Below are 57671 nucleotides of genomic sequence, written 5' to 3'. Positions count from 1 at the left end.
TTATCATCGACGAGATGGGCAAGTTCTTGGAAGCCTCCGCCCTAGGCTCCGGTGATGACGTCTACTTCTTCCAAGAGCTTGCCGAGGCGGCCGCTCGTTCCGAAGGGCGCTTAGTGGTCGTAGGCGTGCTGCATCAGTCCTTCGCGCAGTATTCGGCCCGCCTGGGCATCGATACTCGCGACGACTGGGCAAAGATCCAGGGCCGCTACGTTGATCTTCCGTTCGTCGCCGCGAGCGACGAAGTCGTCGAGCTCATTGGCCGTGCGATCGAGGCCAAGGAGCGCCCGTCTTGGATGCGCGACGCGTCTAATACTATCGCTGAGGCGATTCGTTCGCGCCGCCCCGCAGTGGGGCAGCACTTCGCCCAGTCTCTGGAGGCCTGCTGGCCGCTGCACCCGGCCATGGCCGCGCTGCTTGGCCCGATTTCCAAGCGACAATTTGGACAAAACGAGCGCAGCACGTTCGGCTTCTTGTCATCAGTAGAGCCGTATGGCTTCCGTTCCTATCTGAACTCAACGCTCAAGAGCGAAGCGAGCTGGTATCGTCCGAGCGACTACTGGGACTACCTGCGATCGAACTTGGAACCGGCGATCCTTGCTTCTCCCGATGGGCATCGCTGGTCGCAGGCCGTCGAAGCAGTCGAGCGAGCCGAGGCCAAGACGGGCGACGCGTTGCTCGTGTCGCTGATCAAGAACATCGCAGTGATTGATTTGTTCCGCAACGGCTCCGGCCTGGTGGCCGACCCTGCCGTGATTGGCGCCCTTTTTTACGACAAGACGCACGAGGAACTCGCCGCCGCGCTGGAAAAGCTCAGCTCGCTTAAGGTCGTATTATTTAAGAGCTATACCGGCGCTTGGTCGGTGTTCGAGGGCAGCGACTTTGACATCGATGCAGCTATCGCCCAAGCCATGGCTGCCTCGCCTGGCATTGATTACGTCTGGCTTGCGCAGCTCATGGGCCTGCATCCAGTAGTGGCCAAACGTCATTATCACGAGACGGGCACCATGCGCTGGATGGAGCTCTCGCTCTGCAGCATCGAGCAGGCCGAAAAACTAGCCACTAACTTTCAACCTAAAAGGGGCGAGTTTGGGGCATTTATTTTGGCTCTCCCCAGCAAGGGAATGAGTCAGCGAGACGCAAGCGTTCGAGCGGCGAATTGCTCAAGGCTTCGCCCTTGGCCTGTGATGGTAGGCATCCCTACTAACCATGCTCGCATTACCGAGCTCGCTGCTGAGCTGGTGGCGTTGGAGCAAGTCAAAGAGAGGCATGAACTTTCCGGCGACGCTGTCGCCCGTCGCGAGGTCTACGCGCGGTTGGCGGCGACGCGGGCCGACCTTGAGGACCAACTGCAAGCTGCTATGTCCCGAGCAAAGTGGCATAAGGGCGAGCATCAGATAGTAGAGCCAGGAGGGAAGCTCTCCCCCGAGGCGTCCCTACTCGCCGACGACCTTTTCGTGGATGCGCCCCGAGTTTGGAGCGAGCTAGTCAACCGCGACAGTGTCTCGAGCAACAGCGTGAAGGCCCGTCGCGAGCTTCTGCACGCGATGATTAACGCTGAAGGCCAAGAGGCTCTGGGTTTCGAAGGCTTCCCGGCCGAGCGCGGCCTCTATGAAACGCTGTTAAAAAGCACACAGCTACATCGCCAAGACGCCTCAGGTGCGTGGCGTTGCATGCCTCCCGGTGATGGTTTCGCCGAGGACTTCGTACCGCTTTGGAAGACCACTCGCGCGCTCTTTTCCGACGTCAATTCCCGTGTAGGAGCACATGAAATCTACGCGCAGTGGAGCGAGCCTCGCTTCGGCATGAAGCGGGGCATTCAGCCGGTGGTCCTCACGGCCTTTCTGCTTGCCCACAAGGCCAACATCGCCGTTTATAAGGATGGGATGTTCGTGCCGCGGCTTACCGACTTCGACATCGACGAGTGCCTGCAAGACCCTCACCGGTTCTCGCTGCGTTGGGTGGCTATCGATGAGGACAAGAGTCGGATCCTCGAAGGCATCTCCAAACTCTTGACTGAGATTGGCGAAAACGCTGGCGCCACCGACCCGCTTGAAGCTGCCCGTGGCCTGGTGGCGATGGTATTCAACTTGCCCGAGTGGGCCCGGCGCACCTCGCGGCTGGGTCAGATAGCCAAGGACATGCGCGACATGCTTCTCAAGGCCAGCGATCCGCACAAGGTCCTGTTCGTCGACTTAGCTTCGCTCTTGGATGCAGTGGACGGCAAGTCATACGTAAAGGCGTTGCGCGCGCCACTGCAAGAGCTCGCCGGCGCCTACGGGAAGATGCTCGCCGAAGTCGAAGCCAAGATGCTTTCCGCTCTCGATGCGAGCCGCGATGACCTCAATGCATTACGAGCGCGCGCCCGCTCGGTCTCCGGCATCTCGGGCGACCTACAAATGGATGGCTTCGCCACGCGCCTTGCCAACTTCGATGGCTCGCGAACCTCGCTCGAAAGTATCCTCAGCATGGCTGCCGAAAGGCCGCCGCGCGACTGGGTGGATCGCCATATCGACGCGGCCATCTTGGAGCTCGCCAAATCCGCGAGGCGCTTCCGCGAGGCTGAGGCCTACGTGGCCGTGCAAGGCAGGCAGGAGCACAGCGAGGCCATTGCCCTGGTCATCGGCACAGGCTCGAACACCACGACGATCTCACGCTCCTTCGCAATATCGGACCGCCATCGCCAAACGGTGGAAACCAAGGCGCATGAGATCGCTTTAATGTTGGAGGAACAAGGGCTGGAGACGAACGTATTGCTTGCGATCCTGGCCAAAGCCGGGATGAAGCTCGCGTTTATAGACAAGGAGATGGCCAATGGCTGAGCGGCACGTTCTGGGGATTTCGGGCGGCAAGGATAGTGCGGCGCTAGCGGTCTATATGCGCGAGCATCATCCTGAGCTCGACATCGAATACTTCTTTACCGACACTGGTGAAGAGCTACCCGAGGTTTACGAATTCCTTGGAAAGCTCGAAGGCCGGCTCGGCAAGCCTATCCTAAGGCTTAACCCTGACCGCGACTTCATCTTCTGGCTGCGGCAATACAACCATTTCCTGCCCAGTCCCAACACGCGCTGGTGCACCCGGCAGTTGAAGCTTGCCCCCTTTGAAAGCTGGGTGAGACCTATGCTCGCAGCGGGCGACAAGGTTACGTCCTATGTGGCCATTCGCGCCGATGAGGATTACCGCGAAGGCTACTCAGCCAAAGCCGAGAATCTTTTCGTCAAATTGCCCTTCCGAGAGGCGGGCATCGACAAGGTCGGCGTGATCGACATACTTGAAAACTCCGGCGTCGGCTATCCCAAGTATTACGAATGGAGATCGCGCAGCGGATGCACGTTTTGCTTCTTCCAGCAGAAGATTGAATGGGTGAGGCTGCGCGAGCAGCACCCTGATGCGTATGAGGCTGCCAAGGCCCTAGAAAAGGACGCCCTGGAGCATGGCTCGCCCTTCACCTGGTCCAAAGGCGAATCGCTTAGCGACATGGAACAGCCTGAACGCGTATCAGCAATCCAGGCCGAATATGAGATCCGCCGTACTCGTATGCGCAAGGCTATCCCCATTAATCCGCTGCGGCCTGTGAAGGCTTGTCCGGACGACATTGACGATATCTATGGAGTTGACGAGGGTAACGGCTCTTGTGTCGTCTGCCACAAGTAAAGAAACCGACGTCCTCATCGATCGATTGCGGGAGTCGAATCTCCCTGGTCCAGCGACAACAGGTAATCGAGCGCTTCGCCGAGCGTCGGGAAAACGCATTCACAGCATTGGCGAACCATCTCGAAATAGTGGCGCACCGAGGGATTCTCGATCTGGTCGACCATGAAGATCCGTTTGCCCAAAGCCTTCGCGAACCCGACCTCCAATGCCAGGGAATAACCGCCCGGGTTCGAGGCTTCCATGTTGGCCAAGACGATGTCGGATTGGCGAACGGCCTCTAGGTCCCAACGTGTGTATTCGGCGGGGTCTTGGATGTTATGAGTACTCGGATCAAGCAGCTCGAACGATCCGGCCAAGCGGGCGGCCACTTGAGATTGCCAATTCGATTTGAACCCGCCGGCCAGGTATATCTTCCTAAGAGGCGGGGGGGCTGTTGCCAGCATTGGAATCCTTCTTGAATTTCAGCTCGGCGATCGCGATCGAAAAGGGAGTCGCCATTGCGCGGTTATGGAACACTTCACCTTGCTTGAAGAGCGCCAACGCTATGCCCAAGAGCAAGAGCGCCTGCGCATACCAAGGGGCCGCGTGGTAATAAACAAACAGCAGTTTGGGTGAGAGCAACGAACACGCCGCAAAGTCGAACGCGAGGATCGCCAAAGCGGTCCCCACGCCATTGCACAGCATCGAGATGAACATGAACCTGCGACCCATCGAAGCAGCTTCAGCAGAAACCGAAAGCGCTACGCTGCGCAGGTCATTGTAGCCCCAATCCTGCGCAGCTGCTCCGGCCTGCTGGGCTATAACAAGTTCAGCAAACCACGTGTAAGACTTCCGCCTCTTCGCCCCGGCTTCGTCAAAGGGCTTGGCAAGTCTGGCTTTGGATAGCAGTGGTTTCAAGATTTGTTCGTAAAGGGCAAGCAACGCGTGACCGATCGCAAAAAGGACGCCCGCGAACGTAAGAGTAGCCGTGGTCGTATCCCCGAGCTTGAAGATCGATTGGAGCTGAACCGGGCCCAAGTGCATAAGCGCCAGGCCGATCGCTAAGACGGCGCCAGGCACCCACGCACCGATCAAGTCGTTGAAAAACTTGGCGATCGTAGCTGCCGCTTCTTCGACCTTCATTTAGTACCTCGCTCATCCCTGTTGTCTTCAGCTATTGCGGCCACAGCAGCTTCGATGTCTTGATCCGATAGGAACGGCGCTTGTGCGAAGACCAATCCCTGCTCCCCGTTTAGTTTGGCGGCAAGGTGTCCTCGGCCGAGCAACAGCTCAGCGCCCGGCCGATCTAGCGCGATCTTGGATGTCGCCTCGCTGGACACTTTCAAGATAAGGCGATTACCCAGGTTCTCCCGCAGTTGCATGGGCATGACGTCCTTGTCAGGGCGCTGGGCCGCGAAGATCAAGTGGATGCCAGCGGCACGGGCTTTCACACCCAGCCGCTGCACCGCCGCGCTCACTGCCCCCTTGTATGTATCGTCGAGCATCCAATCCGCGAACTCGTCGTGGATCAGGAAGACCATGGGCAGACGTTCCGATGCCGCCACCTTGGAATTGTAGGTTGGCAGGTCACGCGCCCGTGCCTTTGCGAATGCCCTGTAGCGGTCTTCCATCTCCTGTACAAGCGCTGCGAGCACTTCGCCCGCCTTCTCCTTAGTTGTGACAATCTCATCACGCATGTGCGGCAAGTCGGCCAACGGGGCATAGTCGACTCCCATTTTAGGGTCGATCAAGATGAGCTGTGCCAGATCCTTAGAGTTCGTCGCGGCAATGTCCAGGATTAAGGCTTGGATTAGTACCGACTTACCGCTGCCCGTAGCGCCGGCGACCAGCGAATGCGGCTCATGCGATGAAAGCCCACCGAATTCAGCGCCAAGATTGAGATACAGCAGTGCGCCGTTGATCTCCTGCAAACCCAAGAGGAAGGACGTGTTGATGCCGGCGACATTGCGGTTTAGCTCGCGGCGTGACCACAGTTCCCAAAGCGAGACAGCCTGGCGCTTAGTGCCGGCGACGGTCACCACGATCTCGCCGGGCTTTGGCTGGACCGTCACAAGGTTGATCGCGTGCGTGGTCAAAAGCTGTGTGCGTTTGTTCTCTATGTCCTCGACGCGTAGCTGGTCGGAGCCTGCCAGGCGCACTAGGCATCCATTGGGGGTTAGCCGCGTCCCGAGGATCGCGGCCCGTAGCCCATAGCTGTTGAGCGCGGCCTTTAGCTTCTTGGTCACGTCGTGCGCCCACTCTTCCCGCTCGGCGTCAGCTTGCGCGCCGCCAGCGAATTTCGAAGCGACAAGCTCGGCTAACGAAACCCCGAGTCCGTTCGGTGCCACTGGCGCTAGCGCCGAGACTAAAGTCGAATTTGCCGACGCGTCACTAGCTTGGGTCGGGCTTTGCGCATGAGCCACAGGCTCTTGCGCCTCCGAGCCGGTGCTGTCTACAGCTTCGACTTCTTCGGCCACCTCGGCTTTCACCACAATCTCATCGCTGCCATTGGCGAGCTGGCTCATGGCCGCGAGCCAGGCCACGCGAGGCGCTGGCTTCTTGAAGCTATGGTTCGACCAGGGTTCGTGCGCACCGAGAGCTGCGCGAGCTTTGATGTTGCCTGTTCCTTTGGCGTATGCCTCGACCAGCTTCTTAAGATCAGTGCGATCGAATACCTCTTGCCAAGCCTTGACGCCACTCTCATCCACAAGAAGTTCTTGCTCGGAAGCAGATCCTAAGCCAGCGTCCGAGGTGTGGACATAGATCTGCGAGTAGCCGCGAAGTGAGATCTCCACATCTCCTTCGCGAAGCTTCGAGCGAGCGCGTTCCATCAAACCCGTCATTCCCGGAGGAATATCTGCGTCGATGAGCATATCGGCCAAGCGCGCCAGCCACACATCGCGGTCGAGTCGGCCAGGATCGCCAAAAAGGGCTTCGCGGAACAAGTTCAGCGTGGTCAGAAGCTGATCCTTTGAACTACGTCGCGCTGCGGCCATTCCATCGGCGGCCACATACTTCGATTCGACGATCGCGATGACTACGCGGATCCCATCCTCCTTCTCCTCGACATTGAGCGCCAAGATGTCAGCGATGCGGCTCTCAGGTTGGGAAAGCCAGCTTGCGTAATCGTCGAGGAGGAAGTAAGCCGTTAACACATGCCCCCCACTGCTAAGAGCCTTGAACTCCTCCGCGAGCAGATGGCGGCTAAGGACCAAGCCGATCATCTCGCCTGCGGAAACGCCGCGCTTGGCTGCCCGCAAGACGATGTCGCCGGAGACTGACAGTGCATCGCATTTGGCTTTCTCGGCCACTTCGTTGACCTCATCTGAGGTAAGTTGAAGTTTCAGCTCAGCAAGGCGACGCCGGACAAGCACACTAAGCAGCCGGAGCTCTGAGGTCGAGCTCACAATCATGTTGCGGCCGTTGGTGGATCCACGGCGATACCTGACGACCGTAATGTTGTTGTGCTGAAGTTGGCGCTTATCCAGCAGCTCATCGTAAGTGGCGACCCATTCGGCAAGGTTGTGCGCGTCGTTTATCAATGCGGCCAAATCCTGGCTTTGCAGGGAAATGCGGCGCGCCGGCAACAATCGCATGTCAGGCGTCGCGTCCTTCTGGTTGCAGACGGCCGAGACAGCCGTGACGTAAGACCACCCCGAGGCCGTTTGCCAAGGGCAGGTCAAAAAGGTAGTGGACTTGAGTTCGTCCTCTCCTGAAACGTTGCGGTAGGAACAGCGCGAAGGCGCGTGCTCTAGGCTCGGCCGGTCGTTGGTCCAAGCAACGGGCAGCCATTCCTCCTTCGCCGAGCGGGCGACCACGTCATGCAGGAAGGCTACGTCGAAAGGTTTGAAGCCCTGAGCGCTCTCACTGGGAGTCGAGGAGATTGGAGTGACCGCGATGCGCAGCTTCGAGATGAAGTTGTCGCTAGTTTCGCTGACCACCGGGAGGTCAGGATCATCACCGGCCTTGTTAACCAATTCTCCATAGACGCTGCGAAGTTTTGCCTGGTCAGCATGCCGCACGGAGATACTGCATTGGAATTTGCCTTCCTCCTGGATGGAGGAGAGCTCGCGCACGGTTGACAGCGGCAGCTCGGCCGCATCGGCGTTGTAGAGCACAACACTGAGGTTTGCGGCCTCATGCGGCTGCAGGCCGACGTAACGCTCTAAGAGCTCGCGCACCTGTTTAGCCGCAGCGGCCGGATCAACGTCGGTCATGGCGTCTTCGTCGCCGCGAATTGGGGCCTCCAACAGGCTATAGCCGTTGACCGTACTGCTCTCGCTGACCAGCTTGGGAGCCCCGTTTTTGTTCAGGACTGCTATCTCTGGGTAGAAGGGATGGGCAATTTCGTCCGAAAGCTCGCGCATGAAGATCGCACGATCTCCATACAGAATGCTGCCGCTCGACAGCAAATGGGTGGCGAAGCCCGCTACGCGACGAGACTTCACCGCCAGCGCCTTCATTCGCTCAGGGTGCCAAGGCGGTATGATCAGCGCGGGGTTGTCGCCAGCCACGCGGGTCGTGCCTACCGACAGCACTTCAGACACCAAACGCGACCTGCAAAGGTCGCCGCGCGCATGGGCCATCAAAGTTTCCAACAGCGCGGCGAAAGATTCAGCCTGACGCATCACCGCCTCTCCATGGAGGCCGGTGTTAATGAAATCCTCTATGGCCTTGATGTAGTCCTCTTCGAACTTATCCCACGCGGTTCGAACCTCCTCGCGTTGAGGAGGCGTCAAGCGGCCGTCGTCAGCCAATTCCTTGATCCGGTTCTTGATTTCTTGGCGGAAGCTGCGGAGCTTGTTGGCGGCAGGAACCAAAGAGCCCGCGTCCGTGGAATAAGTGGCCTCCAGGGTCCCGGTGTCGAGAAGCGACACGTTTTGAACTCCGCCCTTCTTGCTCACCAGGCGACGCGGGACCTCAGTAGAGCCGACTGCTCCCTTCTCTAAGAGGCGTCGCATGTCCGCTACCATGGCCAGACCGATGGTGGCAGGCTTGTAGCTCCAAAGCAGTTGCGTCTTGTTGATTCGAGTCTCGACATCGCCCTCGATCTTCAAAAGTTCAACATCGAACTTAATCTGCAACGCGAGACGCGCGAGCGATGAATTCGCCTTGAGCTTCTTGCTACGGCTCGTGGCGATCTCACGCTCCTTCGAGATGTAGCGCTCGAAATCGAATAGCGGGTCCGGCAGATCTGCCGTGGTCATGCGCGTGACCTTCCACTGCACTTTGGCGCCCATTAGGTCTCGAATGCCCCGATACATTGCAGAGAAGAAGCTGCCAGCGTCGTGGTTGAACCGCTCACGCCATTCGGTCCGCCCTTTGTTGACGGTGAAGCGAAGAATGCGCTCGCCTTCGGAGTCTCCAAGTCCAGCGTGGAGGTTGTTGACCACCCGGACGAATCCATCGAAGAAGTCGTTGCACTCGATCGGTTTCCCAAACAGCGCTTTCTCCCACCGCGACAGTAGCTTGGAATCGAGCTCCAAGAACCGGCGATGGGCGGCGAAGAATTCCTCATCCTCGGGCGTGAAATCAGCCCGCCGCTCACGTGACTTCAAATCCTCGAGGAGCTTGCGACCCTCAGGCTCCAAAGCGTTGTCTTCGTCGCAGTCATGGTCGAAAAAGCGCAAGGTCGTCTCCGCCAAACCTTGCTGTTTTTCCTTAGGCTTGTCGAATGCGAGGTAGACCCCCTCCGATTCCCACTCGAACTGCGCGAGAGAAGCAGCAGCTTCTTGATCGCCCACTGGAGCAGAAGCGAAGGCTTCCAAGGCTTGGCGCGCGCCTTCGGCGATCTCCGCGGAGTTGGCCTCAATGCGTTCAAGCAGTTCATCAGGATCCAACGGTTGGCCATTTTGGCGGAGCTTTTTGAGCAGCGGCGCGCGTTGGGCGATGAGTTTTGAAAAGGCCTTTTGCCAAGTTCCGCGCGAAGTCCCGAAGGTCTTCGCGTTGGAAAAATACCCACTATCCCTGGGAAGTCCGGCCCTTGGCAACGCATACCCGACCGCGTCGCGGATAGGGAGGCCTCTAGTGGAGATGGCTTCAACGATCTCGGAGCAGAAGTCGCCAAGCTGCACCAGAGAAAGCTCGGATGCGTTCATCAGGCCGCCGAGCGCAGCCTGGAATACGGCCCTGTCGTCCGCCACCAACGTAAGGCCGCCGGTGTGCAACGCGGCCTCGACCCAAGGTTGGGGATCGATCCTCAGTTCCTTGGCGCCGATAGGCGTGACGTGCGCGAGCGTGTCCGAAAGGTTTTGCTCACTGCCGCTGGCGGTGAGAATTGCTTCCTTCTCGGTATCGGCGTTGTTGCGCACGTAGCCGGCGTTCTGCTGGATCAAGATCTCCGGCGGCAGGCCCTGGCCCCGCACTAAAGCCTCGGGGATCATCAGATCCATACGGGCGATTAGGTCGGGCTTGCCCATAACCGATCGCGCCACGGCGGCGACCTGGCTAGCCGAGAGCTTGTCGAGCCGAAACAGCGCGACGGAGTCGCCCGCTTGGGCAGAGTTGGCGAGGCGCTTGTCGAGGATCTCCGCGCCGACGCGTCCGATGATGCGGTCGGTCAGCATGCAGCCTCCACCTCAGAAAAGAACGGGTTTTCAACAAATGAGCACGAGTCCGAAAGTCGACGCACCAAACCCAGGGCAACCAGCCGGGCTTCCAAGTTGTCGCGGTTCTCGCTAAGCTCCCCTTGGTCAATGGACTTTTCCTCCACTAGGTGAGCGCCTTCGGCATCGCCGATCACCAGGCCATAGCGACGGTTAACTTCGATCAAGAATTCGTCGAACTGCATTCGATCGCCGACGATCGCGATGACGATAGATTTAAGCAAGCGGTCGTTGGGCGCATACCGATACCTTCGCGAAAGCCGACGAGAGCTCAGGCCAATTGCGCGCGACCATGATGCATGGATCTTGCCCACGTGTTGGCCATGCCGAGGCAATGCCAGCTCGACGAGTTTGGCGACCAACTCGTCAGGGCTTCGGTCGGAGTAGTCGTCTTCGTCCTTGCCTGCCACGGGTGGCCACTGGAAGGCCTCGCGTAGAAGTTTCACACGCTCGGCGTCGGGGAACTCGGTGGAGCCGGCATCCATCCAGGCCTTCTCGCTTCGGATCGATTGGACGTGGGCTCGGATTGCCTTTTCGGGAAGTCCTTGATTGACCAGATAGCTATCGCCGGAAAGAGCACGGACCTTGCGGCCCTCCTTGGAAACGATCTCGCAGACGAACTCGACAGGTTCGTCGTTGCCCGCGGTCTTCTTGGCTCGCTCGAGGAAGTAGAGCAGCATGTTGAGACCGGTGAGCGCGATCAAATGCTCGAGTGCGTCATAGGCCGGCATGTCCCTCGACAGAATCGCGAGCCAGTCTTCGCAGATTTGGTCGAAGCGTCGGCTCGACGCCTCTGGCAGGTAGCCAGACAGGCGAGGATCCTCCGGAGACTGGGGCGCGCCTTGGAGCGCTCGCGCCAGCCTATTCATCGGCGCCGAGCGCTCGAACATTCGACGGGCAAGCAAGTCGCCGAGTTCGGCGCCGCGCTTGGCCCGCGTGAGCATCAGATATAGCAGTTCGCCGGACCGTGCGAAAAATCGCCGATCATTGCTCATGCTACCCTTCGAGTCGATCTCCAAGTCTTCGTAGAGCGCGTCAGGCCCAAAGGGGAAGACGAACTTCGAGCTCCAGCGCTTATTGCTACGGGACTCGAATGAAGATGAACGGAGCAGCTCGATCGCCTTCGCGAAATCGTCGAAGCTGCTAAAAGATTGGCGCAAGTAGGCTACATCACTGGCCCCGTCCCCGTTGCCTGTTTTGCCTTGCTCAAACTTGTCGAGCCATTGGCGCCACTTTTCCTCGTCGGAGAGCTTGCTCTCCGCGATGGACTCGACGTAAGGGTTGTTGAAGAGCAGCCCGCGCAGTCGCATTTGGCGCTGTGGTTTGAACCTGACGGCGCCGCTCAGACCCTCATGGGGCCGCAACGGCTTATCTAGATTAGAGCGCAGCACGCCTAGGAATTCGAGAACCGTCAAATGCGGAAGTTGCTCGTCATAGAGCCGATGTCCCCAAATGTTCTCATCGACGCAGAAGTCCACCCGGTCGATCTTCGGTCGCTTGATCATTTCGCTCATTCTGTAACCCTCACAGTTACAGGACGAGTCATGCCGCGTCCGCCGGGTTCGATGTCAATGAAGTTGAGGGTCATGGTCGAGTCTTCTGCGCTGACCTCGTCATCTTCGGCGACGGCGTCCTTGCGAACTGTTTCCGCCTTGCGCAGGAGCTTGGCTTTAAAGGCTAGAAGGTCTTCAAGGCATTCATTAGAGAAGCTTGCCGGAAGCGCACCTTCCGCCACGCGAGCAAGGAACTCGTAGCGGATAGGCGTAAGATCGTAGATCACACCGTTGGCCGTCCCCGGGGCGAGCAAGACCTCCAAATAGGGACGGCCGGTCATCGCGTTGAGCTTGATGGCCATGCCCGCGCCACCTTGACGGCGCGCGGAGGTGTCGTAGTCGCAAAGTACGCTCACGCGACTCTGTGTGAATCCGCCGGAGCTTGCGATGAAGATCCGGTCGGCGTTCTCCAAGAGAAGCCCTGTTAAGACACGATTCAGGCCCCTCGCGATCCGGCCGCGGACGGCCTCATTGACCTGGGTGGTCTTCTTCACCAACGTATCGATGAGCTCAAGGTAGTCGCCCGAATAACGGAAGACTGTCATGGCCCAGTGCGGGTAGCCGGGCTCGTCCTTAGGCAGCGTGAAGTAGAGCCTGCGGCGCTGGTCTTCAAGCATCTCCATGAACTCGGCCGCACCGCCATCCAGTCGAGCCCCCTCGTAGCCTTCCAGGTAGTCGTCTTGTGCGGCCAGGAAGTTCGCAGTGGCTCCGTAGATGGGGTCGCTGGCCACCAAGCGCGTAAAGTCAGCCTGCAGCCTCGAATCGTCCTTCCCGTAGACCAGTAGACCATCGGCCCCGTTGGTGGTTTCCTCGCCGACGCCGAAGCCCGCCATGGCCTTGAAGACGGGACGGTCAGCGGCCCTACGTTTGGGCAAATTCGCCCCAAAAGCGTTGGCGTAGATGCTGGCCTTGCTGAGGTTGCCCGCCTCTTGGATCCTCGCCACGTCGGCGCAGGTCATAAGGTTCTCCTTTGCACCCTTAGCGTCGGAATACCCGAGGATCATGTTGGAGCAGAGGGCGAGCAGGTCACGCACCGGCAGATGTAGGCCGTTGAGGCGCGCAATCTCCACCAGATCGCCCAAACGGGCCACGAGCTGCCTGCCGTCGGCCTCGCCGAGCAATCGGCGGCGGTTCTCGTCGATCGGGCAGAGCTTTCCGCCGGTATTTAGGGAGCAATGGGAGCAGTTGTCCCATTGCGGATGCCCCGCCACTGCTTTAGCGACCTCGTCTAAGGTCTTACGGGTGGTCGTGCGGCTGAGGTCGAACACCGCCAGGCGATTGGGCGCCGGGCCAGCTTGCAGGAAGCACTCTTGCAACGGCGTGCGAAGCGGGTGTCTGCCGCCTTGGCGTTTTCCAAGGTCGCGCAAGCGGTCGAGCACTTGACCATGGTTGGCCGCAAGGATCACGATCTCAGAGTCATCACCGCCGAGCACCGATTTTTCAAAGCGCTGAAGCGGCTGGTCGCTTTCGTGGCCGTTGAACTCGGAGAGATCCTTGATAAAGACAGCCGAGCGGCCATCCGCCAGTCGCAGCTCCTTGACATTTCCTTTGGCGGCCCAGGCCTTGAGATCACCGCCCAGACGTGTCCAAAGGGCCCGACAGTGGTAGGTCTTGCCATCGCCCGCAGTGCCGGCGATTAGCATCGAGCCCGGTATCTTGGACTCAATATGTTTGATCATGTCGTCAAGAAGCGGAGTCGACAAGCTGATCGGCTGGACATTGGCCTTGCTAAGCGCACCTGACACGTATTCGTCGAACATCGTCAGATTTTGCGGCGTTGGGCCGTAGCTGCGCAGAAAACGTACCCAAACGCTGGCCGGCGGTGCTTCGCTGGCCGTTACCGCAATGTCGGATTTCATGAGATATTAATAACCACATAAGTAGATTGACGTTATCCTACCATTAAAATTGCGACTGAGAAATTGCAGGATTGCTGATATCTCGATCGTTGATTTACTTATGTGAACCTTGTCAGAAAAGCTAGAATTAGTGGTGAGAAAGTTGAGTGTAAAGAGCCAACCCGATAGGTTGGCTTTTGTTTTTCACCGTGAACCGAGACCAAATCGAACAAAAAAACAAAGCGGATTTGTCGATTTTCGCTAACTAGGTCAGTAATTCTTACTTACCTGGCATAGTTTTCACCTCTTGTATTATCCGACGGAACCTAGTCGTTGCTCACGAAGTCGATGTCGATAGAGGTCACCTGCACCTTACCTGGCGCATGCGCTCGATGCGCAGCGAGTGTTTGTCGTTCAATTCGTCCGAATGCACGACCACTTTCACGGCCGGGTCCTTGATCGCCATCTCCATCGCCTGGGCTAAGGTTGGGCATTTTCCAGCGTGCCCATGCCAAGCGTGACGCCACTCATGATGGCGGTCAGCGCCGTGCGGTCGATCACGCAGGTCAGAGTTGGCTAGGTTGTACTGCCGCCAGCACGCTCGGCGCTTCGCCGGTGATCGACTCGGCGCCTTCACGCACGAGAGCGATGCGGTTCAGCGCCACGGCCATCATTGCGCTTTTCTACCCGGTAGGTAGCCGCGCACTACTGTGTTCCAGCGCAACGCAATCCAGGCGCGATTCATCTTTAATAGACAAATCGTCTTGTGTGGAGTGAGTATGTCTAACAATCAAAGGGGCGGGCAGGAAGATAGGGAACCAGCAGCGAGAAATTTGGAACCTAGTGGCCGTAGTTGGGTTTCCCAATATCGCGGCTCCAGTGATCTCCAGGATTTGAGACTGCCATTTCGCGGCTATGCGGAGGCCTTCATAGGTGCCCTGCGCGCTGCCGGTGCGACTGTGACCATCAACGCAACTTACCGGCCCCCAAAACGCGCATATCTGATGCATTGGTCTTGGAAGATCAACAAGAATCGCGTTAGCGCGAAAGATGTCCCTGAAATGGAAGGTGTACCAATATCATGGAAACACTATGATGTGGATGAGAGGTATTCGGACGCCCGGTCCGTTGCAGCGGCGCGCGATATGGTTCAGGGATTTCAGATGGAGCGGTTGGGTGTGGCGCCATCTCTCCGGTCGCGCCACACTGTTAGATGCGGCATCGATATGACAATCAGCTGGTCTGGAGACCTCGTGATACGTGATGCATATGGGGATCTTGTTGAGATCGAAAAATTGCCCCGTACAGGTATGAACTCCCAGCTTCATCGTGTAGGCGCAAGCTATGGGGTCATTAAATATAACCGTAACGGCCGCGACGATCCGCATTGGTCTGACACAGGAGCATAAAGATGAGTGTGATAACGAAAGCAGTATTTGCCGTTTTCTGCTTCAGTCTTGGTTCTGCCGTTGCGGCAGAAGTCCGGCTTCCTTCCGACGTGGTCAAATATGTGGAGCAACGTGAAGGATGTGAGCACTTCCGGGGAGAGTTTCCAGACCCGCCAGATAAGCAGCGCATGAGGGAAATCGAGCGCGAAATCCGGAAACTTTGCAAAGGGACGGATAAGAAGCTTAAGCAGTTGAAGCGCAAGTACGCCAAGAACCAAGAGGTGCTGAAGCGCCTGAACGAGTTTGAGGAAAACATAGAGTAATCGCTCTGGAGAGTGGCTTGTAAAGACCGTGAACTTATTCCCGCCCCTCCTGCGCCAATACAAATAAAAACGGCCTCGCAAAGTGGCCGTTTTTATTCAAGACTCAGAGCAATCAGACGTCAATATTCCCCGCCCGCAGCGCATTCGACTCAATGAAATTCCTGCGCGGCTCCACCTCATCACCCATCAGGGTGGTGAAGACCTGGTCCGCAGCAATCGCATCTTCGATCTGCACGCGCAGCAGGCGGCGCACGGTCGGGTCCATCGTGGTTTCCGACAGCTGCTCCGGGTTTATCTCGCCCAGCCCTTTGTAGCGCTGTTTCGAGACCCCGCGCTCGGCTTCTTCGCGCAGCCAAATCATCGCTTCGTGGAACTCGCGCACCGCGAATTCCTTCATCTTCTCGCCTTCGCCGCGGCGCATGATGGCGCCTTCGCCCATCAGACCCTGGAAGGTGGCTGCCGCATTGGCCAGCACGGCGTAGTCGTTGCTCAGCACGAAGTCGGCGTCGATCGAAGTGACCTGCACGTTACCGTGGCGCATGCGCTCGATGCGCAGCGATTGCTTGTCGTTCAGTTCGTCCGAACGCACGACCACTTTCACGGCCGGATCGTTGATCGCCGCTTCCATGGCCTGGGTCGAGGCGCTTGAATTCTCCAGCGTGTCCATCTGCAGCGTCACGCCGCTCATGATGGCGGTCGGCGCTGCGCGGTCGATCACGCGGGTCAGGCGCATCATGATGGCGTTGACCAGGTTGTACTGCTTGACCGGTTCGCCCAGGGCGTCGCCGCTAATCGGCTCGGCACCTCCGCCTGGGATAGCGAAGTAGTGTCCAAACTTAGTTAACCTGGCATAGATCACTGCAGCCGAATCGCAGTGTCGAATATCCAGGTCCGTCGAATCTCGATCACATCGTATTGCCGCGCCAGCCCGGGTGGAAACGCGCCGTAAGGCGCCTGGCTGGCCACCACCTTCCGTATCGCTTCGTCGATGGCCGCCACGCCGCTGGACACCACGAAGGTCACCTTCTCCACCGAGCCATCGGCGCGGATCGCCATCGTCACGATCGGTTGAATGTGACGCTGTTTCGCCACGTCGCGGACCATGTCCAGGGTCATGTTCAATTCGATTTTCCGGCGCAGGTTTTCCGCGTAGAGCACCAGGTCGGCATTCGGGTCGCCACGACCGAACAGCCAGCCCCGGCGCAGTCCGCTTGTCGTGGGCTGCGCTGCTTCCTGCTTGAGCTGGTTGGCAATCGCGCGTAACCGCTCCTCGCGCTTGGCCTCCTGCTCGGCGCGCTCACGCTGGGCCTGTTCTTGTTTGGCGCGTTCCTGCCGCGCGGCCTCCGCCCGGGCCAGCTCTTCCCGCGCGGCTTCCTGCCTTGCCTGTTCCTGCCGCTGCCGTGCAAGCTCCTGGCGTTCGGCCTCCATGCGCGCCGCCTCGTTCTTGGCTGCCTGCTCGGCACGCGCGGTATCCAGTCGCCGTTGTTCCTGGCGCCCCGCCTCCCGCTGCGCTTCCGCCGCCAGTTCCGCCTGCCGCAGCAGCTGCGCCGCCCGCTTTTCCTGCTCGAGCTTGGCCTGCGCAAGCGCCTGGTCCCGCGCCTGTTGTTCGATCTGCTTCTGCGCGGCGTTATCCGGTTTGGCGGCCACGGGCACGGGCGGCGCATCCGGCGTATCCGGGACCTTGACATCAGGCGGGACGATTGCCGCAACGGCAGGCGGCTGGGGTGGGGCAGGCGTGCTTGATGACGCCACTACCGGCGCCGGTGCGGGCGCGGGCAGGGGTGCAGCTGCAATCGGAAGAGGTGCAAACGACACGCCAGGCGCTTCGCTCTGCTTGATGACGGGAGGAGTAACGGTTTTGGGCAGCGGCGCGCTTGCCGCAACAGGCTTGGGAACGTCGACAGGCGCCGTAGCGACTACAGCTGTCGGCGGAGGAGCCGCCGGTACCGGAGCAACAGGCCGCCCCGGCTCCAGCAACACCTGCAAGTCATTCGCGCCGAGGCGCCGTTCTTTCCAGGGAAACTGAAGGCCGGGCAGTCCGAGACCCTGGTCACCCAGAGTCATGCTGAGCAACAGCACGTGCGCCAGCAGGGAGAGCGCCACCGCAGCGCTCATTCGCCTGGGGTCGGGCCGGGTGAAGAACGCAGCACTCACATTGACAACCCTTTGCCAGGCGCGGAGATCCCGCCGTTCTTGACGCCGGCGGGTACGCAGGAACGATCGAACCAGCCAGCGCCGGCTGGCATCATCAGACGTCGATATTCCCCGCCCGCAGTGCATTGCTCTCGATGAAATTCCGGCGCGGCTCGACTTCGTCACCCATCAGGGTGGTGAAGATCTGGTCCGCCGCAATCGCATCTTCGATCTGCACGCGCAGCAGGCGGCGCACGGTCGGGTCCATCGTGGTTTCCCACAGCTGCTCCGGGTTCATCTCGCCCAGACCCTTGTAGCGCTGCTTGCTGACGCCGCGCTCGGCTTCTTCGCGCAGCCAGATCATCGCTTCGTGGAACTCGCGCACGGCGAATTCCTTCATCTTGTCGCCTTCGCCGCGGCGCATGATGGCGCCTTCGCCCATCAGGCCCTGGAAGGTGGCGGCCGCATTGGCCAGCACCGCGTAGTCGTTGCTCAGCACGAAGTCGGCGTCGATCGAGGTCACCTGCACGTTACCGTGGCGCATGCGCTCGATGCGCAGCGAGTGCTTGTCGTTCAGTTCGTCCGAACGCACGACCACTTTCACGGCCGGATCGTTGATCGCCGCTTCCATGGCCTGGGCCGAGGCGCTTGAATTCTCCAGCGTGTCCATCTGCAGCGTCACGCCGCTCATGATGGCGGTGAGTGCGGCGCGGTCGATCACGCGGGTCAGGCGCATCATGATGGCGTTGGCCAGGTTGTACTGTTTGACCAGCTCGCCCAGGGCCTCGCCGCTGATCGGCTCGGCGCCGTCGCGCGGGATCAGGGACGCGTGGTGCAGCGCCACCGTCATCATGTAGCTGGCTTCCTCGACGTCGTCCTTCAGGTAGCGTTCGTCGCGGCCGGCCTTCACCTTGTACAGCGGCGGCTGGGCGATGTAGATGTGGCCGCGTTCCACCAGTTGCGGCATCTGCCGGTAGAACAGCGTCAGCAGCAGGGTGCGGATGTGGGCGCCGTCGACGTCCGCATCGGTCATGATGATGATGCGGTGGTAGCGCAGCTTGTCGACGTTGAATTCGTCCGGGCCGATGCTGGTGCCGAGCGTGGCGATCAGGGTGGTGATCTGCTCCGACGACAGCATCTTTTCGAAGCGCGCCTTTTCCACGTTCAGCACCTTGCCGCGCAGCGGCAGGATCGCCTGGAATTTACGGTCGCGGCCCTGCTTGGCCGAGCCGCCTGCCGAGTCACCCTCGACGATGTACAGTTCGGCCAGCGCGGGGTCGCGTTCCTGGCAGTCGGCCAGTTTCGACGACAGGCCCAGGCCGTCCATGATGCCCTTGCGGCGGGTCAGGTCGCGCGCCTTGCGTGCCGCTTCGCGGGCACGGGCGGCTTCCACGATCTTGCCGCAGATGATCTTGGCGTCGTTCGGCTTCTCGGCCAGGAAGTCCGTGAGCGTCTTGGCGACGATTTCTTCCACCGGGCCGCGCACTTCCGACGACACCAGCTTGTCTTTGGTCTGCGACGAGAACTTCGGCTCCGGCACCTTCACCGACAGCACGCAGGTCAGGCCTTCGCGCATGTCGTCGCCCGAGATCTCGACCTTCGCCTTCTTGGCGAAATCGTGCTCGTCGATGTACTTGTTGATCACGCGGGTCATCGCCGCGCGCAGGCCGGTCAGGTGGGTGCCGCCGTCGCGTTGCGGGATGTTGTTGGTGAAGCACAGCACCTGCTCGTTGTAGGCGTCGTTCCACTGCATCGACACGTCCACCGAGATGTTCGTGTTCTGGTCCGACATGCGGTCGCCCGTGGCCTGGAACACGGTCGGGTGCAGCACGCTCTTGGTCTTGTTGATGTATTCCACGAAGCCGCGGGTGCCGCCCTCGAAGGCGAAGATTTCTTCCTTGCCGTTGCGGTGGTCGGAGAGGCGGATGTTCACGCCATTGTTCAGGAACGACAGCTCGCGGATACGCTTGCTCAGGATCTCGTAGTGGAACTCAACGTGGGTGAAAATCTCCTCGTCGGCCCAGAAGTGCACTTCGGTGCCGCGCTTGTCGGTGTCGCCGATGACCTTCATCGGCGAGACCTCGAAGCCATCGACGATTTCGATCAGGCGGTCCTGCGGGACGCCGCGCACGAATTCCATCTGGTGCACTTTGCCTTTTTGGCGAACGGTCACGCGCAGCAGCTTCGACAGCGCGTTCACGCACGACACGCCGACGCCGTGCAGGCCGCCCGAGACTTTATAGGAGTTCTGGTTGAACTTGCCGCCGGCGTGCAGTTCGGTCAGGGCGATCTCGGTCGCCGAGCGCTTCGGCTCGTGCTTGTCGTCCATCTTGACGCCGGTCGGGATGCCGCGGCCGTTGTCGGTGATCGAGATCGAATTGTCCGCGTGGATGGTGACGTGGATTTCGGTGCAGTGGCCGGCCAGCGATTCGTCGATCGAGTTGTCCAGCACCTCGAACACCAGGTGGTGCAGGCCGGTGCCGTCCGACGTGTCGCCAATGTACATGCCCGGACGCTTGCGAACCGCTTCCAGGCCTTCCAGGATCTGGATCGAGGCGGCGCCGTATTCATCCGCCTGGGGAGCGGGGGACGTTTGTGCTTGGGTGTTCTCGGACATGGACTGCTTTCTCTTATAAGACTGGTGATTCAGGCTGCCTGCAGGCCCGGCCCGCTCCCGAGTGAACGGGAGCGCTCGCCAGGCAAACTACCTTAAATGCGCATCGGCATGACGACATACTTGAAGTCGCCATTCTCGGGAATCGAGATCAGCGCCGACGAGTTCGAGTCGCCCAGTGCGATGTTCACCTGGTCGCACTTCAGGTTGTTCAGCACGTCGAGCAGATAGGTGACGTTGAAGCCGATGTCGATCGAGTCGCCGCCGTAGTCGATCTCGAGTTCTTCGACTGCTTCTTCCTGGTCGGCATTGGTCGAGCTGATCTTCATGACGCCCGGCTCGATGATGCAGCGCACGCCCTTGAACTTGTCGCTGGTCATGATCGCGGCGCGCTGCAACGAACGCAGCAGTTCGTCGCGGCTGATCGTGAAGTCGTTCTTGTAGCCCTTCGGGATCACGCGCGTGTAGTCAGGGAACTTGCCCTCGACCAGCTTCGAGACCAGCTCGATGTCGGCGAAGGTCAGCTTTACCTGCGAGGCGGCGATGTCCAGGCGGACGGTTTCGTCGCTTTCTTCCAGCAGGCGCTGCAGCTCGATGATGGTCTTGCGCGGGATGATCACTTCCTGGCGCTCGAAGCTCTGCTCGGTGGCGACCTGGCAGAAGGCCAGGCGGTGGCCGTCGGTGGCGACCGCAATGATGTTCTGGCCGTCCAGCACCAGCAGCAGGCCGTTCAGGTAGTAGCGGATGTCCTGCTGGGCCATCGAGAAGTGCACCATGTTGAACAGGTGCTTGAGCGTCTTCTGCGGCAGGGTGACCGACGCGTTGTAGCTGTCGGCGACCGACACGGTCGGGAATTCTTCCGCGGCCAGGGTCTGCAGCGCGAAACGCGACTTGCCGCTCGACACAGCCAGGCGCTTGTTCTGCAGCGTCATGGTGACGTCGCCCGACTCCGGCAGCGCGCGCAGGATGTCGAGCAGCTTGCGCGCGGCCACCGTGGTGCCGGTCACCTCATCGCCCGAGCCGATGTTGGCCAGCGTGGTGATCTGCACTTCGGTGTCGGTGGAGAGGAACGAGACGCTCTCGCCGTCCTTGCGAATGAGGATATTGGCCAGAATCGGCATAGTGTGCCGACGCTCGACAATACCGCTCACGATCTGCAGTGGCCGGAGAAGCGTGTCTCGGGTGGTTTTGACCAGTTGCATAGATATCCTCAGTTTGATTTATCAGGTTATTGCTTGAACAGTATTTTGCCAATTGCTACAGAAGAACACAAATTCTCCGTAGGGTGGTCGGCTCCGCCGACCGCGCGTTCAATCCACGTTCGCGGTCCACGGCGACGTATTGATGTGCATACGTCCATTGAACGCGCGGGCGGGAGACCCGCCCACCCTACGAAAATCAGCCCTTCAGGGTCTGCTCCAGCACGTGCAGCTCATGGTTGCACTCGGCATTCTTCTGGCGGTCCGCCGCGATCTTGCGCACCGCATGCAGCACGGTGGTGTGGTCGCGGCCGCCGAACAGCTCGCCGATCTCCGGCAGGCTCTTTTGCGTCAGCTCCTTGGCCAGGTACATCGCGATCTGGCGCGGGCGGGCGATGTTCGCCGGGCGCCGCTTGGAGTACATGTCCGCGACCTTGATGTTGAAGAAGTCCGCGACCGTCTTCTGGATGTTCTCTACCGAGATCTGGCGGTTCTGCACCGACAGCAGATCTTTCAGGGCTTCCTTCACCACGTCGATGGTGATGTCCTTGCCGTGGAAGCGCGAGTAGGCCAGGATCTTGCGCAGCGCGCCTTCCAGCTCGCGTACGTTCGAGCGCAGGTGCTTGGCTACAAAAAAGGCCACGTCGTCGGACAGGGTCACGTCTTCGGACTGCGCTTTTTTCAGGAGAATGGCCACGCGCATTTCCAGCTCCGGCGGCTCGATCGCCACCGTCAGGCCGGAATCGAAGCGCGAGATCAGGCGGTCGTCCATGCCGGTGATTTCCTTCGGATAGGTATCCGAAGTGATGATGATCTGCTTCTTGGCGGCGATCAGGGCTTCGAACGCATAGAAGAATTCTTCCTGCGTGCGGCTCTTCCCGCCGAAGAACTGGATATCGTCGATCAGCAGCATGTCGAGCGAGTGGTAGTAGTGCTTGAAATCGTCGAAGCCCTTGCGCTGGTAGGCGGTGACGACGTCGCGCACGTACTGCTCGGCGTGGATGTAGCGGATGCGGGCGTTCGGGTTGTCGGCCATGACCTGGTTGCCGATCGCATGGATCAGGTGGGTCTTACCGAGGCCGACGCCGCCGTAGAAGAACAGCGGGTTGTACGACACGCCCGGGTTGTTGGCCACCTGGATTGCGGCGGCGCGCGCCAGCTGGTTGGCCTTACCGGTCACGAAGCTGTCAAAAGTGAGGTCGGTGTTGATCCGGCTCTGCTCGCGCTTGGGCGAGTTGGCGATGTTGACGTTGCCCTGGCTGCTGTTGCCCATGCTTGGGGCGTCGATCGAGCGCACCATGCCGCCGCCGTTGCCGGTGGAGGCAGGCACTTCGGACGAGCCGGGGGCGACCGGTTTACGCGGCGGATTGGTTTTCGGGTCGAGCACGAACTGCACCTCGACCGGCGCTTCCCAATACTGGCAGGCGAGCTCGGTGATGCGCTTGGCGAACTGGGTCTTGACCCAGTCGAGCTTGAAGCGGTTCGGCGCGCCAATGCGCAGCTTGCCGTCCTCGTAATCGATGACGACCAGTGATTTGATCCACGCACTGTATTGCTGCGGCGTCAGCTCGAGTTCCAGTTGCGTCGAACAGGACTGCCAAAAATTTTCCATACTTCGCTTATTGATACGTAACACGCTATTTTACCTGTCTCGGCCGAAGTTATCCACAGGTTGCGCCCACTATTTTCAACCGAAGGCGCTGTTTTGCGGGCACCGCGGGCCGTGCGGCAGGGAAGGGCAAAAACTCATCAGAAACAACAGCTTCCTTGACAGTTGGACTGGAAATCGAGTCTAATTCAGGGTTCCCCGTCCGTGTACCCCATCAAACTGACATTGTCAGTGTGAAGCAGACCGGGCGATATGAGTATTTTGCTGTGGCGTGACGCTGGCTTAACAACTGCGAACTGTCATTGGCGACGAATCCTGACACGACGTCAGACCCGATTTTGCACTTTCTTTTGCTTTAAGCGAGACCACCATGAAACGTACTTACCAACCTTCCGTCGTCCGTCGCAAGCGCACGCACGGCTTCCGCGCACGTATGGCTACCCGTGGTGGCCGTGCAGTCCTGAACGCTCGCCGCGCCAAGGGCCGCAAGCGCCTGGCTGTCTAAGCCTCCTGGCTGACAGATCGACGCGGTCGACATGACAGGCGAAGGTTCGCACGACTTCGCGCGCGTTCGGCGTATCGTTAAAACGGATGAGTTTTCATCCGTTTTTCGTTTGCGGCCGGCGCAAAAATCTGCGCATTTCGTGCTGTACACCCGTCCGAACACCCTGCCGCATGCGCGGCTGGGCGTCGTTGCGGCCAAACGCTTCGCACCGCGCGCCGTCACCCGCAATACGATCAAGCGCATCACGCGCGAACTGTTCCGCACCAGCGAACTGCAGGCCGTCGATTGCATCGTGCGCCTGGCGCGCCCGGTCAATACCAAGACCGGACCGGCCACCACCGGCGCCCTGAAGGCCGAGCTGCGGGTCGAACTCGCACGCCTGTTTGCCTCGCAGCGCCCGCGCCGCGCCAGCCCGACACCATCATCATGAAGACGCTGCTGGTCTGGTTCCTTCGCGGCTACCAGCTGCTGCTGTCCCCGATGCTCGGGCAGAAATGCCGTTTCTACCCGACCTGCTCCAATTATGCGATCGAAGCGCTGCGCGTTCATGGCGCCGCACGCGGTTCGCTCCTGGCCGCGCGCCGCGTGTGCCGCTGCCACCCGTGGCATGAAGGCGGTGTCGATCTGGTACCGCCGGCGCAAGACCAGCAACAGCATTCCCCACCAGCCGCTCGCGGTTGTAACCACTCCTGACTAGACCCAAATGGAACTCAATAAACGTACCGTCCTGTGGATCGTGTTCGCCATTTCCCTGATTGTTCTGTGGAACAACTGGATGGTGGCCAACGGCAAGCAGTCGCTGTTCTCGGCAGCCCCCCCGGCCGCACAGGTCGCCCAGCAGCAAGCCAAGCCGAATGACGTGCCGGCCGCCGCCGCGGGCGCCGCCGCCGTGCCTGGCGCACCGGGCGCGATCCCTGCAGCGCCGGCAGCACCATCGACCCAGCGCGTCACCGTCACCACCGACGTGGTGAAAGTCGACATCGACACTCTCGGCGGCGTCATCAAGCGCCTCGAGCTGCTCAAGTTCGCCGACGACACCGACAAGACCAAGAACAAGGTCCTGTTCAACGTGGGCGGCAACAACACCTACCTGGGCCAGACCGGCCTGATCGGCACCAGCGCCGCCGGCGTGCTGCCGAATCACACCACCCCGTTCACGGTCCGTGGCGGCGCCCCGACCCGTGACGCCAACGGCAACGTGCAGCTGGTGCTCGATGCGGAGCAGGGCGGCGTGCGCCTGACCAAGACCTTCACCTTCCGCAAGGGCGACTACACCATCGGCGTGCGCCATGACGTGACCAACCTGTCGACCGCACCGGTACAGCCTTCGCTCTACCTGCAGCTGCAGCACGACGGCAACAAGCCTGCCAACGATTCGTGGTTCATGTCGAGCTACACCGGCCCGACCCTGTACACCGCGGAAGACAAGTACCAGAAGCTGAGCTTCGAAGACATCGAGAAGAACAAGGCCGAGCACTCGACCAAGTCGAACAACGGCTGGGTGGCGATCTCGCAGCACTTCTTCGTCTCGGCCTTCATCCCGGCCGACAAGGCGGCGCGCGACATCTTCACCAAGAAGATCGCCACCAACCTGTACGCGATCGGTACCGTGCAGCCGCTGGGCGCCGTGGCGCCGGGCGCCACCGTCTCGACCGACAGCCGCCTGTATTCGGGCCCGCAGGACGAGAAGACCCTGGAAACCGTCGCCCCCGGCCTGGAACTGGTCAAGGACTACGGTGTGCTGACCATCATCGCCAAGCCGATCTTCTGGGTGATGGACCACCTGCACGCGCTGCTGGGTAACTGGGGCTGGACCATCGTCGCCCTGACGGTGCTGATCAAGCTGGCCTTCTTCCCGCTGTCGGCCGCCGGCTACCGCAGCATGGCGAAGATGCGCGTGGTGACGCCGAAGATGCAGGCGATCCGCGAGCGCTACAAGGCCGACCCGCAGAAGATGCAGCAGGCCACCATGGAGCTGTACAAGACCGAGAAGATCAACCCGCTGGGCGGCTGCCTGCCGATCTTGGTGCAGATGCCGGTGTTCTTCGCCCTGTACTGGGTGCTGCAGGCTTCGGTCGAGATGCGCGGCGCGCCGTGGATCCTGTGGATCCAGGACCTGACCCAGCCTGACCCGCTGTACATCCTGCCGGTCATCTACGCGGTGTCGATGTTCATCACCACCAAGCTGAACCCGCAGCCAACCGATCCGGTGCAGGCCAAGATGATGCTGTTCATGCCGCTGGCGTTCTCGGTGATCTTCTTCTTCTTCCCATCGGGGCTGGTGCTGTACTGGGTGGTCAACAACATCCTGTCGATCGCGCAGCAGTGGGTGATTACCAAGAAGTTCGAGAACGCGCCAGCTAGCAAGTAAGCGGTTCGCGTTTTCCCGGAAGCCCGCGCTTGATGCGCGGGCTTTTTTCATTCCATTACAATCCCCCCATGAAACTCGACACCTCCCCCATCGCCGCCATCGCCACCGCCCCGGGCCGCGGCGGCATCGGCGTCGTGCGCGCCTCTGGTAAATCGCTGGCCGCCCTGATCGACGCCCTGTTCCCCGGCGTGAAACTCGCGCCGCGCCATGCCACCTATATTTCGTTCAAGGCCGCCAACGGCGACGTGATCGACCAGGGCCTGGCCCTGCACTTCAAGGGCCCGCATTCGTACACCGGCGAGGACGTGCTCGAGCTGCAAGGCCACGGCGGTCCGGTCGTGCTGCAGATGCTGCTCGCACGCGTGCTCGAAGCCGGCAGCGCGTTGGGCCTGCGCCTGGCCGAACCCGGCGAATTCACCCGCCGCGCTTTTCTCAACGATAAGCTCGACCTGGCCCAGGCCGAGGCGGTGGCCGACCTGATCGACGCCTCCACCGAAGCGGCGGCGAAGTCCGCTTCGCAGTCGCTGTCGGGCGTGTTCTCGCAGGTGGTGCACAAGCTGGTCGACCAGACCACGAATCTGCGCATGCTGGTCGAGGCGACCCTCGACTTCCCGGAAGAAGAAATCGACTTCCTCGAAAAATCGAATGCGCGCGGCCAGCTGGCCACCATCGTCGAATCGCTCGAAAACGTATTTCGCCAGGCCGCGCAAGGCGCGCTGCTGCGCGAAGGCCTGAACGTGGTGCTGGTGGGCCAGCCGAACGTGGGCAAGTCTTCGCTGCTCAACGCACTGGCCGGGTCGGATGTCGCCATCGTCACGCCGATCGCGGGCACCACCCGCGACAAGGTGACGGAAACCATCCAGATCGAAGGCATCCCGCTCAACATCATCGACACCGCCGGGATTCGCACCGATGCCGGAATCGATGTGGTCGAGCGCATCGGCATCGAACGCACCTGGGGCGAAATCGGCAAGGCCGACGTGATCCTGCACCTGCTCGATGCCAGCCGCGGCCCGAGCGCGGAAGACGAAGCCATCGTCGCGGCCTTCCCCGAAGGCGTGCCGGTGGTGCGCATCTGGAACAAGATCGACCTGTCGGGCCACAAGCCCTCGATCGACGTGGCGCAGGACGCGGTGCATCTCTACCTGTCGGCGCACGAGAACCTGGGCATCGACCTGCTGCGCACCGAGCTGCTGCGCATCGCCGGTTGGCAGCAGACCGGCGAATCGCTCTACCTGGCGCGCGAACGCCACCTGATCGCCCTGCGCGCCGCCCGCGAGCACCTCGACATGGCAAGCCAGCACGCGGCCCAAGACGACCAGTCGCTCGACCTGTTCGCCGAGGAGCTGCGGCTGGCGCAGGAGCAGTTATCCAGCATCACCGGCCAGTTCACGCCGGACGATTTGCTGGGGGTGATCTTCAGCCGCTTCTGTATCGGAAAGTAGAAGATCGTCCGAGGGCATCCGATACTGTGCGCGGGAGAGTGTAAGTGTCTGATTTTCGCTTGGGGAAGTGTCCAATCTGGGCCGAAGAAGTCCGTTGACAGCCGAGCGCTGCGAGTACACACTTAAGTACACAGAAGCACTTTCTAAATACTGGCGTACTCAAAATGCCTAGGCTCGCCACCCCTCTCACGACCACGCGCATTAAAGCCCTCAAGCCCGAGAAGCGGCGCTACCACGTAGCCGACGGCGGTGGACTGGTCCTTGAAGTGATGACCTCCGGCGCGAAGATATGGCGCTTCCGCTACCGCCTCCAAGGCAAGCAGCAGCCGCTGGTCACCGTCGGCAATTACCCTGCCCTCGGCCTGCTGGAAGCGCGCGAGCGGGCGCGCCGGTATGTCGAAGCCGTTGCCGTCGGTCGCTCGCCGGCGAGCGATGCTCGCACGGACCGTGGCGCCACTCCGCGTTCCAACCTGGTGCGCGACTTCGCCGAACAGTGGTTTGGCGCCGAGATTGCCGGTAAGTCCAAGTCGTACCAGACAAATACTCGGCGCGCGCTCGAAAAGGATATTTTGCCGGCTATCGGTAGCCGCTCATTGCAAGAGGTGACTGCCGGCGACGTACTCGCAATATGCGACACGATCAAAGGACGCGGGTCACCGCAGTCGGCGCTGCGCGCCCGTAACGTGATCAAACGCCTGTACGAATACGCCATCTCGCGTCAACTTGCCACTGTCAATCCCGGCCAACAAGTAGTCGCGCGCTACATCGCAACCGCGCGCAGCCGCGACAGGGTACTGTCGCCGGACGAGATTGGACACTTTTTGCGCGGCGTGTACATCTCTGATATGGGCCGCGTGAACAAGCTCGCGGTGCACCTGCTCGTCCTCACAATGGTACGAAAGTCGGACCTGATCGAGGCTGAGTGGTCGGAGATCGATTTCGGCGCAGGCGTCTGGCGGATCCCGGTTGCGCGAATGAAAATGGACAAAGAGCATTGGGTGTACCTGTCCAAGCAGGCTCTTTCAATGTTCCGGGAGTTGCAGGCACGCACTGGCGACCAGCCTTACATCTTTCCGTCGCGGCGCGGTCGTGCAAGTCAACCGATCTCGAAATCGACGCTAAACCAAGCGGTGCGCGCCCTTAATCTGGACCTGCAGCCTTTCGTGTTGCACGATTTAAGGCGTACTGCGTCGACCCATTTGAACGAAATGAAGCAGTCGCCCGATGGGATCGAAAAGGCGCTTGCTCACTCAATTCGCGGCATCCGCGGGGTATACAACCGGGCCGAGTACGCTGACGAGCGCCGCAATTTCCTGCAGCTGTGGGCCGATTTTGTCGACGTGCAGATACGCGAAGGCTGATCTCAATTACGGACACAGCAGGGTGTGTCGCTGGCGGCCAAGTTCACTGGCGAACCGCGCGACTGAGGCAGGGTCGCGGCAAATAGCTGCTTCGTGTTCGCGTCGCCGAACGACCCTATACGTCTAATCGGCCAAGAGTCGAAAAGGACACCGGGTGACGCTAGGCCTCGTCGACAGGCGCAGCCCGCATGGGTGTAAGCCGGCCCGCTGCCAACCAGCACCGAGCGTGTTACTACACTGGCTGATCTGAAAGTCACCCCACGGAACGGCAACCGGCTAAAAGTTGGCCTTGCCTCTCCCGGCAGGGACGGTATAGGATGACGTTGTTAGCCGATGTACGGTGAGCTGGCGGGTCCTCCCGCCCCATATCCGCGGAACATCGAGTTGTGCCTGGGAGTGCGAAGGCGCGGCGAATAAGTTTTTTTTTCTTATTCCCGTTTCGTCTTCGCAACTTTAGGAGCCTCGATGTCCCTGATCAGAACCCTGCTGCGCCGCCATGATGTAACCTCCCACACCGGCGAATCGCGCAGCACCCTCTACAGCCGTATCGCTGACGGTCTTTTCGTCCCCCCAGTCCAGCTCAGCCCGCAGGCAGTCGCCTGGCCCGCGGATGAGGTCGCGGCAATCATCAATGCACGTATCGCCGGCAAGTCCGACACCGAGATCAGGGCGCTGGTGCAGAAGCTGGTCAGCGCTCGCCTGACAGCCGCCCTGTCGCCCGAAGACGCAGCTGTGGTCGCCAAGGCGCGTCAGGCAGGCCGCTCCGATGCCCAGATCCAGTCCCTGATCAAGGAGCTGGATCTGGCTCGTCTGGCCACCGTCTGAGCGGGGTTGCCATGAACACCCCTGTACGCGAAGACGCGCACCTCGTCGAAGACTACGAGCCGGACCCCGGCACGTTCCGCATCGGCTTCAAGGCCCTGAACATCCGCAGCGTCGCGGCAGCGTTCGGCAATATCCGGCGCGTTCTTCTCGTGGCTGCTCGCCACCTGATGCGCGCTATCCCGGCCGAGAAGGACGCGGCGGGTGGACGCATCAAGCCCCACCTGTCCTGCAACAACTATGTCCTCGTCGGTCCTGCCGAGGCGGACGATCTGCCAGCGCACGCAAACCAGCTCATGGTCGATGCCGGCGTTCAGCTCCCGCTTCGCTCGGACTGCATCATGGGTATCGAACTCGTCTTCTCGCTCCATGCAGCCGCCACGGTCGATCTGCGCGCGTACTTCGCCGCATGCCTGGTGTGGGTGACCGATGAGTTCAGCCCGGCGCCGGTCATCAGCGCAGTGGTCCACCTCGACGAACAGCACCCGCACCTGCACGTCATCGTACTGCCGCTCATTGGTTCGTCCATGCAAGGCGGCAAGGTGATGGGCTACCAGGGCATGTTCAAACGTCGCCAGCGCGACTTCTACCTGCGCGTGGGCAAGCCGTTCGGCCTCGCCCAGCCGGTTGCCAAGTTCACGCTGAGCAAGGTCGAGCGCGAAGACTACGCGAACCTGGTGGTCGACCGTCTGCTGTCCGGCTCGCCCGCCCAAAAGAGCCAGGAGCTGGTACGCGAGGAACTGCTGAAGCTCATCGCGCCCAACCCCTACGCGCTCGGCCGTGCCTTGGGCGTTCCATTTCGCAAGCACGGCGAGGGCAGCACTGCAGCCAGCTCGCCAACGGACATTGCCGACGTCGGGGACGCGCGGGATGCGCCCTCGCCGGCCGGCGGAATCGACACCTGCGGCACTTCGACATCATGCCTGTGTTATGACGTTGGCGCAGCAGCAGCAGCAGCAGCAGCTGGCAACCACACGCACGCCGAATACGGCCCAGCAGCCCTGCCGATCAGCATCGCCAGCGACGGGATGCCAGAGCGCGTCAGCCGCGCGGACGGCGGTGTCGTTGCCGAGCCAGCCGACGTCCAATCCATCGAGCTTGTAGTCGAGCGCGAGGACGAGCAGCCGGTGTCGAACTTCAACCACGTCACCGGCGGCTTCGAGCGCCGCCCACAGCCTGCGCCATCGCAGAGAGCCGAGGCCGAGGCACTGGTCACCCAAGCTTTGCAGTTGCTGGCTGCACGCCAAGCCCAAAACCAGGAACAGAATCATGACTGAAGCGACAACGGACACCCAGCTCGGCGCTGCGATGGCCCCGGCCGATGCAGTTCCCGAAATCCTGATGGCGACGGACGCGAAGTATTCCGATCCCGAATACATGGCGGCAATGGACGCCACCAACGCCAATTTTGCGCATCAGGCAGGAACGACTGCGGCCGGCTGGGCAGGCACGTCCGTGGAAGGATTTGTGAACGACGCAAATTTCCCGCGCCGACCACAGCCTGCCCGCAGGTCCCTTCGCACACTCCGTCACGACCGTGACGAGGAACGAAGCTATGAACACCACTAGCGCCCTCGGTGTCGACCTGATCCCCTTGGACAAGCTGCGTATCGATGGTGGTACGCAGTCGCGCGCATCGGCCAACCAGACCGTGATCGCCGAGTACGCGGCCGCGCTGGCCGAGACCGTACTGCCGCCGGTGGTGGTGTTCTTCGACGGCGCCGACTTCTGGCTGGCCGACGGTTTCCACCGCTACCACGCCCACATGGCCGCCGATTTCTTCCAGATCCCCGGCTACATCCACGCCGGCACCCGGCGCGACGCCATGCTGTATGCGGCTAGTGCGAACGCCACCCACGCCTGCGTCGCATCAACGCCGACAAGCGTCGTGCGGTGCAGATGCTGCTGGACGATCCCGTCACGGTATTACTGGCCAGATCGAGGTTCTGCTGCGCGGCTGAAAACTCGAACCGTCCCCGTCCGACGGTGAGCAGATCCTCGATGGCAGGGTGTTCGTCCTGCGATCACAGTGCCACCGTGGCTCCCGAGGCCTCATCGGCCAGCAAGAGAGCGGAAATAAAGGGGAATCAACCTCATTGCTGCTCAACGGTCTCCATCCGGCTTGGGCCAGCGCCGGTGCTGGTCGTCGATCACATACGAATGCGCGTGGACGCCATCCTTGTCGTGCTCGCGCAGGTGGAGATCATCGGATGCAAGATCGTCGTGGCCATGGGGAAGCACATCGGGATCGTGGGTTGGCCAAATCCAGGCGGCTGCCAGCACCGCCACGAATGCCAAGGCGGCCAGCACGGCAAAGGTGGCGTGCAGCCCCAGCTTCGCTCCGAGCCAGCCGGCGATCGGATAGGTGATCAGCCAGCAGACATGCGAGAGCGCGAACTGGGCGGCGAACAGTGCCGGCCGGTCTTCGGCCGCGGCAGAGCGGCGCAGCAGGCGGCCGGAAGGAGTCTGGGACAGCGAATACCCGAGTCCCAGCGCAAACCAGAGCGGCAGCAGGGCCGTGTAGCTGTCGACCATCACACCGGCAAGCAAGCCGGCGACCAGGATGGCTGCGCCCCCGAGCATGGCGCTCCGATCGGACAGGTTGCTCAGCAGTTTGGGCAGGGCCAGCGCCGCGATCATCGAGCCGGCCCCGAACGCGGCCAGCGCCCAGGCGGTCGCATTCTGCGACAGGCCGAAACGTGCCTGGACCAGGACCACGGTATTGACGATGACCATGGCGCTGGCGGCTGCCACGGCCAGGTTGAGCGCCAGCAGGCCGCGCAGGCGCGGCGTGGACAGGAACAGGCGCACGCCGCGTGTGGTGCGGTCGTAGATGCCGCGGTGCGGCGTGGCCGGCGGTTTCGGCAGCGACACGGAGATCACCAGGAGGGCCGAGGCCAGGAAACCGACCACGGTGCCGCCGAACAGGGCGTGGAAGCTGACGACCGACAGCGCCGCCGCCGCCAGCATCGGGCTGGCGACGCTTTCCAGGTCATACGCGAGCCGCGATAGCGACAATGCGCGGGTGTAGTCTTCTTCGTTTGGCAAGACATCGGGAATCGTCGCCTGGAAGGTCGGGGTGAATGCGGCCGATGCCGACTGCAGGACAAAAATCAGCAGGTAGATTTCCCAGATCTGGGTCACGAAGGGCAGGACTAGTGCAACAGCGGCGCGCACCAGGTCGAGGATGACCAGCATGCTGCGGCGCGGCCAGCGATTCGCAAATGCCGCCGCGACCGGCGCCACGCCGATATAGGCCACCATCTTGATCGCCAGCGCCGTGCCGAGCACTTGGCCGGCATTGGCCCCGGCCAGGTCGAATGCCAGCAGGCCCAAGGCGACGGTCGCCATGCCGGTGCCGACAAGGGCGACGACCTGGGCCAGGAACAGGTGTCGGTAGGTTCGGTTTGCAAGGACGTTCAGCATGGTGTTCCGATAATGTTGGGTGGGCGGTGTTGTTCCGCCTGGAATTCGGTCAGTCGAATTGCGGCCCGCGATCACCCTCCCGGGCGTGCGCGGACCGCATGCGCGAGTATTACTTGATCATGAACTCGCCCGACACCACCTGCTTGTCGGCCAAGGTCACCGTGGCACGGCCACTGACGCCGTGCTCGATCGGCTCCTTCGACTTGACGGTCATGCCGTTGACTCCAGTCGGCACGAGTTCGATGTCGCGCGTCTTGGCCCCGCGGCGGACCGTCAGGACACCGACGGCGCCTTTGGTCGGGACCTTCTGTTCGCCGACCACGACGTAAAACACCGGACTCTTCGCGGTCTTGTCCATTGCGAGCGTCGGTACCAGGAGTACGTCGTCATGTTCAGGGTGCGCCCAGGCGGCGTTGCCTGCGGAAAGGGCGGCGAGGAATGCGAATACTGCAGTGATCTTCTTCATGTGATTCTCCAGTTGTGCGGCGATACAGGCTTCGCCGCAGTAGCCATGTTTATTTCTTGAAGATGTCGGTGTAAAAACCGCTGGCGCTCAGGCTCACGGTGACCGGCGTATTGCCCTTGTTCTTCCAGTACCAGCCGTGCAGCCCCGTGAACGGCGCGATCAGCACGCCGCGCGACTGCGCGACGCCCTGCTCGAGGATGAAGCTTTCAAACTCGTCCTTGCCCGCATCGACCGGCTCGCCATGGAAGTCGTGGTTGACGACCTCGCCGTTGGCAGTCTTCCAGGAGTAGACGAGGGAGGCGCCCTTGGCCAGGTGGGTCTTGACCTCCAGCCCGCGCCCCGGGGGGAGGGTCACTTCGAGTGCATCGGTGCGATAGGCCGCCGCCTGCTGCGCCGTCACGGTCTGCGCGCGCGGTTCGCCCTTGGCGGCGACGGTCGAGATCTTGCCCGTGGTCGGACCGTAAACATACAGGCCTGCACTGCCGGCGCTGGCGGCGGCAGCCGCCGGAGCGGCTTCCTGGTGCAGGGCGGTCAATCCGAGCGACTTGCCGATGCCGGTAGGATCGATGCCATATTCCGCCGGCAGGACCGCGACGGTCAGCACGACAGCCGCCGCTGCGGCGGCGATCAGCATGCCGCGCAACAGTTCTTTTTTCGGTGCTGTGACCGACCCGATGCTAGGTTGTTGAGACATGTGCTACTCCTAAAGACTGACAAAACCAGTGAATTGATAGCCGGCCAGCACGAAGCCGGCGGCCATGAGCGCGAAGTTGGCCTTCATCGCATGGCGGGTGAAGCTGAAGGTGCTGCGCCAGTAGCGCATGACGACCAGGATCAGGCCGAGTGCGAGCAGCTGGCCGATCTCCACGCCCACGTTAAAGGCAAGCATGTTGGGGACCAGGCCGTCGGCCGAGAGCGCGAAATCCTGCAGCTTGGTCGCCAGGCCCAGGCCATGGATGAAGCCGAACAGCAGTACCGCCGCGCGTTTGTTCGGCTGCACCCCGAACACCGTGCGGAATCCGCCCAGGTTGTCGAAGGCGCGATAGACGATCGACAGGCCGATGATCGTGTCGACGAAATAGGCATTGATATGCCAGCCGTTCAGCACCCCGAGCAGCAGCGTCGTGCTGTGCCCGACCGCGAACAGGGTGACGTACAGGCCGATGTCCTTCATGCGGTACAGGAAGAAGATCACGCCGAACAGGAACAGCAGGTGGTCGTAGCCGGTCACCATGTGCTTGGCGCCCAGGTACAGGTAGGGCAGCAGCTGCATGCCGCTGGCGCCCTGGAGGAAGCTCTTGTCGTCCTCCGAGACGCCATGGGCCATGGCGGCGCCGGCAATCAAGCTCAATACGAGGGCCAGCAATCCTCCCAGCAAGGGAGGAAGCGGGCGTCGGGAATCTTTCATTAACACTCCTGCAAAAAATCAAAGAACCGCTCCCGCAACGTGGGAGCGGAAATGGTCAGGCATGATCGAGCGTGGCTGCCGGTGTCCCGGTGACTGGCGGCGGGACCCTGCGCCTGCGCAAAACCATGCCAGTAATCGCCGGCAGTACGAACAGCGTCAGGATGGTCGAGGTGATCAGGCCGCCGATCACGACGGTCGCCAGCGGCTTCTGCACCTCGGCTCCGGTCCCGGTGGCAATCGCCATCGGAACGAAGCCGAGCGAAGCCACCAGCGCCGTCATGAGCACGGGGCGCAGGCGTTCCAGCGCGCCGTCGATGACCGCCACCGAGGGCGCGACGCCGTCGGCCAGGCGCTTGTTGATCGCCGAGATAAGCACCAGGCCGTTGAGCACCGCGACCCCCGACACCGCAATAAAGCCGACGGCTGCCGAGATCGAGAAGGGCATGCCGCGCAGGACCAGCGCGAACACGCCGCCTGCCAGCGCCAGCGGCACGGCGGTCAGCACCGTCGCCGTCAGCATCGCATTGCCGATTGCCATGTACAGCGCGGCCGAGATCAGGATGAAGCAGACCGGCACGATCAGCGCCAGGCGCTCGGTCGCGGCGCGCAGGTTCTGGAACTGGCCCCCCCATTCGATCCACGATCCGGGCGACAGCTTGACCTCTTTCGCCAGGCGTTCCTGTGCCTCGTCCACGTAGCTGCCCAGGTCCCGGCCGACCACGTTGGCTTCGACATAGATGCGGCGCTTGCCGTTGTCCCGGCTCACTTCGTTCAGGCCCTGGGTGAAGCGGAACTGCACGAGTTCGCGCAGCGGCACCGAGCGGCGAGCGGTTTCCCCCGTTTCCGGCAGCATGACCGGCAGCGAGCCGAAGGCGTCGAGGTCGTTGCGCAGCGCGCCCGGCAGGCGTACCACGATGTCGAAGCGGCGGTCGCCCTCGAAGATCTGGCCCGCTTCGCGGCCGCCCAGCGCCGCCGAGACGGTGTCGGCGACTTCCTTGACGGTCAGGCCATAGCGTGCGATCGCGGCGCGGTCAAACGCGATGTCGAAGGTCGGGAAGCCTTCGGTCTGCGCTACCCGCACGTCGGCGGCGCCGGGCGTGGCCCGCAACACTGCCGCCACCCGCTTGGCGCTCGCCGCCAGCTGGTCGAGGTCGTCGCCAAAGATCTTGACGGCCACGTCGCTGCGCACGCCACCGATCAGCTCGTTGAAACGCATTTCGATCGGCTGCGTCACATCGTAGTTGTTGCCGACGATCGGAGCGGTCTTGGCACGGATGCGCTCGATCACCTGTTCCTTCGTTGTCACGCCTTCGGGCCACTCGTTCTTCGGCTTCAGGATCACGTAGTTATCCGACGCATTCGGCGGCATCGGGTCGGCCGCAAGACTGGCGGTGCCCGCCTTGGAATACACGGTCTTCACTTCAGGCAGGCTGAGGATCGCGCGTTCGATCGGCAAGTCGAGTGCCGCCGACTGTTCGATCGAGGTCGACGGGATGCGCACGGACGACAGGTTGAGGTTCTGCTCGTCCAGGGTCGGCATGAACTCGCGGCCGACAAAGCTGAAGGCGATCGCGGCCAATACGAGTACTGCCAGGCCGGCGCCGACGAAGGGCATGGGACGCTCGACCGCACGCCGCAGCCATGGCTCGTAACGGGTCTTGGCAGCCACGATGACGCGCACTTCCTTCTCGGAGACCGGACCTTTCATCATGATGGCGATCAGGGCCGGCACGAAGGTCAGCGACAGCACGAAGGCCGAGGCCAGGGCCAGCATCAGGGTGATAACCATCGGCGAGAACATCTTGCCTTCGACGCCCTGGAAGGTCAGGCAAGGCAGGAACACCAGGAAGATCACCAGCTGCCCATAGATGGTCGGGCGCAGCATCTCGCGCGACGAGCCGACGACTTCTTCCAGGCGCTCGCGCAGTACCAGCGTCCGGCCTTCGCGGTGCTGGCGCTCGGCAAGCCGGCGCAAGGTATTTTCGACGATGATGACGGCGCCATCGATGATCAGGCCGAAGTCCAGGGCGCCAAGACTCATCAGGTTGCCCGAAATGCCCAGTGCGTTCATACCGATCGCGCTCATCAGGAGCGACAGCGGAATCACCAGCGCCGCGATGACGGCGGCGCGCCAGTTGCCCAGCAGGGCGAACAGGATGGCGATCACCAGCAGCGCGCCTTCGGCCAGGTTAGTGCCCACCGTGGTGATGGTGGCGACCACCAGCTGCGAGCGGTCCAGGGTCGGCACGATCGAGACGCCCGCGGGCAGGGTCGTGGAAACCTGCTTGAGCTTTTCGCCGACCGCGTGCGCCACTGTGCGGCTGTTCGCGCCGACCAGCATCAGCGCACTGCCCACCACGGCTTCGCTGCCGTCGCGGCTTGCGGCGCCGGAACGCAATTCGCCGCCGATCACGACATTGGCCACCTGGCCGACGGTGACTGGCGTGCCATTCCTGGTCGTCACCACCGCCTGCGCGATCTCATCCTGGGTGCGGATGCGGCCGTCGGCGCGCACCAGGTAGGATTCGCCCGAACGCTGGATGTAATTTGCGCCGACCGAGACATTGGCCTGCTCGAGCGTGCTGGCCAGTTCGGCGACCGAAATCCCCTGGGCCGCCAGCTTTGCGGCATCAGGCTCGATCACGTATTGCTTGACGTAGCCGCCGAGCGAGTCAACGTCGGCCACGCCCGGCGTGGTGCGTAGCTGGGGGCGGATGATCCAGTCCTGGACCGTGCGCAGGTAGGCCAGTTTCGCCACCCGGTCGGTGAGGCGCTCGCCCTGGTCGGTCAGGAAGCTTCCGTCGCTCTGCCAGCCCGGTTTGCCGTCCTGACGCGGGGCGCCCTTGCCGTCGGGATGGGTGTATTCGACGCTGTAGTGGAATACCTCCCCCAGGCCGGTGGAGACCGGCCCCATCAAGGGGTTGGCGCCCTCGGGCAGGTCGGGCAGCGCACGCGCCAGGCGCTCCGCTACCTGCTGACGCATGAAGTACAGGTCCGCGCTTTCCTCGAAAACGGCGGTGACCTGGCTGAAGCCGTTGCGCGAGAATGAACGCACGCTCTCGACGCCGTTCAAACCGGCCAGCGCGGTCTCGATCGGGAAAGTGACGCGCTTCTCGATCTCGACCGGACTCAAAGTCGGAACCACGGTATTGATCTGGACTTGCTTGTTGGTGATATCGGGCGTGACGTCGATCGGGAGAAGGTTCATCTGCCATGCGCCGATGACCGCCACGACCGCCGTCAGGAAAAGGATCAGCCAGCGCGAGCGGACCGATCCCGTGAGTATCGAATCGATCATCATTCTTCCTCGTTCTTGATCATGTCGGCCTTGATCAGGAAGGCATTGCGCGTGGCGACCTGGGTACCGGCGCTGATGCCCGAGACGATCTGCGCCATGCCGCGGCTGCGCTGGCCGACCAGGACGGGCTGGGGCCGAAAGCCGTTCTTGGTGCGGACGAACAGGACGTCGCGGCCTTCGATGTTCTGCACTGCGTCTTCCGGCACGACCATGTCGGCGTTGTCCTGCTTGACGTGCAGGCGCACCTGCACGCCTTCGCCGACCACCAGGGCGTTCGCGCCGGACACCGGCTCGAGCACGACGGTGGCCGAACGCGCGGCGCCCGACACGGTCGGCGTCACCGAGCGCACCTTAGCCGCGACCTGCTGGCCCGCGGCGGGCAGGATCATCGCGCTATCCCCGGCGGCGATGCGGCCGATGTCGGCGGCCGACACCGAGGCTTCGACCTGCACCGGCCCCTTGCCAGCGACTTGGAACAGTTCGGTCTGAGGCTGGACATAGGCGCCGAGCGTCACGCTCTCGCTGGTCAGCTTGCCATCGATCGGGCTGGTGACGGCTATCGATTTGCCGTCGCGGGACACTTGTGCCGCTCTGGCAACTGCATTGGCGCGCTGCGCTTCGCTTTGCGCAACCAGCAGCGCAGCCTGGGCCGCTTCCATGTCCTGGCGTGGGGTCACGCCTTGCTTGAAGAGACCCGATTCCCGCTCGAAGGCCTTGCGCGCCAGCTCTGCGCGGGCAGCGGCGACGGACCGTTCCGCCGCCATCGCCGCGGCTTCCTGGCTCTCCACATTGGCCAGCACCTCGCCGGCACGCACGGTATCGCCGAGCCGGCGCTGGATGCGGGTAACGTTGCCTGCCGCCCTGGCCACGATCTGCGCCGAGCTGTTTGGAAGCGCCGTCACCGTGCCGGCGGAGAGGATCTCGGCGTTCAGCCCTCCGGTGGCGACGGGTTCCACGGCGATCTTGGCCACTGCGAGATACTCCGCGGGAATAGCGACTTCGTCCAACGCGCTCTCGGGCGCTTTCGCAGCAGCCGGCGTCGGTGCGGCGGCCGCAGCCACGGGCGCCGCGGAGCGGCCGGGCAGCAGGTACGCGGCGCCGAAGCCTAGTGCGGCGGCAATGGCGGCGGCCGTTGCCGCGACCGGAATCGTGAGTTTCCGGGACTGGTTGTCGTTCATGGTGCTTCTCCAAATACGAGGCGGCCTTCGGCCATGGAAAGTGTTGCGAGCGACCGAACGCGGGCAAGCCGGGCGTCGATCATGAGGGTTTGTGCATCAGACAAGGCGCGTCGGATTGCGAGCAGTTCGGGCAGCGAGGCCTTGCCGGCGTCGTAAGCGATCCTGCCCAGGCGGTAGGCTTCGGTCGCTGCGGCTTCCGCCGCTTCGGCGGCAACCAGGCGCCGCTCCGACGCCGCGGCCTGCGCTAGTGCGGAGCGGTGCGATGCCCCCGCTTCGAGCCGGGCGGCATCAGCCCGGTAGCCGGCACTGGCGGCGCGCTCGCGGGCGGCATCGATCCCGGCGCGGTTGCGGTCGAATAAGGGAATGCTTGCGCTCAGTCCGACAGTCGCCCCATTCTCGGAGCTGCCTGCGAACTTACGCACGCCCACGGTCACGCCGATGTCGGGGATCCAGCGTTTCTGCTCGACCGCCACGAGCGCATTGGCGGCGTCGCGTTCGGCACTGGCGGTGGCGAGGGCCGGCGACTGCTCTGGCGACCAGTCCGGGGAAGGGCGGGAGAGGACCACCTTCGCCAGCATTGGATGGTCGATCTGGGTAAATGGCGCGGGCGCACCCACGAAGGCGGCAAGGCGTTCCAGCGCTTCGGCCGCATCCGCCACCGCGGATTCCACCGCGGCCTGGGCCGTTGCAACACCGGACGTGGCCAAGGTGACACGCAGTTGCGCTTCGCGGCCGGCACTCACCAAGGCCTGCCCTGCTCGCAAGTCGTCCTGCGCCCGGGCCAGCGCGGCCAGCGCGACTTCGCGGCGCATCTGGGCCGCTTCGGCGGTGGCGTACAGCACCGCCAGTTCGCTAGCGAATGCGGTGCGCGCCTGGCGCTCGCGCGCATCAGCAGCGAGCGACTTGTTCTGTTCGGCCGCAATGCGGGCGGTACGCTTGCCGCCGATCTCGAATACCTGGGTGAGCGCATAGGTATCTTCCCTAAGGCTGGCACCACCGGGTTGCGAGGCGCCGAGATTTTCCGCCGTGGCGCTCAGGGTGGGGTTCGCCCAAGCGCGCGCCCTTTGCGCATCGGCGTGCGCCGCACGCGTCTCGGCGGCCTGGCCAAGCAGCTGGGGTGCGCCGGATTGCGCCATCCCGAGCAGCGCGGAAAACGAAGGCGTCTCGACCGCGCCTGCCATACTGGGGGCGCCGGCGAATGCCAGGGCCATCGCGGCGCGCGCGACTGGCCGCACCACGAAGGAAGCCAGGGAATGTCCCCACGACGGAGCGTGCGGACGTATTGGTGTTGTTTGCATGTAAAGCCCCTGCAGAATTGAAATCGATGCAGTACAGCGGGCCGCGTTGGCACCTCAAGGGTGCGCGCGCATCAGGAAAGAAGAAGCAGCCCGCGTGTCAGACGCGGGCGCGGGGAGGACGCAGGAGCGGGAGGGTCGTTCGACCCGAGAACGATTGCAGGTGGAAATTCGGCGCGATGCGGGGCATGAAACCGATCGGGAAATCGGCGACTCCCGGCATGAGTACCTGCATGCCTGCGCCTTGGTCGATGTCGATCAGGTGCTTGAAGGATTTTGACGAGTCGTCTTCGTGCGCATTGCCGTCGTCCTCGTCGCCATCGTCGTGTTCGTCATGATGGTGCGGAACAAACGAGGCATGCTCGGAGACGTGCTTGACTACCAGTTCAGGCGCACCACCGCTCTTGCTGATCATATGCGCAAGGCTGCGTTGCACCGCTGCCATGGCATGCAATGGCAGGACGAACAGCAGCAGGATGATCAGGGCCTTCTTCATGAGGGAGGCGGGGGCGGGAAGCATTCGATAGTGAGTCGGCTATTATATGCGCCTCAGGACGTCAACTGTCAACGCATTCATTGCGTGTCGTCATTTATTGGTAGCTCGACCTCGCCCGGTATAGAGCACAGCGCAACTATGGTCTTGGCCACCGTTTTGCAGCTTGCCTGTAGTAGCTTGCTGCCCCCGAGTTAACGGCAGGGAGCAATTCGCCCTCATCATGACTCTCGGAAGCCGCGTTAGATGAAGCGCACCACAAGGTAGGGCGGCCTTGGCGTTACCCCTTGCGGATCGGTGAAACGAGACAAATGGCGGACGGGTCTAGGATACTCTAGGGCCTTGGTGAGCGGAGTCGCAACGCTGGCTGCGTGGCCTACCTCTTGCGCCGACGTCTGAAGCGCCAGCGCCTACTCCAACAAGCGCCAGGAATAACCCCGCGCTGGCGAAGCATGTGCCACCCTGCTCAGTTGCGTACGCCATCTGCCTAATTCCTCCCTAAGGCCGCCTCCAATTTTTGAGTACACGAGTGAGTACACAGAGCTGAGTTATTCGACCAGGCGCCCCGTAGATGTAAGGTGTTCTGGATTTGACGAGCTTCTGTATCGGGAAGTAAGGCCCGCGCGGCCGTGCTGGCGGGTGTTGTGGCCGGTTATCGTCCTCAGCCGGTAGCCACAGTCGTGCTAGGCTGGCGCTTCATCCACCACCGGATTGCCACGATGCGCCTGCCACCGCTTCCATTACCGTCCCTGGCCAGGTTCTGCGGCCTCATGCTCCTGGCCAGCCTGCTGTCCTCCTGCGCCAGCCTCTCCGGCCCGCGCACGGTCGAGATCCCGCTGCACAAGCTGCAGGCCGGCCTGGAGCGCCGCTTCCCGGTCAACAACCGCCTGATGCAGATCTTCGACATCCGCCTGTCGCGCCCGATGCTCTCGCTCCAGCCGGAAGCCGACCGGGTGGCGCTGGCACTCGAAGCCTCGGTGTCGCCGCCATTTGCCAGCAATGCCTGGACGGGCAGCCTGTCGTTCTCGGGCCGCCTGTACGTCGATCCGGGCCGCAGCGCCGTGATGATGGCCGAGCCGCGCGTGGACCGCCTGGCCCTGGGCGCCAATCCGGAGGCGGAGCGCCAGCTCACGCGCGTGGCCAACACCCTGATCGACACGGTGGTGCGCGACATGCCCGTCTACAGCTTCGACATGCAGGACCTGCGCTATGCGGGCGTCCAGTTCGTCCCGACGCGCATCGAAACTACACGCTCTGGTCTGTTGGTGACGCTGGAGCCGGCGAAGTAGCGTATTCGCCACGCCTACCTGTGTGCGTCTACAAGCTAATTAGCAATGCGATATTATTTTCGCGTACTGCGAAGCCAGGCCTTGGAGAAATGTTGCACCCATGCCGCATTGGCTGGCGGCCACCATCCCGCGATTGCAGAGCCAACCCGTTCGGCGCACACTGATACGGCTTGGACTGCCGTGGCGCGTGTCCGCCGCCGTCCGGGGTTGAGGTTTCTCATTGGCATGATGTTCCACTGAAGTAATCTGAGTTGAACTTCAGTCTGTTGTAGGGGGTGGATCGTGGAAACGACACAGGAAAGTTTTCCGGACAACGGGCTGGCGACCGAGCCAGTGCTTGCCTCGGTGGCGACGGCGATGCCGACGCGACTGAGCTTGCCTGCAAAGGGATCGTGCTGGTATTGCGAGAAACCGCTCGACAGCGTACGCCGGTTCTGCGGCAAATCCTGCGCCGACTCGTTCGACGAGGAAGCGGAGTTCACCCGCTGAACACAGCAGGGCGGGGCTAGTGCCCGGCCCCGGGGCGCAGCACCTGCAGCGCGCCCTCGAAATCGAAGGCGGCCATCGCCGCCTGCAACTGCCCCATGCGGGCGTCGCCCAGCCGGGCGACAAGGCCGGCCTCCTGGTCCTCGATGAAGTCGTGCGCGGCGCTGTCCCCAAGGTCGAGCATCGCGCACAGGCGCGCCATGTCTGCGCCGCTCACTGGCGCATCGGCCGATTCGCGCTCCGGCGCTTCTCCTGGTTTCCCTGGACGCTGCAGCAGCGTATCGAGTTGCGCCATCACGCGCGCCAGTTCCCGGTCAAGGCGTTCCAGCAGTCCCGGATCGGCGCCGTCGCCTGTGCGCAGTGCGTGTTCGACGTCCGCCGCGAGCTGGCGCAGCGGGCGCGCCTCGATCATCGCGGCCGCGCCCTTGAGCGTATGCGCGATGCGCTGCGCCAGCGGCAGGTCGCCGGCGCCGAGCGCCTCGCGCACGCGCGCGGCCATGTCGCGGTAATCGAGGTGGAAGCGGGTGAGCACGCGCTGGTACATCGCCTCGTCGCCCATCAGGCGTTCGAGCCCGGCGCGGTAGTCCAGTGCCGGGTCGGGAAGGCCCGGGGCGCCGGTCTCGCCGGAAGCGGAAGGCGCGCTCACCGTGTGGTGAAGGACCAGTCGCGCGTGACCGGTGCGCCATTCACCGTGCCGCTGAAGCTGGCCTCGTAGGTGGTGTTGGCCTTGAGCGGCGCCAGCGGCACGATCGCCACCGCGGTGCGCCCGCCCGACGGGTACACGACCTGCACCTGCAGGTTGGCGCCGCCGCGTGGACGCAGGGTGAACGCCTGCATCGTGACCGGCGCGTCGATATTGGCATGCACGCTGACCGGGTAGCCGACTTCATTGAGGTTGGGGACCGGATCGGGTTCCTCGCTGTCGCTCATGAAGTTCGGCGTCACCGCCGTCTGGCCGCTGAACGGCCAGGTGACCAGCGCAGTAGCGCCGATGCCGGGACCGAAACCACCGCGGGTGGCGAAATCGGCGGTGAAATAGCTGTAGCGGGTCGACGAGGTGCCTGCGCCGGTGCCGATCTCGCGGAACTTCGGCTCGAACATCACGAAGCGATGATAGATCGCGGTGATCAGTTCTTCGGCCATGAAGAAACCGTTGCCGTTGGTGGTGCCCGAGATGACTTCGCCGTAGGCGTAGCCGGTGGCGGGCAGGGTGTAGCCGGCCGCGTTCAGGCGGTCGCGCAGCGTGGCGCCGGTGAAGCCAGGCCGGCCGGCGACCTGGTCGTGGCTCATCACGTTATTGGTGCGCAGGTATTCGGAGTGGCCCAGCGCCGCATTGTTGATTTGCGCATTCGCCGCCACGACCGGCACGCCGGCCTGGGCGCGGCGGTAGTTGATCCAGTTGCGGCCGTCGATGGCGATGTCATTGGTCTGCACCGGCGCCGCCGCGTCGACCACGAGGCCACCGGTGCCGCCGCCCGTTCCGGTGCCGGTGGCCGGCGTGCCGTTGGCAGCAGGCGTGGCGGCAACCGGGCCGCTACTGTCACTGGCGCCGCCTCCGCAAGCAGCCAGGCTCAGGGCCGCCACGATGGCGATGATAAGGGAACGATGAGGCATATAGCTCATATTGCAACTCCTGTCAATACGCGAAAACGAAGCGACATTCTAGAGCAAAAACCGGGGTAGCACCTGTGACCGGCGTTGTGCGAGCCCAGCTTATTTCGCTGCCTGTAGAATATGTCATCCAACCTCTTGCCGAGCTGTCAATTGAAGCCATCCAACCAGCAGCGCCTTGCGCGTGCCAAGTTCGCCCTGCCCAGTTTCGTGACCCTGCTCTCGATTGCCTGCGGCTTCGGCAGCATCGTCATCTCGGTCGACAACGCGCATGTCGGCGCGCCCGACGATTACCGCCTGGCGGCGATCCTGCTGGTGCTGGCGGGCGTGTTCGACGCGCTCGATGGGTTTGTTGCGCGCGCCACCAACACCCAGTCCAGCTTCGGCATGCAGCTCGACTCGATCGCCGACGTGATGAACTTCGGCTGCGCACCGGGCCTGCTGCTGTACTGCTACGGCTTCGTGCAGATGAACCTGACCCACCCGACCCTGGTGCGCATGGGCGGCCTGGCCTGCTTTATTTTTGTGACCTGCGGCGCACTGCGCCTGGCGCGCTTCAATATCAGCGCCGGCCGCACCGACCCGCGCTATTTCGTCGGCATGCCGATCACCGCAGGCGCGGCCTGTGTGGCCTCGGTGGTGGTGGCCTGGCCCGATCCGCTCACCACGATGGGCCAGTCTTTCGCCCTGATGGCGCTGATGGTCGGCGTCGGCATCCTGATGGTGTCGACCATCCGCTTCCCGAGCTCGAAGCACCCGCGCGGCAAGGTCATGCTGGCGCTCCTGAGCGTGTGCCTGGTGCTGCTGGCGGTGCTGCAGACGCGCTTCTTCGTGCTCTTCTTCCTGCTGTATATCTGTGCGACGCTGCTGCTCAATATCGCGTGGCGCACTGGCTGGCGCGGTATCGCGCCACCGAAGGTCTACGAGGATTGACGTAGGGTGGGCGGGGTAATTTCGGGCAATGCCCGGAATTACGAACGCCCGCGCGTTCAAATCACGGTGATGCTGCCAGCGCGACTATTCATCCACTAGTTGAACGCGCGGGCGGCGAAGCCGCCCACCCTACGGTTAATTCGGCCCGGCTTCACGCAAACCGGTCCAGCATCGCCGCCAGATGCGCGGCACTGGCCCGTGCTTCCTCCACATCCGCCGCATTGCCTGCTTGCGTCTGGATCGCCCCCGCCAGCAGCTGCACGAAGGAGCGGTCGAGCGCCTTGCGCGCCGCCGCCATCTGCTGGGCCACGGCATCCACGTCCGAGGGTTCCGCCGCCAGGGCAATCAGCTTCTGCACCCCGCGCAGCTGGCCCTCGATGCGCGCCAGGCGGTTGAGCAAATCCTTCTTCTGCTGTCCGGTAAGGGCGCTGCCCTCGACGATCTTGAGCTGGCCGTCGGCCATGGTCACGCCACTTCGTGCCCGCGTGCGGCGCGCAGGATGCGGAACCAGTCGTCGCGCGGCAGGGTGAAGGTGGTGCCCAGCACCGCTTCGCGGATCGCTTCGATGCGCCCGGTGCCGGTGAGCGGGACCGGGCGGCTCGGCAGCGCCATGATCCAGGCGAACAGCACGCTGGCGAAGGGCCAGCCCATGCGGACCGAGATCTCGTCGATCACGCTGCGCACGTTGGCGGCATTGGCGTCGTTCGAGGTGAACAGGCGCCCGCCGGCCAGCGGCGACCAGATCATCGGCGCAATGCGCAGGTCCTGCAGGCCGTCGAAGGTCTCGTCGAACATCGGCCTGGTTTCCATCGGCGAGAACTCGACCTGGTTGGTGGCCAGCGGCACGCGCCGGTTCAGGCATTCGAACTGGTGGCGCGTGAAGTTCGACACGCCGAAGTGCTTCACCTTGCCCGCCTCTTTCAGGCGCACGAAGGCTTCGGCGACTTCGTCGAAGTCCATCAGCGGATCGGGGCGGTGGATCAGCAGCAGGTCGAGGTAGTCGGTGCCCAGCTGGCGCAGCGATTCCTCGGCCGAGGCGATGATGTGGCTGGCCGTGGTGTCGTAGTGCTGGATGCCGTGCTCCGGGCGCTTCGACGACACCAGCTTGATGCCGCACTTGCTCACCAGCTCGATGCGGTCGCGCAGCGAAGGCTGGGCGCCCAGGACGTCGCCGAAGGTGGTTTCGACGCCGTAGTCGCCATAGATGTCGGCGTGGTCGAAGGTGGTCACGCCCAGCGCCAGGCATTGCTCGATGAAGGCCAGGTGGGCGTCGGGCGACATGCCCCATTCGTTCATGCGCCACATGCCGGCCACGATGCGCGACAGTTCGGGGCCGCCTTCACGCGTGCTGATGCGCGGGCACTGCAGGTCGGCGGAGTGTTGCTGGGTCATGGTGAGTCCTGTGGTGTTGATGATTCGATTATAGCGGTGCGGGGATAAACAAAAAGCCCGCCCGGCTTGCGCACGGACGGGCTCTCGAACAGGCGTGGTAAACGATTACTGCATCCAGAGACGCATCGAGTCCCAGGCGCGCCCGAAGATGCTCGCTTCCGGCACTTCTTCCAGCGCCACCACCGGCAGCGCGACCAGCGGCTTGCCGTCGACGGTCATCTTCAAGGTGCCGACCTGGCCGTTGCGCGGCAGCGGCGCCATCAGCGGGTCCTTGCGTTCCAGGACCGGCTTCATTTTTGCGGCCACGCCCTTCGGCACGGTGATCAGGACGTCGCGGTTGAAGCCGATCTTCACGGTCGACTGCGCACCCTTCCACACCGGCGGGGTCGCCACGGCCTGGCCCTTCGAGTACAGCTTGACGGTGTCGAAGTTCTGGAAGCCCCAGTTCAGCAGCTTCTGGCTTTCCTGGGTGCGCACCGCATCCGAGGCGGTGCCCAGCACCACCGAGATCAGGCGGCGCTGGCCGGCGTTGCCGTTCGGGCGGCGCGCCGAGGCGATCATGCTGTAGCCCGAGGTATCGGTGTGGCCGGTCTTCATGCCGTCCACGGTCGAGTCCAGCCACAGCAGGCGGTTGCGGTTCTGCTGGGTGATCTTGTTATAGGTGAACTGCTTGATCGAGTCGATCTTGTAGTACTGCGGGAAGTCGCGGATCACGCTCGCGGCCATGATCGACAGGTCGTGCGCGGTCGAATAGTTGTTCGCATCCGGCAGGCCGTGCGGGTTGGCCCAGCGGGTGTTCTTCATGCCCAGGCGCTCGGCTTCGCGGTTCATCAGGGTCACGAAGGTGCCTTCGTCGCCGGCCACGGCTTCGGCCAGCGCCACCGCCGCGTCGTTACCCGACTGGATCATCAGGCCGTGCAGCAGGTCGTCGACCGACACCGGGGTGGCCGGGTCGATGAACATCTTCGAGCTGCTGGCATCGACTTTCCAGGCACGGGTCGAGACGTTGACCATGGTGTTCAGGGCGAGCTTCTTGTCGCGCAGGGCGCCGAAGGTCACGTAGGCCGTCATGACCTTGGTCAGCGAAGCCGGTTCGATGCGGGCGGTCTGGTCCTGCGCCGCGATGACCTGGCCGCTCGTTGCATCGAGCAGCAGCCACGATTTGGCTGCGATGGACGGGGCCGGAACGGTCTGTGCGCTGGCCGAAGCCATCAGCAGGCTGGCGGCCAGGGCCGCGAACAGTTTTTTCATGGAATGGTTTCGTTAATAAAAAGATGGTAACGCGTGCTAAAGCGCAGGCAACTGTAATTATTGCCTTGGAAAAAGAGACTAATTATTGCACAGGGAGGGCGTCAAATGTCACGCCGCCACATTTCTACGACAAGATTTTTAATGTGGCCGAGCTTGCGGTGGAAGAAGTGGTCAGCGCCGGGAATGACCGTCACCGGGATGTCGAGCGGGCGCGCCCAGTCGAAGACTTCCTGCAGCGTGATCGTATCGTCGAGTTCGCCGTGGATCAGGATGGTGTCCGCGGGCACCGGCGGCATCGGCCACTTGCCCGCCGCGGTGCCGACCAGCACCAGGCGTTCGGCCGGGCGGCCCTCGGCGATCAGGCGCTGCTGGAACTGGGCCTGCACGAAGGTGCCGAACGAAAAGCCGCCCAGGGCCACCGGCAGGCCGGGATATTGTTCGACCATGTGCTTGTACATGATGTCCATGTCGTCCACTTCGCCGCGGCCGTCGTCATGCACGCCTTCGGACTCGCCCACGCCGCGGAAATTGAAGCGCGCGGTGGCGTAGCCCAGGGTGACGAAGGTGCGCGCCAGGGTCTGGGCCACCTTGTTTTCCATGGTGCCGCCATACAGCGGGTGCGGGTGCGCGACCAGCGCGATGCCGCGCGGCGGCGCTTCCGGCAGGTCGAGGATGCACTGCATCTTGCCGGCATGGCCGTCGAGGGTAAACTTGTGCGAATACTTGTTCATTGCTTGTTCAAGAGTGCTTGGGTGATCAAATTTTCAGGCGTTCCACGACCTTGCCGCCCACCAGGTGGGTGTCGATGATGTCGTCGATGTCGGCCGTGTCCACATAGGTGTACCAGGTGCCTTCCGGATAGACCACCAGCACCGGCCCTTCCTCGCAGCGGTCCAGGCAGCCGGCCTGGTTGATGCGCACCTTGCCCTGGCCCATCAGCCCGAGTTCCTTGATGCGCTTCTTGGCATGCTTTTGGGCCTTTTCGGCGCCGCAGTTGCCGCAGCTCCCGCGGGCATCTTTACCGTCGCGCACATTCATGCAGAAGAAAACATGGTGCTCGTAGAATGGTTTGTCGTCGTTCATGTCGGTCTCTTCCATGGAAAGCCGGCGCTTTGCGCCAAGGCACAATGATACGGCAATCGGCGTGGCCGCTTCAGCCGGGAGGATGCGCGCGCGGCTCTTGCCGGTTGAGCTTGTGGGAAGGCAGCAGCAGGAACCACAGCGCAAAGAAGGGCCACAGCAGGGCCAGGAACTGGGCCGCGCCATTGAAGTTCAGGAATTTGCCCTGCACCCAACCTTGCAGGGTGGAGACGAAATAGGGGTTCACCGGAATCGTGTTGACGACAATCAGGCTCAGCACGAGGGTCACCACCGCCAGCCGGCGCTGCGCCACCTGGGGCGCGAACACCAGGCCCGACAGCATGATCAGGCCGATGATGAAGCCGCCTTCGGCGCCCGGCGTCACCCACACGAAGGCATTGTCGGGCCGGAACAGCAGCGAGCTCGACAAGGTCTTGAACAGCAGCGCAGTGGCCAGGAAGACCACCATCAGCAGGAAGCGCGGCGCGCTGCGGCGCACCAGGCACATCAGGGTGAGCACGGCGCCGGTCATGCCGCAGGCCGTGATGATGGTTTCCGACAGCCAGTACTGCTCGACCGTCATGGTCACGCCCGGGCGCAGCATGGCGACCAGGTCGATCTCGGTATCGAACCATTTCGACAGCCAGTTCGAGATCAGCGGCAGCACCTGGCCGTGTCCGAACAGATAGCTTTGCGGGTAGAGCTGGGCCAGCGGCCACAGCGCGACCAGCACCAGGCCCTGGCTCGCATACGAAGCGAACCAGCGGCGGCGCAGCTGGAACAGGCGGCTCTGGTCGAGCAGGCTGCGCGCCCACCAGGCGCCCAGCACCGCACCCACCATGCAGCCGCCTGCATTGGTGACCAGGTCGAGGTTCGAGGGCACGCGGCTGGGCAGGAAGTTCTGCACCACTTCCATCGCGCCCGAGACCAGGATGCCGGCCAGGCTTGCCAGCAGCACCGCCCACAGGCCGCGGATGCGCGGGTAGACCGACAGCACCAGCAGCACGCCGAAGGGGATGTAGCCGATGATGTTGACCGAGACGTCGAAGCCGGTCCAGTAGCGCGGCCGGACCAGGTTCAGGAAGGTCAGCAGGGGCACGCCGCTGTTGCGCCAGCCCGTGAACGGATACCAGCTAGCGTAGATGATCAGGAGCAGGTAGGCCAGCAGCGCCGCGCGGGCGATCGGCGAGCCGCGCCCTTCGCGCGGGCGTTCGCGTAGATCGGGGGCGGCGTCCGGCCTGCTCATCGCTTGGCGCTGTCGGCCCGGATCTCGACTGTCTTCAGCCAGGCCAGGATGTCGGCCGCCACCGCATCGGTGCTGGCGGCGAGGGCGCGGGCGCCGCCGGGGGCGTCGGCGCTTGGCGCCGGCGTGCTGCGGCTGAAGCTGCGCTGGTCGACCAGGCGGTGGTCGTTGAACAGCGAGGCGCGCAGCACCAGCTGGCCTTCGCTCTGGCTCACGCCGGAAAAGCCGTGCACGAAGTCGTCGACTTCCACCCGCAGGATCGGCACGTTGGTCGAGGCGTCGGTGGCCGACAGCACCTTCAGGCCCGACTGCGCCAGGCGGGTCTTGAAGCGCTGGGTCACCATCTGCAGTGGATTGCTGCTCCAGCGGCTGTTGGCATAGGTGCGGGCCTGCAGCGCATCGGCGTAATTCAGGCGGTAGTACATGCGCTCGTTCTCCAGCGCGGCCGGGCCGGTGGCGTCCATCACGACCAGGGCCGGCATGTTGGCCGGCGCGGCAACCGGCGCCTGTGGAGCGCTGGAGGCGGGACCAAAGTCGTAGGTCCCACCTTCCTGGGGTTTGCCGTTGCTGGCGCAGCCGGCCAGCAGGACGGCGGCGGCGGCGAGGGCGCTCAAGGCGCGGAGCGGATATGCAATCACGGTAGTCCTCATTTGGTCGGGGGCGCGAAGCCAGGTTCGCCGGGGCCCGGCTGGGCGCTCGGGGCGCCGAACAGGATGCTTTGCGGGCGGTCGGACAGCGAGGTCGCGGTGCGCTTGACGGCGCGCAGCGCGCCACGTGCTTCGTCGGTCATCTGCACGACGTGCGGCAGCGTCTCGAGTTCGAGCTCGCTGGTCGCCCCTTGCAGCGAGCCGATGGCGCCGTTCAGGCGTTCGATCGGGCCGTCCTTGCCCTGCAGGCGCACGGCCAGCTGGTTGTAGCTGTCGGCGGTCTTGTCGACACTGGCGGCGGCCGAGTCGAAGGAGCTCAGGCTGCGGTCGAGCTTCGCGGTCAGCGCCGGCAAGCGGTCAAAGGTCGGCTCGAGCTTTTGCGGGATGGCCGCATAGGCGTCGGCCGCCTTGCCGATGCTGTCGAAAGCCCCGATGATGGTCGCCTGGTTTTCCGGCGTGACCATCTTGCTCAGGCTGTCGGTGATCTGCTCGGTTTTCTCGAGGATCGCCAGGCCGCGTTTTTCCAGCTGGTCGAGCAGGCCGGGACGCAGCGGGATGCGCACCACCTGGTCTTCGCGCTGCGCCAGGCGCGGCGAGCCGGTGCGGTCGTCGTCGAGCTGGATGAAGGCGATGCCGGTCACGCCCTGGTAGCCGAGCGAGGCGAAGGTGGTGGTGGTGATCGGCGAATCCTTCTCGACCGACAGGCGGATCAGGATCTGGCCGGTGACGCGCGGGTCGAACACGATCTCTTCGACCCGGCCGACCTCCAGGCCGCGGTAGCGCACCGTGGCCTGCGGGTTCAGGCCCGGGATCGACTGGGTCGTCACGATCTCGTAGGGCACCAGCTCGGTGCGGTCGCGGTTGAACCACATGCCGGCCAGGATCGCGGCAACCACCAGGGCGATCGTGAAGACGCCTGTCATCAGGGCATACGACCTGTTTTCCATATTCAGTCCTCCGATTCGTTCTGGGCCTGGCGCTCTTCGAGCACTTCCAGGGCCCGCTGGCCGCGTGGGCCCAGGAAAAAGTGTTTGATGAACGGATGCTCGACCCGCAGTACGTCGCACGACGGCCCCACCGCGATCACGTGCTTTTCCGCCAGCACGGCAATGCGGGAAGACAGCGCGAACAGCGTGTCGAGGTCGTGGGTGACCATCACCACGGTGAGCTTCAGTTCGCGGTGCAGGGTCTGGATCAGCGCCACGAAGGCGTCCGACAGGTCGGGATCCAGGCCGGCGGTCGGCTCGTCCAGGAACAGCAGCTGGGGTTCCAGCGCCAGGGCGCGCGCCAGGGCCGCACGCTTGATCATCCCGCCCGACAGATCGGACGGCATCTTGTTGGCATGCTCGGGGCCCAGGCCCACCATGTCCATTTTCAGCAGCACGGCGTCGCGAATGACGTCTTCGGGCAGCGCGCGCAGCTCGCGCATCGGCAGCGCGATGTTGTCGAACACGGTCAGCGCCGAATACAGTGCGCCCTGCTGGAACAGCATACCCCAATGGTTGCGCATGTGCTGCAGCTGTTCCGGCTCGGCCGCGCTGATGTCCTCGCCGAAGACTTTCACGCAGCCGGCCGAGGGCTGCTCCAGGCCCAGCATCTGGCGCAGCAGCACGGTCTTGCCGGTGCCGGAGCCGCCCACGATGGTCAGGATTTCGCCGGCATAGATGTCCAGGTTCAGGTCCTGGTGCACCACCGTGCGGCCGAAGCGCTTCCACAAATTGCGGATCTCGACCACCGGCGGCCCGACATCTTCCTCGGGGCGCTTGTTCAGGCGCTGCGGCTGGCGCTGGTTTTTATCGTCCATCATCAGAACCCCACGCCGTTGAAGACGATGGCGAACACCGCATCGGCCAGGATCACCAGGGTGATCGCAGTGACCACCGCGGTGGTGGTGCCGCGTCCCAGGCTTTCGGTGTTGGGCTCGATGCGCAGGCCGAAGTGGCAGGAGATCAGCGCGATCAGCATGCCGAACACGCAGCCCTTGAGCAGGCCGATCGTGTAATTCACCACCGGCACCGCGTCCGGCAGCTTCTGGATGAAGTAGCGGAACGACATGCCCAGCTCGATCTTGGCCGAGACCATGCCGCCGATCAGGGCCATGGCATCGGTCCACACCACCAGCAGCGGCATCGAGATCGCCAGTGCCAGCACTTTCGGCATGATCAGCCGGTAGCCGTGAGAGATACCCATCACCAGCATGGCGTCGAGTTCCTCGGTCACCCGCATCACGCCCAGCTGCGCGGTGATCGACGATCCCGAGCGGCCGGCCACCAGGATCGCCGCCAGCAGCGGCCCCAGCTCGCGGATCACGCTCATGCCCAGGATGTCGACCAGGTAGATGTCGCCGCCGAAGGTGCGCAGCTGCTGCGCCGACAGGAAGGAGAGCACCACCCCGATCAGGAAGCCGACCAGCGCGGTGATGCCGAGCGCCTGGAAGCCGGAGTGGTAGATGTTGGCCGAGATCTCGCGCCACGGGCCGGTCTGCGGACGCCGGATGAAGCGGCCGACGTCCTGGGTCAGCTGGCCGATCAGCGAGACGAAGCCCTTCACGTGTTCGAAAAAGGACAGGATGCCGGCGCCCAGCACGATCAGCCAGTTCAGCGGGCTGGTGCGATGGCGCGCCAGCTTGATGGCGCCGGCCTTCTCGATGCGGTTGAAGAGTTCTTCCTGGCGCGGATCGAGCGTGAGTTGTCCGGGGCGGTGCTTGCCCCAGGCATTCCAGAACATCTGCGCGCCGATGTGGTCGAGGCGCTCGATGCTGGAGAGGTCCCACGCGATGCTGTCCTTGTGCTTGAGCGCGGCCAGCGTGCGCGTGATGCCTTTCAGGACACCGCGCCGCGACAGCGTATGGACTTGCCACACGCCGCTCGCCACGACAGATTGGGCCGCGCTTTGCTCGGAATGCTGGATAGTTAATATTGGCGCATTTTCAATCTGCATTGCGCCAGTGTAAAAGAGAATCGTTATCGTTGCTACACGTTACGGATTGGATCAGGCCGCGAGGTGGCGAACCTGGCGCGCCGGAGCTGCCGGAACGCCTTGCGCGGCCACCGGCTTGTGCACCGGCGCGTCGACTTTGCCGGCGTAATCGCTCGCCACCAGGGCCGCTGCATCCGCACGCGGCATGCCGCGCAGCTCCAGCCATTCCTGTACCAGCTTGGCCAGCTTCTCGAGCGCGATGCGGTGGGTCGCGTCGGTCCTGGTGTAGATCCAGTCCGAGAAAGCCATGAAGTTCTCGAAGGGCGCCTCGCCCAGCAGCACGCGCGTGGTGTTGGCGAAGCGGCCGGAATTGGCCACCAGGTCCCAGTAGCGGGCGAAGCGCACCAGGCGTTGCATGGTGGCGAAGTCGATCAGGTTCGTGGCCAGCACGGTATAGGGCGGGTAGGGATCGTAGACCATGCCGAAGGGTTCGGTGTGGCGGATGATCGGCGTGCCGCGCAGGCGCTTGAGGATGCCGAACTGGATCTCCTGGGCGCCCAGGCCCACGAGCTGGTCGAATCCGCGCGCGAAGCTGGCCACGTCTTCGCCCGGCAGGCCGGCGATCAGGTCCACGTGCAGGTGGGTCTGCGAATGCTCGCACAGCCAGCGGATGTTGTCGGCCGCCTTGGCGTTGTCCTGCCGGCGGCTGACCAAGGCCTGCACCTCCGGGTTGAAGCTCTGGATGCCGATCTCGAACTGCAGCGCGCCGGGCGGGAATTTTGCGATCGATTCCTTCAGCGCGTCCGGCAAGTGGTCGGGCACCAGCTCGAAGTGGGCGTAGACCGGGTCGTTCGGCGCGGCTTCCAGCTTGTCGAGGAAGAACTGCATGATGCGCAGGCTGGTCTTGACGTTCAGGTTGAAGGTGCGATCGACGAACTTGAACAGCCGTGCGCCCCTGGCGTGCAGCGACTCCATCTGTTCCAGGAAGGCGTCCAGCGGGAAGGGCCAGGCGGTCTTGTCGAGCGACGACAGGCAGAATTCGCACTTGAACGGGCAGCCGCGCGAGGCTTCCACGTACAGGGTGCGGTGGGCGATGTCGTCCGCGCTATATAGATCGTAGGGCAGGGCGATCTCCGCCATCGGCGGCTGCACGCCCGCATGCACCTTCATCAGGGGCTTGGGGCCGTTCAGGATCTCGCCGCACAGCTTGGGGAAGGTGACGTCGCCCCAGCCGGTGACCACGTAGTCGGCCAGCTTCACGATCTCCTGCTCGCCGGTCTCGTGCGACACCTCGGGGCCGCCGAGAATGACGATGACATCCGGCGCCACGCGCTTGAGCATGGCCACGACCCGGGTGGTTTCTTCCACGTTCCATATATAGACACCGAAACCGACGATGCGCGGCTGGTGCGCCAGCAGGCGCTCGACCAGGTCGGTGGTCTTGGCGCCGATCACGAATTCGTGGATGGACGTTTGCGCCGTGAGCGGGCCCATATTGGCCAGCAGGTAGCGCAGCCCGAGGGAAGCGTGGGTATAGCGCGCGTTGAGCGTGGAAAGCAGGATCGTCATCCGGCGCATTGTACCGAAAGCGCGGGAAGGTTCATGCGGCGTGGGTGTACTGGCAATGAAAAGCAAAAAACCGCCGCGGCTTGCGCCGGGCGGTTTTTTGTCACGACAAGCAGTTGATTACTTGGCGGTGCGGGTGCCGACCACTTCGATGGTCACGCGGCGGTTCTTGGCGCGGCCTTCGGCGGTTGCGTTGTCAGCCACTGGCTGGGTTTCGCCCTTGCCTTCGGTGTACAGGCGCGCTGGGTCCAGGCCTTTCGAGACCATGTAGGCCTTGACTGCATCGGCGCGGCGCATCGACAGCTTGTCGTTGTAGGCGTTGGTGCCGACCGAGTCGGTGTGGCCGACGGCGATCATGACTTCGGTGTTCATGCCTTCGAGCTTGGTCATGAACTCGTCCAGTGCTGCTTTGCCTTCCGGCTTGACGATCGACTTGTCGAAATCGAACAGCGCTTCGGCTGCGATCGAGACTTTTTCCGAGGTTGGCACTGGCTCAGGTGCCGGTGCCACTGGAGCGGCGACTGGCGCTGCAGGTGCCATGGCCACTGGCGCTGCTGGTGCAACGTAAGCGACTTTGGCTGGACGGCCGAACTTGTAGACCAGGCTCACCGACGCCATGTCGATGTCGCCGTTGTTCTGCACGCCGTCGGTCACGCGGTAACGCTCGACTTCAGCGCGCAGTGCCAGGGCTTCACTCAGCTTGAACTCAGCGCCGACGCCGATCTTGGCGTGACGACGGCCTTCGTTTGGCGGGTTAGGGTTGGTGACGGCGTTCAGGAAGTTGCCGCTGTAGCTGGTGCGTGCTTTTGCGTACTGGACGCCGGCGCGGGCCAGCAGCGACAGGCGCTCGGTCAGTGGCAGGGTGCCGACCAGGTCGAGGTTCACGCCGCGGAAGTCGGTCTCGCCGCGCAGGTTACGGCCGGCGGTGCTGCCGGCGTCGAAGGAGAAGTCGCCCAGGTCGAAGTAACCCAGTTCCATGCCGATGTAGCGGTTGAACTTCTTGCCGACGAAGAGCTTGTAGCCGGTGTCGCGGTTGTCTGCGTTGAACGAGGTCAGCGGAGCGCCGGCAGCTGCCATGCGGCGGGCCAGGTCGTTGTTATAGATGTCGGCGCGGGTACGGCCGACGCCTGCGCCCATGTACCAGGCGGTGTTCGCCCAGTCAGGGTTCACGGTTGCCTGGGCCTGGACCGGTGCCTGAGGCGCCATATCCTGGGCCGAAGCGGCGCCCATCATGGTTGCGCAGGCCAGTGCGATCAGTGCGGCGAGTTTGCTCGAATTTTTCATTGTTCTATCTTCAGTAGTTAAGTAAGTAATATGGTGGTCTGTTTGTTGCTCAAGGCGACAGCAGCAGCCAGCCTTCCCAGATACATCCGCAGCCGAGGCAGATTTCGCTCATCAGGGGCGCGGAACCCTTGCATGATAATCGAAAAGCCAACATTGCTCCTTCGGCCAAGAGGTTCCGGTTCAGGCGACCTCAGGAAGAATTATTACCTTTCGGCATGTGGCGTACTGTTCGCTACCGCTCATAACAAGATATATTCTCAAATTCGCAACACATCATTGTCAGGGCGGGGCGCCGATGGGGATCTGGCGGACGCAAGCCGACATTTCCCCTGGCACTTGTACGACGCGACGGCTTTTGATATGATCTCGCCTCCGACGCAGAAGCAGCCCTGAAGGCAGCGACAGCGAAGGAAACGAAGGGGTTGACGAGAAACGCAAAACGCCGCATACTCTCTCTTCTCTGCTGCTGACGAACACAACGCTTCGACAGAACACAGCAAGGCAGCACCGAATACAGTTCTTTAACAATTTACAGTCGATAAGTGTGGGCGTTTGATGAAGGTGCCAGGAACTTCGGTTCTTGATTACTTAAATTATCAAATGTTCACAAAAAAGAAATAGCGTTGTCTCAGCAATGAGATGACGGTCAGTATTTTGAGTGAGCGACCCCTTAGCAATAAGGGTGACAGAAATGTCAGCAACAGAGATTAAACTGAAGAGTTTGATCCTGGCTCAGATTGAACGCTGGCGGCATGCTTTACACATGCAAGTCGAACGGCAGCGCGGGGCAACCTGGCGGCGAGTGGCGAACGGGTGAGTAATATATCGGAACGTACCCAAGAGTGGGGGATAACGTAGCGAAAGTTACGCTAATACCGCATACGATCCAAGGATGAAAGTGGGGGACCTTCGGGCCTCATGCTCCTGGAGCGGCCGATATCTGATTAGCTAGTTGGTAGGGTAAAGGCCTACCAAGGCTACGATCAGTAGCTGGTCTGAGAGGACGA

At 62.6% G+C, this 57671-nt stretch carries 48 protein-coding genes, 1 rRNA gene and 1 pseudogene (1 of these 50 running past the window's edge); 18 read left to right on the top strand and 32 right to left on the bottom strand.

The window, feature by feature from the left end; translation table 11 throughout:
• Together AC56LR_RS07260 and AC56LR_RS07255 are read left to right on the top strand one after the other, a co-directional pair.
• Positions 1-2819, top strand: the 3' portion of a protein-coding gene (locus AC56LR_RS07260) for an ATP-binding protein (protein ID WP_497129069.1). The gene continues 517 nt to the left of window position 1, outside the view; 2819 of the gene's 3336 nt are visible here — the last part of the coding sequence; its start codon lies off the left edge, out of view; the stop codon is at positions 2817-2819.
• A complete protein-coding gene (locus AC56LR_RS07255) occupies positions 2812-3654 on the top strand; it encodes a phosphoadenosine phosphosulfate reductase domain-containing protein (RefSeq protein ID WP_497129067.1) in 843 nt (280 codons plus the stop codon). The genes AC56LR_RS07260 and AC56LR_RS07255 overlap by 8 nt, the downstream gene beginning before the upstream one ends.
• Before the next feature lie 14 nt (positions 3655-3668).
• Here the strand turns inward: AC56LR_RS07255 and AC56LR_RS07250 are convergent, their stop codons facing one another.
• The 5 genes from AC56LR_RS07250 to AC56LR_RS07230 are packed head-to-tail and all read right to left on the bottom strand — an operon-like array spanning position 3669 to position 13650.
• On the bottom strand, positions 3669-4097 hold the full coding sequence (locus tag AC56LR_RS07250; protein ID WP_497129065.1) for a nucleoside 2-deoxyribosyltransferase domain-containing protein: 429 nt from the start codon (positions 4095-4097) through the stop codon (positions 3669-3671).
• Entirely contained in the window at positions 4069-4776 is a 708-nt protein-coding gene (locus AC56LR_RS07245) for a hypothetical protein (protein WP_497129063.1), read from the bottom strand. The genes AC56LR_RS07250 and AC56LR_RS07245 overlap by 29 nt, the downstream gene beginning before the upstream one ends.
• Positions 4773-10199, bottom strand: coding sequence for an FtsK/SpoIIIE domain-containing protein (locus AC56LR_RS07240; protein ID WP_497129061.1), 5427 nt, complete (start codon positions 10197-10199; stop codon positions 4773-4775). Before AC56LR_RS07240 ends, AC56LR_RS07245 begins: the two co-directional genes overlap by 4 nt.
• Positions 10193-11752, bottom strand: a complete 1560-nt coding sequence (locus tag AC56LR_RS07235) for a hypothetical protein (protein ID WP_497129059.1) — start codon at positions 11750-11752, stop codon at positions 10193-10195. The genes AC56LR_RS07240 and AC56LR_RS07235 overlap by 7 nt, the downstream gene beginning before the upstream one ends.
• The gene (locus AC56LR_RS07230; protein ID WP_497129056.1) at positions 11749-13650 is read right to left on the bottom strand and encodes a hypothetical protein; all 1902 of its coding nucleotides are present in this window, start codon (positions 13648-13650) and stop codon (positions 11749-11751) included. Before AC56LR_RS07230 ends, AC56LR_RS07235 begins: the two co-directional genes overlap by 4 nt.
• 758 nt (positions 13651-14408) lie before the next feature.
• On the opposite strand from AC56LR_RS07230, the gene AC56LR_RS07225 reads away from it, so the two are divergent.
• Both AC56LR_RS07225 and AC56LR_RS07220 read left to right on the top strand, forming a co-directional pair.
• Entirely contained in the window at positions 14409-15038 is a 630-nt protein-coding gene (locus AC56LR_RS07225) for a hypothetical protein (protein ID WP_497129053.1), read from the top strand.
• Positions 15039-15040: 2 nt separating this feature from the next.
• Positions 15041-15340 carry a hypothetical protein gene (locus AC56LR_RS07220; protein ID WP_497129051.1) on the top strand — a complete coding sequence of 100 codons (300 nt, stop codon included), beginning with the start codon at positions 15041-15043 and terminating at the stop codon, positions 15338-15340.
• Between the two features lie 112 nt (positions 15341-15452).
• Here AC56LR_RS07220 and gyrB (AC56LR_RS07215) read toward each other — a convergent pair.
• The 5 genes and pseudogenes from gyrB (AC56LR_RS07215) to dnaA form a co-directional block, all read right to left on the bottom strand.
• Positions 15453-16157: pseudogene (gene gyrB / locus AC56LR_RS07215) on the bottom strand (DNA gyrase subunit B); the annotation flags it as partial.
• 38 nt (positions 16158-16195) lie between these two features.
• A complete protein-coding gene (locus tag AC56LR_RS07210) occupies positions 16196-17443 on the bottom strand; it encodes an energy transducer TonB (RefSeq protein WP_497129049.1) in 1248 nt (415 codons plus the stop codon).
• A 145-nt stretch (positions 17444-17588) separates the two neighbouring features.
• On the bottom strand, positions 17589-20090 hold the full coding sequence (gyrB, locus tag AC56LR_RS07205) for a DNA topoisomerase (ATP-hydrolyzing) subunit B (protein WP_497129047.1): 2502 nt from the start codon (positions 20088-20090) through the stop codon (positions 17589-17591).
• 92 nt (positions 20091-20182) lie between these two features.
• Positions 20183-21289 carry a DNA polymerase III subunit beta gene (gene dnaN / locus AC56LR_RS07200; protein ID WP_497129045.1) on the bottom strand — a complete coding sequence of 369 codons (1107 nt, stop codon included), beginning with the start codon at positions 21287-21289 and terminating at the stop codon, positions 20183-20185.
• Positions 21290-21485: 196 nt separating this feature from the next.
• Positions 21486-22898 (bottom strand): chromosomal replication initiator protein DnaA, encoded by a 1413-nt coding sequence (dnaA, locus tag AC56LR_RS07195; RefSeq protein ID WP_497129042.1) that lies wholly within the window; start codon positions 22896-22898, stop codon positions 21486-21488.
• A 367-nt stretch (positions 22899-23265) separates the two neighbouring features.
• Between dnaA and rpmH the strand changes: the two genes are divergently transcribed.
• The 10 genes from rpmH (at position 23266) to AC56LR_RS07145 (ending at position 31389) form a co-directional block, all read left to right on the top strand.
• Complete coding sequence (gene rpmH, locus AC56LR_RS07190) at positions 23266-23400, top strand: 50S ribosomal protein L34 (protein ID WP_057289000.1); 135 nt, start codon at positions 23266-23268, stop codon at positions 23398-23400.
• Positions 23401-23431: 31 nt separating this feature from the next.
• Positions 23432-23830 (top strand): ribonuclease P protein component, encoded by a 399-nt coding sequence (gene rnpA / locus AC56LR_RS07185; protein WP_497129040.1) that lies wholly within the window; start codon positions 23432-23434, stop codon positions 23828-23830.
• Positions 23827-24093 (top strand): membrane protein insertion efficiency factor YidD, encoded by a 267-nt coding sequence (yidD, locus tag AC56LR_RS07180; RefSeq protein ID WP_497129038.1) that lies wholly within the window; start codon positions 23827-23829, stop codon positions 24091-24093. The genes rnpA and yidD overlap by 4 nt, the downstream gene beginning before the upstream one ends.
• Positions 24094-24103: 10 nt before the next feature.
• The gene (gene yidC, locus AC56LR_RS07175; RefSeq protein ID WP_497129036.1) at positions 24104-25771 is read left to right on the top strand and encodes a membrane protein insertase YidC; all 1668 of its coding nucleotides are present in this window, start codon (positions 24104-24106) and stop codon (positions 25769-25771) included.
• A 68-nt stretch (positions 25772-25839) separates the two neighbouring features.
• The gene (gene mnmE, locus AC56LR_RS07170) at positions 25840-27216 is read left to right on the top strand and encodes a tRNA uridine-5-carboxymethylaminomethyl(34) synthesis GTPase MnmE (protein ID WP_497129034.1); all 1377 of its coding nucleotides are present in this window, start codon (positions 25840-25842) and stop codon (positions 27214-27216) included.
• A 164-nt stretch (positions 27217-27380) separates the two neighbouring features.
• Complete coding sequence (locus tag AC56LR_RS07165) at positions 27381-28577, top strand: tyrosine-type recombinase/integrase (protein ID WP_497129032.1); 1197 nt, start codon at positions 27381-27383, stop codon at positions 28575-28577.
• A gap of 465 nt (positions 28578-29042) precedes the next feature.
• Positions 29043-29402, top strand: a complete 360-nt coding sequence (locus AC56LR_RS07160; RefSeq protein ID WP_497129030.1) for a helix-turn-helix transcriptional regulator — start codon at positions 29043-29045, stop codon at positions 29400-29402.
• Between the two features lie 11 nt (positions 29403-29413).
• Entirely contained in the window at positions 29414-30676 is a 1263-nt protein-coding gene (locus AC56LR_RS07155; protein ID WP_497129028.1) for a plasmid recombination protein, read from the top strand.
• Positions 30669-30968, top strand: a complete 300-nt coding sequence (locus tag AC56LR_RS07150; protein ID WP_497129026.1) for a hypothetical protein — start codon at positions 30669-30671, stop codon at positions 30966-30968. The genes AC56LR_RS07155 and AC56LR_RS07150 overlap by 8 nt, the downstream gene beginning before the upstream one ends.
• The gene (locus AC56LR_RS07145) at positions 30955-31389 is read left to right on the top strand and encodes a ParB N-terminal domain-containing protein (RefSeq protein WP_497129024.1); all 435 of its coding nucleotides are present in this window, start codon (positions 30955-30957) and stop codon (positions 31387-31389) included. The genes AC56LR_RS07150 and AC56LR_RS07145 overlap by 14 nt, the downstream gene beginning before the upstream one ends.
• 113 nt (positions 31390-31502) lie before the next feature.
• Here AC56LR_RS07145 and AC56LR_RS07140 read toward each other — a convergent pair whose 3' ends face one another.
• The 8 genes from AC56LR_RS07140 to AC56LR_RS07105 all read right to left on the bottom strand — a co-directional run bounded on the left by AC56LR_RS07140 (position 31503) and on the right by AC56LR_RS07105 (position 40966).
• Complete coding sequence (locus tag AC56LR_RS07140) at positions 31503-32825, bottom strand: MFS transporter (protein WP_497129022.1); 1323 nt, start codon at positions 32823-32825, stop codon at positions 31503-31505.
• A gap of 109 nt (positions 32826-32934) precedes the next feature.
• Complete coding sequence (locus AC56LR_RS07135) at positions 32935-33291, bottom strand: hypothetical protein (protein WP_497129020.1); 357 nt, start codon at positions 33289-33291, stop codon at positions 32935-32937.
• 49 nt (positions 33292-33340) lie between these two features.
• Complete coding sequence (locus tag AC56LR_RS07130; protein ID WP_497129018.1) at positions 33341-33985, bottom strand: transmembrane anchor protein; 645 nt, start codon at positions 33983-33985, stop codon at positions 33341-33343.
• Between the two features lie 9 nt (positions 33986-33994).
• Positions 33995-34699 (bottom strand): HupE/UreJ family protein, encoded by a 705-nt coding sequence (locus AC56LR_RS07125; protein ID WP_497129016.1) that lies wholly within the window; start codon positions 34697-34699, stop codon positions 33995-33997.
• Positions 34700-34754: 55 nt separating this feature from the next.
• Positions 34755-37997 (bottom strand): CusA/CzcA family heavy metal efflux RND transporter, encoded by a 3243-nt coding sequence (locus AC56LR_RS07120; protein WP_497129334.1) that lies wholly within the window; start codon positions 37995-37997, stop codon positions 34755-34757.
• Positions 37997-39175, bottom strand: coding sequence for an efflux RND transporter periplasmic adaptor subunit (locus tag AC56LR_RS07115; protein WP_497129014.1), 1179 nt, complete (start codon positions 39173-39175; stop codon positions 37997-37999). Before AC56LR_RS07115 ends, AC56LR_RS07120 begins: the two co-directional genes overlap by 1 nt.
• Entirely contained in the window at positions 39172-40356 is a 1185-nt protein-coding gene (locus AC56LR_RS07110) for a TolC family protein (RefSeq protein WP_497129012.1), read from the bottom strand. The genes AC56LR_RS07115 and AC56LR_RS07110 overlap by 4 nt, the downstream gene beginning before the upstream one ends.
• Positions 40357-40570: 214 nt before the next feature.
• Complete coding sequence (locus AC56LR_RS07105; RefSeq protein WP_497129010.1) at positions 40571-40966, bottom strand: hypothetical protein; 396 nt, start codon at positions 40964-40966, stop codon at positions 40571-40573.
• A 716-nt stretch (positions 40967-41682) separates the two neighbouring features.
• Between AC56LR_RS07105 and AC56LR_RS07100 the strand changes: the two genes are divergently transcribed.
• Together AC56LR_RS07100 and AC56LR_RS07095 are read left to right on the top strand one after the other, a co-directional pair.
• Positions 41683-42252, top strand: coding sequence for a DUF1439 domain-containing protein (locus AC56LR_RS07100; protein ID WP_497129007.1), 570 nt, complete (start codon positions 41683-41685; stop codon positions 42250-42252).
• A 282-nt stretch (positions 42253-42534) separates the two neighbouring features.
• Positions 42535-42741 (top strand): hypothetical protein, encoded by a 207-nt coding sequence (locus AC56LR_RS07095; RefSeq protein WP_497129005.1) that lies wholly within the window; start codon positions 42535-42537, stop codon positions 42739-42741.
• A 16-nt stretch (positions 42742-42757) separates the two neighbouring features.
• Here AC56LR_RS07095 and AC56LR_RS07090 read toward each other — a convergent pair whose 3' ends face one another.
• Together AC56LR_RS07090 and AC56LR_RS07085 are read right to left on the bottom strand one after the other, a co-directional pair.
• A complete protein-coding gene (locus AC56LR_RS07090) occupies positions 42758-43384 on the bottom strand; it encodes an Hpt domain-containing protein (protein ID WP_497129003.1) in 627 nt (208 codons plus the stop codon).
• Positions 43381-44361 carry a CAP domain-containing protein gene (locus AC56LR_RS07085; protein ID WP_497129001.1) on the bottom strand — a complete coding sequence of 327 codons (981 nt, stop codon included), beginning with the start codon at positions 44359-44361 and terminating at the stop codon, positions 43381-43383. Before AC56LR_RS07085 ends, AC56LR_RS07090 begins: the two co-directional genes overlap by 4 nt.
• A 141-nt stretch (positions 44362-44502) precedes the next feature.
• Here AC56LR_RS07085 and pssA point away from each other — a divergent pair, with 141 nt between their 5' ends.
• Entirely contained in the window at positions 44503-45282 is a 780-nt protein-coding gene (gene pssA, locus AC56LR_RS07080) for a CDP-diacylglycerol--serine O-phosphatidyltransferase (protein WP_497128999.1), read from the top strand.
• A gap of 151 nt (positions 45283-45433) precedes the next feature.
• On the opposite strand, the gene AC56LR_RS07075 is transcribed toward pssA, so the two are convergent.
• The 12 genes from AC56LR_RS07075 to AC56LR_RS07020 form a co-directional block, all read right to left on the bottom strand.
• Positions 45434-45745 (bottom strand): metal-sensitive transcriptional regulator, encoded by a 312-nt coding sequence (locus AC56LR_RS07075; RefSeq protein WP_497129333.1) that lies wholly within the window; start codon positions 45743-45745, stop codon positions 45434-45436.
• 2 nt (positions 45746-45747) lie between these two features.
• The gene (locus AC56LR_RS07070; protein WP_497128997.1) at positions 45748-46674 is read right to left on the bottom strand and encodes an aldo/keto reductase; all 927 of its coding nucleotides are present in this window, start codon (positions 46672-46674) and stop codon (positions 45748-45750) included.
• Between the two features lie 105 nt (positions 46675-46779).
• Positions 46780-47925 (bottom strand): D-alanyl-D-alanine carboxypeptidase family protein, encoded by a 1146-nt coding sequence (locus AC56LR_RS07065; RefSeq protein WP_497128995.1) that lies wholly within the window; start codon positions 47923-47925, stop codon positions 46780-46782.
• A 101-nt stretch (positions 47926-48026) separates the two neighbouring features.
• Entirely contained in the window at positions 48027-48656 is a 630-nt protein-coding gene (locus tag AC56LR_RS07060; RefSeq protein WP_497128993.1) for an alpha/beta hydrolase, read from the bottom strand.
• Positions 48657-48681: 25 nt separating this feature from the next.
• A complete protein-coding gene (locus AC56LR_RS07055; RefSeq protein ID WP_497128990.1) occupies positions 48682-49008 on the bottom strand; it encodes a (2Fe-2S) ferredoxin domain-containing protein in 327 nt (108 codons plus the stop codon).
• Between the two features lie 70 nt (positions 49009-49078).
• A complete protein-coding gene (locus AC56LR_RS07050; protein ID WP_497128988.1) occupies positions 49079-50251 on the bottom strand; it encodes a VanZ family protein in 1173 nt (390 codons plus the stop codon).
• Positions 50248-50886 carry an ABC-type transport auxiliary lipoprotein family protein gene (locus tag AC56LR_RS07045; RefSeq protein WP_497128986.1) on the bottom strand — a complete coding sequence of 213 codons (639 nt, stop codon included), beginning with the start codon at positions 50884-50886 and terminating at the stop codon, positions 50248-50250. Before AC56LR_RS07045 ends, AC56LR_RS07050 begins: the two co-directional genes overlap by 4 nt.
• Positions 50887-50894: 8 nt before the next feature.
• Positions 50895-51842 carry an MlaD family protein gene (locus AC56LR_RS07040; protein ID WP_497128983.1) on the bottom strand — a complete coding sequence of 316 codons (948 nt, stop codon included), beginning with the start codon at positions 51840-51842 and terminating at the stop codon, positions 50895-50897.
• Positions 51843-51844: 2 nt separating this feature from the next.
• Positions 51845-52702 carry an ABC transporter ATP-binding protein gene (locus AC56LR_RS07035; RefSeq protein ID WP_497128980.1) on the bottom strand — a complete coding sequence of 286 codons (858 nt, stop codon included), beginning with the start codon at positions 52700-52702 and terminating at the stop codon, positions 51845-51847.
• A complete protein-coding gene (locus tag AC56LR_RS07030; RefSeq protein ID WP_497128978.1) occupies positions 52702-53835 on the bottom strand; it encodes an MlaE family ABC transporter permease in 1134 nt (377 codons plus the stop codon). The genes AC56LR_RS07035 and AC56LR_RS07030 overlap by 1 nt, the downstream gene beginning before the upstream one ends.
• Positions 53836-53886: 51 nt before the next feature.
• Positions 53887-55383, bottom strand: coding sequence for a B12-binding domain-containing radical SAM protein (locus tag AC56LR_RS07025; RefSeq protein ID WP_497128976.1), 1497 nt, complete (start codon positions 55381-55383; stop codon positions 53887-53889).
• A gap of 117 nt (positions 55384-55500) precedes the next feature.
• Positions 55501-56664 carry an OmpA family protein gene (locus tag AC56LR_RS07020; RefSeq protein ID WP_497128973.1) on the bottom strand — a complete coding sequence of 388 codons (1164 nt, stop codon included), beginning with the start codon at positions 56662-56664 and terminating at the stop codon, positions 55501-55503.
• Positions 56665-57373: 709 nt separating this feature from the next.
• Here AC56LR_RS07020 and AC56LR_RS07015 point away from each other — a divergent pair.
• A 16S ribosomal RNA gene (locus AC56LR_RS07015) occupies positions 57374-57671 on the top strand; the annotation flags it as partial.

It is taken from the genome of Telluria sp. ZT3P39, from assembly GCF_059685935.1.
This window is presented reverse-complemented; position numbering and strand designations above follow the sequence as displayed.

Excerpts from the sequence above, each read along its gene's own strand:
- AC56LR_RS07050 (WP_497128988.1), bottom strand. The coding sequence starts at position 50,251 with ATGAGCAGGCCGGACGCCGCCCCCGATCTACGCGAACGCCCGCGCGAA.
- AC56LR_RS07115 (WP_497129014.1), bottom strand. The coding sequence starts at position 39,175 with ATGAACGACAACCAGTCCCGGAAACTCACGATTCCGGTCGCGGCAACG.
- AC56LR_RS07255 (WP_497129067.1), top strand. The coding sequence starts at position 2,812 with ATGGCTGAGCGGCACGTTCTGGGGATTTCGGGCGGCAAGGATAGTGCG.
- AC56LR_RS07060 (WP_497128993.1), bottom strand. The coding sequence starts at position 48,656 with ATGAACAAGTATTCGCACAAGTTTACCCTCGACGGCCATGCCGGCAAG.
- AC56LR_RS07240 (WP_497129061.1), bottom strand. The coding sequence starts at position 10,199 with ATGCTGACCGACCGCATCATCGGACGCGTCGGCGCGGAGATCCTCGAC.
- AC56LR_RS07085 (WP_497129001.1), bottom strand. The coding sequence starts at position 44,361 with ATGAGCTATATGCCTCATCGTTCCCTTATCATCGCCATCGTGGCGGCC.
- AC56LR_RS07035 (WP_497128980.1), bottom strand. The coding sequence starts at position 52,702 with ATGATGGACGATAAAAACCAGCGCCAGCCGCAGCGCCTGAACAAGCGC.
- AC56LR_RS07220 (WP_497129051.1), top strand. The coding sequence starts at position 15,041 with ATGAGTGTGATAACGAAAGCAGTATTTGCCGTTTTCTGCTTCAGTCTT.
- AC56LR_RS07030 (WP_497128978.1), bottom strand. The coding sequence starts at position 53,835 with ATGCAGATTGAAAATGCGCCAATATTAACTATCCAGCATTCCGAGCAA.
- dnaA (WP_497129042.1), bottom strand. The coding sequence starts at position 22,898 with ATGGAAAATTTTTGGCAGTCCTGTTCGACGCAACTGGAACTCGAGCTG.
- AC56LR_RS07125 (WP_497129016.1), bottom strand. The coding sequence starts at position 34,699 with ATGAAAGATTCCCGACGCCCGCTTCCTCCCTTGCTGGGAGGATTGCTG.
- yidC (WP_497129036.1), top strand. The coding sequence starts at position 24,104 with ATGGAACTCAATAAACGTACCGTCCTGTGGATCGTGTTCGCCATTTCC.
- AC56LR_RS07150 (WP_497129026.1), top strand. The coding sequence starts at position 30,669 with ATGACTGAAGCGACAACGGACACCCAGCTCGGCGCTGCGATGGCCCCG.
- AC56LR_RS07225 (WP_497129053.1), top strand. The coding sequence starts at position 14,409 with ATGTCTAACAATCAAAGGGGCGGGCAGGAAGATAGGGAACCAGCAGCG.
- AC56LR_RS07070 (WP_497128997.1), bottom strand. The coding sequence starts at position 46,674 with ATGACCCAGCAACACTCCGCCGACCTGCAGTGCCCGCGCATCAGCACG.
- gyrB (WP_497129047.1), bottom strand. The coding sequence starts at position 20,090 with ATGTCCGAGAACACCCAAGCACAAACGTCCCCCGCTCCCCAGGCGGAT.
- AC56LR_RS07165 (WP_497129032.1), top strand. The coding sequence starts at position 27,381 with ATGCCTAGGCTCGCCACCCCTCTCACGACCACGCGCATTAAAGCCCTC.
- AC56LR_RS07230 (WP_497129056.1), bottom strand. The coding sequence starts at position 13,650 with ATGAAATCCGACATTGCGGTAACGGCCAGCGAAGCACCGCCGGCCAGC.
- AC56LR_RS07140 (WP_497129022.1), bottom strand. The coding sequence starts at position 32,825 with ATGCTGAACGTCCTTGCAAACCGAACCTACCGACACCTGTTCCTGGCC.
- mnmE (WP_497129034.1), top strand. The coding sequence starts at position 25,840 with ATGAAACTCGACACCTCCCCCATCGCCGCCATCGCCACCGCCCCGGGC.
- AC56LR_RS07105 (WP_497129010.1), bottom strand. The coding sequence starts at position 40,966 with ATGAAGAAGGCCCTGATCATCCTGCTGCTGTTCGTCCTGCCATTGCAT.
- rpmH (WP_057289000.1), top strand. The coding sequence starts at position 23,266 with ATGAAACGTACTTACCAACCTTCCGTCGTCCGTCGCAAGCGCACGCAC.
- AC56LR_RS07250 (WP_497129065.1), bottom strand. The coding sequence starts at position 4,097 with ATGCTGGCAACAGCCCCCCCGCCTCTTAGGAAGATATACCTGGCCGGC.
- AC56LR_RS07065 (WP_497128995.1), bottom strand. The coding sequence starts at position 47,925 with ATGAAAAAACTGTTCGCGGCCCTGGCCGCCAGCCTGCTGATGGCTTCG.
- AC56LR_RS07055 (WP_497128990.1), bottom strand. The coding sequence starts at position 49,008 with ATGAACGACGACAAACCATTCTACGAGCACCATGTTTTCTTCTGCATG.
- AC56LR_RS07075 (WP_497129333.1), bottom strand. The coding sequence starts at position 45,745 with ATGGCCGACGGCCAGCTCAAGATCGTCGAGGGCAGCGCCCTTACCGGA.
- AC56LR_RS07145 (WP_497129024.1), top strand. The coding sequence starts at position 30,955 with ATGAACACCACTAGCGCCCTCGGTGTCGACCTGATCCCCTTGGACAAG.
- AC56LR_RS07135 (WP_497129020.1), bottom strand. The coding sequence starts at position 33,291 with ATGAAGAAGATCACTGCAGTATTCGCATTCCTCGCCGCCCTTTCCGCA.
- AC56LR_RS07025 (WP_497128976.1), bottom strand. The coding sequence starts at position 55,383 with ATGACGATCCTGCTTTCCACGCTCAACGCGCGCTATACCCACGCTTCC.
- AC56LR_RS07120 (WP_497129334.1), bottom strand. The coding sequence starts at position 37,997 with ATGATCGATTCGATACTCACGGGATCGGTCCGCTCGCGCTGGCTGATC.
- dnaN (WP_497129045.1), bottom strand. The coding sequence starts at position 21,289 with ATGCAACTGGTCAAAACCACCCGAGACACGCTTCTCCGGCCACTGCAG.
- AC56LR_RS07020 (WP_497128973.1), bottom strand. The coding sequence starts at position 56,664 with ATGAAAAATTCGAGCAAACTCGCCGCACTGATCGCACTGGCCTGCGCA.
- AC56LR_RS07040 (WP_497128983.1), bottom strand. The coding sequence starts at position 51,842 with ATGGAAAACAGGTCGTATGCCCTGATGACAGGCGTCTTCACGATCGCC.
- AC56LR_RS07155 (WP_497129028.1), top strand. The coding sequence starts at position 29,414 with ATGAACACCCCTGTACGCGAAGACGCGCACCTCGTCGAAGACTACGAG.
- yidD (WP_497129038.1), top strand. The coding sequence starts at position 23,827 with ATGAAGACGCTGCTGGTCTGGTTCCTTCGCGGCTACCAGCTGCTGCTG.
- AC56LR_RS07110 (WP_497129012.1), bottom strand. The coding sequence starts at position 40,356 with ATGGCAGGCGCGGTCGAGACGCCTTCGTTTTCCGCGCTGCTCGGGATG.
- AC56LR_RS07130 (WP_497129018.1), bottom strand. The coding sequence starts at position 33,985 with ATGTCTCAACAACCTAGCATCGGGTCGGTCACAGCACCGAAAAAAGAA.
- rnpA (WP_497129040.1), top strand. The coding sequence starts at position 23,432 with ATGACAGGCGAAGGTTCGCACGACTTCGCGCGCGTTCGGCGTATCGTT.
- AC56LR_RS07235 (WP_497129059.1), bottom strand. The coding sequence starts at position 11,752 with ATGAGCGAAATGATCAAGCGACCGAAGATCGACCGGGTGGACTTCTGC.
- AC56LR_RS07100 (WP_497129007.1), top strand. The coding sequence starts at position 41,683 with ATGCGCCTGCCACCGCTTCCATTACCGTCCCTGGCCAGGTTCTGCGGC.
- AC56LR_RS07160 (WP_497129030.1), top strand. The coding sequence starts at position 29,043 with ATGTCCCTGATCAGAACCCTGCTGCGCCGCCATGATGTAACCTCCCAC.
- AC56LR_RS07245 (WP_497129063.1), bottom strand. The coding sequence starts at position 4,776 with ATGAAGGTCGAAGAAGCGGCAGCTACGATCGCCAAGTTTTTCAACGAC.